Source organism: Actinomadura montaniterrae, from assembly GCF_008923365.1.
Classification (GTDB): domain Bacteria; phylum Actinomycetota; class Actinomycetes; order Streptosporangiales; family Streptosporangiaceae; genus Spirillospora; species Spirillospora montaniterrae.
The window spans coordinates 1-47,731 of sequence record NZ_WBMR01000059.1 but is presented as its reverse complement, the minus strand read 5'-3'; the positions used below and the strand labels follow the sequence as shown (position 1 = coordinate 47,731).

General features: G+C 71.4%; 52 protein-coding genes, 1 tRNA gene and 1 pseudogene. 28 read left to right on the top strand and 26 right to left on the bottom strand.

The annotated features are described in order from the left end of the window. The 7 genes from F9B16_RS21120 to F9B16_RS21090 all read right to left on the bottom strand — a co-directional run. The coding region (locus F9B16_RS21120; protein WP_192808911.1) for a Rho termination factor N-terminal domain-containing protein at positions 1-714 on the bottom strand (714 nt) is incomplete at its 3' end. Between the two features lie 468 nt (positions 715-1,182). Then, on the bottom strand, positions 1,183-2,136 hold the full coding sequence (thrB, locus tag F9B16_RS21115) for a homoserine kinase (RefSeq protein WP_151541831.1): 954 nt from the start codon (positions 2,134-2,136) through the stop codon (positions 1,183-1,185). After that, positions 2,136-3,203: a threonine synthase gene (gene thrC, locus F9B16_RS21110; protein WP_151541830.1), complete on the bottom strand. Its 1,068-nt coding sequence runs from the start codon at positions 3,201-3,203 to the stop codon at positions 2,136-2,138. Before thrC ends, thrB begins: the two co-directional genes overlap by 1 nt. Positions 3,204-3,256: 53 nt before the next feature. Further along, a complete protein-coding gene (locus F9B16_RS21105; protein ID WP_151541829.1) occupies positions 3,257-4,582 on the bottom strand; it encodes a homoserine dehydrogenase in 1,326 nt (441 codons plus the stop codon). After that, positions 4,579-5,976: a diaminopimelate decarboxylase gene (gene lysA / locus F9B16_RS21100; RefSeq protein ID WP_151541828.1), complete on the bottom strand. Its 1,398-nt coding sequence runs from the start codon at positions 5,974-5,976 to the stop codon at positions 4,579-4,581. The genes F9B16_RS21105 and lysA overlap by 4 nt, the downstream gene beginning before the upstream one ends. After that, the gene (locus F9B16_RS21095) at positions 5,973-6,653 is read right to left on the bottom strand and encodes a DALR anticodon-binding domain-containing protein (protein WP_192808910.1); all 681 of its coding nucleotides are present in this window, start codon (positions 6,651-6,653) and stop codon (positions 5,973-5,975) included. The genes lysA and F9B16_RS21095 overlap by 4 nt, the downstream gene beginning before the upstream one ends. Positions 6,654-6,689: 36 nt before the next feature. Continuing rightward, the gene (locus tag F9B16_RS21090; RefSeq protein WP_151541835.1) at positions 6,690-7,052 is read right to left on the bottom strand and encodes a response regulator transcription factor; all 363 of its coding nucleotides are present in this window, start codon (positions 7,050-7,052) and stop codon (positions 6,690-6,692) included. A 130-nt stretch (positions 7,053-7,182) separates the two neighbouring features. Between F9B16_RS21090 and F9B16_RS21085 the strand changes: the two genes are divergently transcribed. Beyond that, positions 7,183-7,254: transfer RNA gene (locus tag F9B16_RS21085), tRNA-Arg, on the top strand. A gap of 1,618 nt (positions 7,255-8,872) precedes the next feature. Here the strand turns inward: F9B16_RS21085 and F9B16_RS21080 are convergent. From F9B16_RS21080 to F9B16_RS21060, 5 genes are all read right to left on the bottom strand, one after another. Further along, entirely contained in the window at positions 8,873-9,175 is a 303-nt protein-coding gene (locus tag F9B16_RS21080; protein ID WP_151541826.1) for a trypco2 family protein, read from the bottom strand. A gap of 37 nt (positions 9,176-9,212) precedes the next feature. Then, positions 9,213-11,666, bottom strand: coding sequence for a trypsin-like peptidase domain-containing protein (locus F9B16_RS21075; protein ID WP_192808909.1), 2,454 nt, complete (start codon positions 11,664-11,666; stop codon positions 9,213-9,215). A 190-nt stretch (positions 11,667-11,856) separates the two neighbouring features. After that, positions 11,857-12,291 (bottom strand): NUDIX hydrolase, encoded by a 435-nt coding sequence (locus F9B16_RS21070; protein WP_151541824.1) that lies wholly within the window; start codon positions 12,289-12,291, stop codon positions 11,857-11,859. After that, a complete protein-coding gene (locus F9B16_RS21065) occupies positions 12,288-12,950 on the bottom strand; it encodes a protein phosphatase 2C domain-containing protein (protein ID WP_225991813.1) in 663 nt (220 codons plus the stop codon). The genes F9B16_RS21070 and F9B16_RS21065 overlap by 4 nt, the downstream gene beginning before the upstream one ends. Positions 12,951-13,179: 229 nt before the next feature. Continuing rightward, positions 13,180-13,944 carry a GntR family transcriptional regulator gene (locus tag F9B16_RS21060; protein WP_151541823.1) on the bottom strand — a complete coding sequence of 255 codons (765 nt, stop codon included), beginning with the start codon at positions 13,942-13,944 and terminating at the stop codon, positions 13,180-13,182. A gap of 154 nt (positions 13,945-14,098) precedes the next feature. Between F9B16_RS21060 and F9B16_RS21055 the strand changes: the two genes are divergently transcribed. The 20 genes and pseudogenes from F9B16_RS21055 to F9B16_RS20960 all read left to right on the top strand — a co-directional run bounded on the left by F9B16_RS21055 (position 14,099) and on the right by F9B16_RS20960 (position 28,093). After that, positions 14,099-14,542 carry a hypothetical protein gene (locus tag F9B16_RS21055; protein WP_151541822.1) on the top strand — a complete coding sequence of 148 codons (444 nt, stop codon included), beginning with the start codon at positions 14,099-14,101 and terminating at the stop codon, positions 14,540-14,542. 25 nt (positions 14,543-14,567) lie between these two features. Then, entirely contained in the window at positions 14,568-14,786 is a 219-nt protein-coding gene (locus F9B16_RS21050) for a BldC family transcriptional regulator (protein WP_151541821.1), read from the top strand. Next, positions 14,783-15,403, top strand: a complete 621-nt coding sequence (locus F9B16_RS21045) for a hypothetical protein (RefSeq protein ID WP_151541820.1) — start codon at positions 14,783-14,785, stop codon at positions 15,401-15,403. The genes F9B16_RS21050 and F9B16_RS21045 overlap by 4 nt, the downstream gene beginning before the upstream one ends. Beyond that, complete coding sequence (locus F9B16_RS21040) at positions 15,400-16,590, top strand: hypothetical protein (RefSeq protein ID WP_151541819.1); 1,191 nt, start codon at positions 15,400-15,402, stop codon at positions 16,588-16,590. The genes F9B16_RS21045 and F9B16_RS21040 overlap by 4 nt, the downstream gene beginning before the upstream one ends. Next, positions 16,590-16,859 (top strand): hypothetical protein, encoded by a 270-nt coding sequence (locus F9B16_RS21035; RefSeq protein WP_151541818.1) that lies wholly within the window; start codon positions 16,590-16,592, stop codon positions 16,857-16,859. The genes F9B16_RS21040 and F9B16_RS21035 overlap by 1 nt, the downstream gene beginning before the upstream one ends. Next, positions 16,856-17,293, top strand: a complete 438-nt coding sequence (locus tag F9B16_RS21030) for a hypothetical protein (RefSeq protein WP_151541817.1) — start codon at positions 16,856-16,858, stop codon at positions 17,291-17,293. Before F9B16_RS21035 ends, F9B16_RS21030 begins: the two co-directional genes overlap by 4 nt. Continuing rightward, positions 17,290-17,745: an ATP-binding protein gene (locus tag F9B16_RS21025; RefSeq protein ID WP_151541816.1), complete on the top strand. Its 456-nt coding sequence runs from the start codon at positions 17,290-17,292 to the stop codon at positions 17,743-17,745. The genes F9B16_RS21030 and F9B16_RS21025 overlap by 4 nt, the downstream gene beginning before the upstream one ends. Positions 17,746-18,005: 260 nt before the next feature. After that, complete coding sequence (locus F9B16_RS21020) at positions 18,006-18,737, top strand: hypothetical protein (RefSeq protein ID WP_151541815.1); 732 nt, start codon at positions 18,006-18,008, stop codon at positions 18,735-18,737. Between the two features lie 190 nt (positions 18,738-18,927). Beyond that, a complete protein-coding gene (locus tag F9B16_RS21015) occupies positions 18,928-19,260 on the top strand; it encodes a hypothetical protein (RefSeq protein WP_151541814.1) in 333 nt (110 codons plus the stop codon). Beyond that, a complete protein-coding gene (locus F9B16_RS21010; RefSeq protein WP_192808908.1) occupies positions 19,260-19,640 on the top strand; it encodes a hypothetical protein in 381 nt (126 codons plus the stop codon). Before F9B16_RS21015 ends, F9B16_RS21010 begins: the two co-directional genes overlap by 1 nt. 79 nt (positions 19,641-19,719) lie before the next feature. Then, positions 19,720-20,097 (top strand): hypothetical protein, encoded by a 378-nt coding sequence (locus F9B16_RS21005; protein WP_192808907.1) that lies wholly within the window; start codon positions 19,720-19,722, stop codon positions 20,095-20,097. Next, positions 20,097-22,487: a DNA translocase FtsK gene (locus tag F9B16_RS21000; protein ID WP_151541813.1), complete on the top strand. Its 2,391-nt coding sequence runs from the start codon at positions 20,097-20,099 to the stop codon at positions 22,485-22,487. The genes F9B16_RS21005 and F9B16_RS21000 overlap by 1 nt, the downstream gene beginning before the upstream one ends. A 256-nt stretch (positions 22,488-22,743) precedes the next feature. Beyond that, complete coding sequence (locus F9B16_RS51010) at positions 22,744-23,103, top strand: MazG nucleotide pyrophosphohydrolase domain-containing protein (RefSeq protein WP_192808906.1); 360 nt, start codon at positions 22,744-22,746, stop codon at positions 23,101-23,103. Then, positions 23,100-23,249 carry a hypothetical protein gene (locus F9B16_RS51005; protein ID WP_192808905.1) on the top strand — a complete coding sequence of 50 codons (150 nt, stop codon included), beginning with the start codon at positions 23,100-23,102 and terminating at the stop codon, positions 23,247-23,249. Before F9B16_RS51010 ends, F9B16_RS51005 begins: the two co-directional genes overlap by 4 nt. 76 nt (positions 23,250-23,325) lie before the next feature. Then, positions 23,326-23,526, top strand: a complete 201-nt coding sequence (locus tag F9B16_RS20990) for a helix-turn-helix transcriptional regulator (protein WP_151541811.1) — start codon at positions 23,326-23,328, stop codon at positions 23,524-23,526. After that, a complete protein-coding gene (locus F9B16_RS20985; RefSeq protein WP_151541810.1) occupies positions 23,523-24,929 on the top strand; it encodes a tyrosine-type recombinase/integrase in 1,407 nt (468 codons plus the stop codon). The genes F9B16_RS20990 and F9B16_RS20985 overlap by 4 nt, the downstream gene beginning before the upstream one ends. A 404-nt stretch (positions 24,930-25,333) precedes the next feature. Further along, positions 25,334-25,855, top strand: coding sequence for a hypothetical protein (locus F9B16_RS20980; protein WP_151541809.1), 522 nt, complete (start codon positions 25,334-25,336; stop codon positions 25,853-25,855). 668 nt (positions 25,856-26,523) lie between these two features. After that, entirely contained in the window at positions 26,524-27,060 is a 537-nt protein-coding gene (locus F9B16_RS53885) for an ATP-binding cassette domain-containing protein (RefSeq protein WP_151541808.1), read from the top strand. Beyond that, positions 27,057-27,519: pseudogene (locus F9B16_RS54150) on the top strand (bifunctional 4-hydroxy-2-oxoglutarate aldolase/2-dehydro-3-deoxy-phosphogluconate aldolase); the annotation flags it as partial. The gene F9B16_RS53885 and the pseudogene F9B16_RS54150, both read left to right, overlap by 4 nt. A gap of 166 nt (positions 27,520-27,685) precedes the next feature. Then, positions 27,686-28,093, top strand: coding sequence for a PfkB family carbohydrate kinase (locus F9B16_RS20960; RefSeq protein ID WP_264159743.1), 408 nt, complete (start codon positions 27,686-27,688; stop codon positions 28,091-28,093). Positions 28,094-28,173: 80 nt separating this feature from the next. Here the strand turns inward: F9B16_RS20960 and F9B16_RS20955 are convergent, their stop codons facing one another. From F9B16_RS20955 to F9B16_RS20940, 4 genes are all read right to left on the bottom strand, one after another. After that, entirely contained in the window at positions 28,174-28,785 is a 612-nt protein-coding gene (locus F9B16_RS20955) for a carbonic anhydrase (protein WP_151541805.1), read from the bottom strand. Between the two features lie 104 nt (positions 28,786-28,889). Further along, positions 28,890-29,369, bottom strand: coding sequence for a hypothetical protein (locus tag F9B16_RS20950; RefSeq protein WP_151541804.1), 480 nt, complete (start codon positions 29,367-29,369; stop codon positions 28,890-28,892). A gap of 86 nt (positions 29,370-29,455) precedes the next feature. Next, entirely contained in the window at positions 29,456-29,905 is a 450-nt protein-coding gene (locus F9B16_RS20945) for a DUF6069 family protein (RefSeq protein WP_151541803.1), read from the bottom strand. 61 nt (positions 29,906-29,966) lie between these two features. After that, complete coding sequence (locus F9B16_RS20940) at positions 29,967-30,938, bottom strand: RNA polymerase subunit sigma-70 (protein ID WP_151541802.1); 972 nt, start codon at positions 30,936-30,938, stop codon at positions 29,967-29,969. 147 nt (positions 30,939-31,085) lie between these two features. Between F9B16_RS20940 and F9B16_RS20935 the strand changes: the two genes are divergently transcribed. Then, entirely contained in the window at positions 31,086-32,102 is a 1,017-nt protein-coding gene (locus tag F9B16_RS20935) for a hypothetical protein (RefSeq protein WP_151541801.1), read from the top strand. Positions 32,103-32,189: 87 nt separating this feature from the next. Here F9B16_RS20935 and F9B16_RS20930 read toward each other — a convergent pair whose 3' ends face one another. Further along, positions 32,190-32,669: a hypothetical protein gene (locus F9B16_RS20930; protein WP_151541800.1), complete on the bottom strand. Its 480-nt coding sequence runs from the start codon at positions 32,667-32,669 to the stop codon at positions 32,190-32,192. Positions 32,670-32,966: 297 nt separating this feature from the next. On the opposite strand from F9B16_RS20930, the gene F9B16_RS20925 reads away from it, so the two are divergent. Beyond that, positions 32,967-33,578 (top strand): VOC family protein, encoded by a 612-nt coding sequence (locus F9B16_RS20925; protein ID WP_151541833.1) that lies wholly within the window; start codon positions 32,967-32,969, stop codon positions 33,576-33,578. Positions 33,579-33,628: 50 nt separating this feature from the next. Here the strand turns inward: F9B16_RS20925 and F9B16_RS20920 are convergent, their stop codons facing one another. The 3 genes from F9B16_RS20920 to F9B16_RS20910 all read right to left on the bottom strand — a co-directional run bounded on the left by F9B16_RS20920 (position 33,629) and on the right by F9B16_RS20910 (position 36,141). Further along, positions 33,629-33,991, bottom strand: coding sequence for a nuclear transport factor 2 family protein (locus F9B16_RS20920; protein ID WP_151541799.1), 363 nt, complete (start codon positions 33,989-33,991; stop codon positions 33,629-33,631). A gap of 12 nt (positions 33,992-34,003) precedes the next feature. Beyond that, positions 34,004-35,200 carry an MFS transporter gene (locus tag F9B16_RS20915; RefSeq protein ID WP_151541798.1) on the bottom strand — a complete coding sequence of 399 codons (1,197 nt, stop codon included), beginning with the start codon at positions 35,198-35,200 and terminating at the stop codon, positions 34,004-34,006. Positions 35,201-35,484: 284 nt separating this feature from the next. Then, positions 35,485-36,141 carry a TetR/AcrR family transcriptional regulator gene (locus F9B16_RS20910; protein ID WP_151541797.1) on the bottom strand — a complete coding sequence of 219 codons (657 nt, stop codon included), beginning with the start codon at positions 36,139-36,141 and terminating at the stop codon, positions 35,485-35,487. A 114-nt stretch (positions 36,142-36,255) separates the two neighbouring features. Between F9B16_RS20910 and F9B16_RS20905 the strand changes: the two genes are divergently transcribed. Next, positions 36,256-37,125 (top strand): esterase/lipase family protein, encoded by an 870-nt coding sequence (locus F9B16_RS20905; protein ID WP_225991812.1) that lies wholly within the window; start codon positions 36,256-36,258, stop codon positions 37,123-37,125. Positions 37,126-37,169: 44 nt separating this feature from the next. Here F9B16_RS20905 and F9B16_RS20900 read toward each other — a convergent pair whose 3' ends face one another. The 3 genes from F9B16_RS20900 to F9B16_RS20890 form a co-directional block, all read right to left on the bottom strand. Next, a complete protein-coding gene (locus F9B16_RS20900; protein ID WP_151541795.1) occupies positions 37,170-38,327 on the bottom strand; it encodes a sensor histidine kinase in 1,158 nt (385 codons plus the stop codon). 393 nt (positions 38,328-38,720) lie between these two features. Beyond that, the gene (locus F9B16_RS20895) at positions 38,721-39,380 is read right to left on the bottom strand and encodes a class I SAM-dependent methyltransferase (RefSeq protein WP_151541794.1); all 660 of its coding nucleotides are present in this window, start codon (positions 39,378-39,380) and stop codon (positions 38,721-38,723) included. A gap of 104 nt (positions 39,381-39,484) precedes the next feature. After that, positions 39,485-40,879 (bottom strand): MFS transporter, encoded by a 1,395-nt coding sequence (locus F9B16_RS20890; protein WP_151541793.1) that lies wholly within the window; start codon positions 40,877-40,879, stop codon positions 39,485-39,487. An 87-nt stretch (positions 40,880-40,966) separates the two neighbouring features. Here F9B16_RS20890 and F9B16_RS20885 point away from each other — a divergent pair, with 87 nt between their 5' ends. Next, positions 40,967-41,551, top strand: a complete 585-nt coding sequence (locus F9B16_RS20885; RefSeq protein WP_151541792.1) for a TetR/AcrR family transcriptional regulator — start codon at positions 40,967-40,969, stop codon at positions 41,549-41,551. Between the two features lie 35 nt (positions 41,552-41,586). Here the strand turns inward: F9B16_RS20885 and F9B16_RS20880 are convergent, their stop codons facing one another. Both F9B16_RS20880 and F9B16_RS20875 read right to left on the bottom strand, forming a co-directional pair. Then, positions 41,587-42,741: a sensor histidine kinase gene (locus tag F9B16_RS20880; RefSeq protein WP_225991811.1), complete on the bottom strand. Its 1,155-nt coding sequence runs from the start codon at positions 42,739-42,741 to the stop codon at positions 41,587-41,589. A gap of 89 nt (positions 42,742-42,830) precedes the next feature. Further along, positions 42,831-43,493 carry a response regulator transcription factor gene (locus tag F9B16_RS20875; RefSeq protein WP_151541790.1) on the bottom strand — a complete coding sequence of 221 codons (663 nt, stop codon included), beginning with the start codon at positions 43,491-43,493 and terminating at the stop codon, positions 42,831-42,833. Positions 43,494-43,679: 186 nt separating this feature from the next. On the opposite strand from F9B16_RS20875, the gene F9B16_RS20870 reads away from it, so the two are divergent. The 3 genes from F9B16_RS20870 to F9B16_RS20860 are packed head-to-tail and all read left to right on the top strand — an operon-like array spanning position 43,680 to position 46,989. Continuing rightward, on the top strand, positions 43,680-44,615 hold the full coding sequence (locus tag F9B16_RS20870; RefSeq protein WP_151541789.1) for an ABC transporter ATP-binding protein: 936 nt from the start codon (positions 43,680-43,682) through the stop codon (positions 44,613-44,615). Beyond that, positions 44,612-46,210 (top strand): ABC transporter permease subunit, encoded by a 1,599-nt coding sequence (locus F9B16_RS20865; protein ID WP_151541788.1) that lies wholly within the window; start codon positions 44,612-44,614, stop codon positions 46,208-46,210. The genes F9B16_RS20870 and F9B16_RS20865 overlap by 4 nt, the downstream gene beginning before the upstream one ends. A 2-nt stretch (positions 46,211-46,212) precedes the next feature. Continuing rightward, entirely contained in the window at positions 46,213-46,989 is a 777-nt protein-coding gene (locus F9B16_RS20860) for an ABC transporter permease (RefSeq protein WP_151541832.1), read from the top strand. A gap of 61 nt (positions 46,990-47,050) precedes the next feature. Here the strand turns inward: F9B16_RS20860 and F9B16_RS51000 are convergent. Then, a partial coding sequence (locus F9B16_RS51000; RefSeq protein WP_192808904.1) for a hypothetical protein occupies positions 47,051-47,731 on the bottom strand: 681 nt, incomplete at its 5' end.

The following is a 47,731-nucleotide window of genomic DNA, read 5'->3' as shown; positions in this document are numbered from 1 at the left end:
GCGGCCGCCGCGCTGGCGCTGGCGCCCGCCCTCGCGCCCGTCCCGGCCCTCGCGGCCGCCGTCCCGGCCGGACTCGCGGCCGCCCTGGGCCTCGCCGTCCTCGGAGCCGCCGCCCTGGGCCGCGGCGGGCTCCCGGTTCTGCCGGTCGTTCTGCCGGTCGCCCCGGCCCTCGGACGCCCCCCGGTCCTGCTTGTCCGCCGTGCGCGCGCTCTGCCGTCCGCCCTGCCGCTCGGCCTTCTCGGGCCGGCCGTCCTGCTTGTCGGCCTGCCGGTCGGCGGCGGGCTGCTCCGGCGCGGTCTCGGGGATCGCGACCTGCTCGGACGTCTCGCGCTTCGCCGCGGCGCGGGTGCGGCGCGGGCGCTCGGCCTTGGCCGTCTCGGCCTTGCCGACGTCCTGCGCGGCCTTGCCCGCGTCGGCCGCGCCGGCCCCGGCGGCGGCCTTGGCAGCGGCTCCCTGCTCGCCCGCCGAGCCCTGCCCCTGGCCGCCGCCCTGCTTCTCCTGGATGGCCGCGATGAGCTGGCTCTTGCGCATCCCGGTCACGCCGGTGATGCCGAGGCTGGACGCGAGCGCCTTGAGCTCGGGCAGCACCATGGCGGACAGGCCCGTGCCGCTCCGGCGGCGCCGGGGGGCGGCGGGCTCCGCGCCGTTCTGGGCGGCGTCGGCCGCGGGTGCCGTGCTGGATGCGTCCGTAAGGAGTTCGCTGGATTCGCTCACTAAGGGTCCTTCCCAGGGAGCGGGCGTCGGCCGGCGTTCGGCCAGTCAACCCGGTAATACGGCCCGGCGGGGGCGCCGAGTCGGGCTCCGCTGATCACGATGGGGCCGGGATCGGCGATTTTCTGGGCACAGCCAGATGGTGGACGGGACGGTTCGCTCGCACGTGTCCCCGCTACCGCCACGTCCGTAGTTTCGCTGGAATGCCTGACAACGGGATGTCACGGTGTCGGGGAGCCTGGTACGCGGGACCGCCACGGCCGGAGGGCCGGGCAGGTGACGCGCGGCTGACGAGCACGCTGCCCCGAACGGGGCATCTGGTGCGGCAATCAGCCTAACATCACCAGGGCACACTGCTATTCCCCAGAGGTCGATGTCTTCGCATTTTACCTAGGTGGATCCTGCGGGGACCCGCACCGGCCGGAGCGCCGCGGCGGCCCGGGCCGCGGGCCGGCCCGTCCGGGCGCCGCGTCAGGTCCGGCGGCCGGGTTCACCGGGCACGACGCATGCGCCGCGGGTCGCGACGTCCAACGGGTGTTCGTGCCACCCATTACCCACTCGCGAAGCCATCGAATCAACTCGTGATGCGTTTGTGAAGGCCAGGACAGTGGGTCCTGCCCCCGAAATCACCGCGGGCACTCCGGCGGAACGCAGCCGTTCGACGAGTTCCGCCGACTCCGGCATCGCGGGGGCGCGGTAATTCTGGTGCAGCCGGTCCTCCGTCGCGTCCAGCAGCACCCCGTCGCCGAGGCCGCCGGTGAGCGCCGCGACGAGCAGCGCGGCGCGTCCGGCGTTGGCCGCGGCGTCGCCGTGCGGGACGGTCCCGGGCAGCAGCCCGCGCGCCCGCTCGGTCGCCAGCCGCTGTTCGGGAACGAACGCCACGACCTGCCTGACCTGCGGTTCCAGCCGGACGAGCCGGGCGCCGGACGGGGTCGTCCAGGCGATGGTGAGGCCGCCGGCGAGGCACGGCGCGACGTTGTCGGGATGGCCCTCGATGTCGGTGGCGAGGCGCAGCGCGGCGTCGTCGTCCATGAGGTCGCCGTGCGGGTGCAGCGCGCGCGCCGCGACGATCCCCGCGACGATGGCCGCGGACGACGAGCCGAGCCCCCGGCTGTGCGGGATGCGGTTGCGGCACCGCAGCCGGATGCCCTTCGGCTGGCCGGACGGTTGGCCGGGTCCGGCCGCGGCGAGTTCGTCCAGCGCGTCGAAGGCCCGGCGCAGCACCTTCACGATCAGGTGCCGCTCGCCGCGGTCGGCGACCTCGGCGCCCTCGCCGTCCACCTCGATGGACACCCCGTCGCCGGTCAGCGCCACCTCGACGTCGTCGTACAGCGACAGCGCGAGGCCGAGCGAGTCGAAGCCCGGCCCCAGGTTCGCGCTCGTCGCCGGCGTCCGCACCAGGACGGACCGTTCCGGCGCCCCCATCAGGTGAGGCCGAGCGCGGAGGCCGCCTCGTGGGCGTCGACGCGGACGACGGTCGGCGCCGGCGCGCCGGAGATCGCCCAGTCGGGGTCCTTGAGGCCGTTGCCGGTCACCGTGCAGACGACCTTCGAGCCGGGCTTCACCACGCCCCGCTCGGCGGCCTGGAGCAGGCCCGCGACGCTCGCCGCGGACGCCGGCTCCACGAACACGCCCTCTTCCCGGGCGAGCAGCCGGTAGGCGGCCAGGATCTGCCGGTCGGTGACGGAGTCGATCGCGCCGCCGGACTCGTCGCGCGCGGCGATCGCGAGGTCCCAGGACGCGGGGTTGCCGATCCGGATCGCGGTCGCGATCGTCTGCGGCTTCAGTACCGGCTCGCCCTTGACGAACGGCGCCGCGCCGCTGGCCTGGAAGCCCAGCATCCGGGGCGTCTGCGCCGCGACCTTGTCGGCGGCGTACTCCTTGTAGCCCATCCAGTACGCGGAGATGTTGCCGGCGTTGCCGACGGGCAGGCAATGCACGTCGGGGGCGTCGCCGAGCGCGTCCACGATCTCGAACGCGGCGGTCTTCTGCCCCTGAAGCCGGTACTTGTTGACGGAGTTGACCAGCGCGACCGGATAGTCGACGGACAGCTTGCGGGCCAGTTCCAGGCAGTCGTCGAAGTTGCCGTCCACCTGCAGCAGCCGCGCGCCGTGCACCAGCGCCTGCGCCAGCTTCCCCATCGCGATCTTGCCGTTGGGGACGAGCACCGCGCACGTCATCCCGGCCCGCACCGCGTATGCGGCGGCCGACGCGGACGTGTTGCCGGTCGAGGCGCAGATGACCGCCTTGGCGCCGTCCTCGGCCGCCTTGCTGATCGCCATCGTCATCCCGCGGTCCTTGAACGACCCCGTCGGGTTGAGGCCCTCGACCTTCAGGTGCACCTCGCAGCCGGTCAGCTGGGAGAGCCGGACGGCCGGCACCAGCGGCGTGCCGCCCTCCAGCAGCGTCACCACGGGCGTCGCGTCCGTCACCGGCAACCGGTCGCGGTATTCCTCGATGAGGCCGCGCCACACGCGGGCGTTCCCGTTCACGTCAGTGTCTCCTTGGCTGACCTGCGAATGTGGACCCGGATTCTACCGGGATCTCACTCCTCGCCCTCGACGCGCATGACGCTCGCGACCTCGCGGACGCTGTCCAGCCCCCGCAGTCCCTCGACGACCGCCGACAGCGCCGCGTCCGGCGCCCGGTGCGTCACCACCACGAGCTGCGCCTCCTCGCCCAGCCCCACCTGCCGGACGGCCTGGATCGACACCTCGTGCCGCGCGAACTCCGCGGCGACGGCGGCGAGCACGCCCGCCTCGTCCGTCACGTCCAGGTGGATGTAGTAGCGGGTGACGGTCTCGCCCATCGGCAGCACCGGCAGCTTCGCGTACGTCACCTCGACCGGGCCCGGGGTGCCGCCGACCACGTTGCGCGCCACCGCGACCAGGTCGCCGAGCACCGCAGACGCCGTCGGGGCGCCGCCCGCGCCCGCGCCGTAGAACATCAGCGACCCCGCCGACTCCGCCTCCACGAACACCGCGTTGTACGCCTCGCGGACGCTCGCCAGCGGATGCGACCGCGGGATCATCGCCGGGTACACGCGCACGGACACCCCGCGCCCGTTCCGGCCGTCCTGCGCGCCGCCGTCCGAGGGGACGCGCTCGCAGATCGCGAGGAGCTTCACCACGCAGTCCATGCCCTTGGCGCCCGCCACGTCCGCCGCGGACACCTCGGTGATGCCCTCCCGGTGCACGTCCGCCGCGGTCACCGGGGTGTGGAACGCCAGCTGCGCGAGGATCGCCGCCTTCGCCGCCGCGTCGAAGCCCTCGACGTCCGCGGTCGGGTCCGCCTCCGCGTACCCGAGCGCCTGCGCCTCCTCCAGCGCCTCGTTGAACCCGGCGCCGTTGGAGTCCATCTGGTCGAGGATGTAGTTCGTGGTGCCGTTGACGATGCCGAGCACCCGGTGCACGTGGTCGCCGACCAGCGACTCCCGCAGCGGCCGCAGCAGCGGGATCGCGCCCGCCACCGACGCCTCGTAGTACAGGTCCGCGCCGTACTCGCGGGCCGCCGCGAACAGCGTCGCCCCGTCCTCGGCCAGCAGCGCCTTGTTCGCGGTGACGACCGACTTGCCGGTCTTCATCGCCTCCAGCATCAGCGTCCGGGCCGGCTCGATCCCGCCGATCACCTCGACGACGATGTCCACGTCGTCCCGCGTGACCAGGCCCTGCGCGTCCGTCGTGACCAGCGCCGGGTCGACGCCCGCGCGGACCCGCTCGGGCCGCCGCACCGCGACCCCGGCCAGCTCCAGCGGCGTCCCCACCCGCGCCGCGAGATCGTCGGCCTGCTCGCGCAGCAGCCGGACGACCTCGCTGCCGACGACGCCGCATCCCAGCAGCGCGACCCGCAGCGGGCCACGTTCGGGTTTCACGCTCGGACCTCCGCATCCGCATCCAGCCGCAGCAGGTCCTCGGCGGTCTCCCGGCGGACGATCACGCGCGACCTGCCGTCCTTCACCGCCACCACGGCGGGCTTCGGGACGTGGTTGTAGTTACTGGCCATCGATCGACAGTACGCACCGGTCGCGGCCACCGCCACCAGGTCCCCCGCCGCAATATCTTCGGGGAACCACAGGTCCCGCACGACGATGTCGCCGCTTTCGCAGTGCTTGCCGACAAGCCTACTGAGCATGGGGGATGCGTCGGACGACCGGCTCGCGAGCGCGCCGGTGTACTCCGCGCCGTACAGCGCGGTCCGCAGGTTGTCGCTCATCCCGCCGTCCACCGACACGTACGTCCGCAGGCCCTCGACGTCCTTCACCGTGCCGACCTCGTACAGCGTCACGCCGCCCGGGCCGATGATCGCCCGGCCCGGCTCCACCGTCAGCCGCGGCATCGCCAGCCCGTACGCCCGGCACTCGTGCGCGACGATCTCCCGGAGGCCGTCCGCCATCGACTTCGGGTCGTGCGGCTCCTCCCCCGGCAGGTACGCGATCCCGTACCCGCCGCCGAGGTCCAGCTCCGGCAGCTCGACGCCGTGCTCGTCGCGGATCGCCACCAGCAGCTCCGCCAGCCGGTGCGCCGCCACCTCGAACCCGTCCACGTCGAAGATCTGCGACCCGATGTGGCTGTGCAGGCCCACGAGCTCCAGCTGCTTGAGCGCCAGCACCCGCCTCACGGCCTCGAGCGCCGCCCCCGAGCTCCTGGAGAACCCGAACTTCTGGTCGTCGTGGGCGGTCGCGATGAACTCGTGCGTGTGCGCCTCGACGCCCGTCGTGACCCGCACCATCACCTTCGGCCGGACGCCCTTCTCCTGCGCCAGGTACCCCAGCCGGGCGATCTCCTCGAACGAGTCCACGACGATCCGGCCGACCCCGGCCTCCAGCGCCTTCTCCAGCTCCCAGGACGCCTTGTTGCTCCCGTGCAGCGTGATCCGCTCCGTCGGGAAGCCCGCCGCCAGCGCCACGGCCAGCTCGCCGCCGCTGCACACGTCCAGCCCGAGGCCCTCCTCGTTCAGCCACCGCGCCACCGCCGTGCACAGGAACGCCTTGCCCGCGTAATGCACGTCACCGTCGTGGAACGCCGCCGCGTACTCCCTCGCCCGGGACCGCACGTCCTCCTCGTCATAGACGTACAGGGGCGTGCCGTACTCCTTCGCCAGGTCCCGCACGTCGACGCCGCCGATCGTCAGCACGCCGTCCGCGCGGGTCGCGCCGCGCGGCCACACGTGCGGGTCCAGCGCGTTCAGGTCGTCCGCCGGCCCCGCCGGGTGGTCTTCGGGCAGGACGTCAGCGTGCCGGGGCCCGGCCGGGTGAACTCGACTCATATCCGCTCTCTAGGGGTCTCACCGATCATCTTCAGGCCGTTGCCGAGGGCGATGCGCACGGCCCGCGCCAGCCCGGCGCGTCCCGCGTGCACCGCCCCGGGTTTCTCGTCCCCCAGGGGCACGGCCGGGCACCGCTCATGGACGTCGTGGTACGCCCCGGCGACCCTCTCCAAGCAGAACGCCAGCGGCCGGGCGTCGCCTTCCCGCTCCGCCTGCTTCGCTCGCCCGGGCACCTCGCCCAGCACACCCACCAGCCGCAGCTCCGCGGGCTCCGGGCTTTGCAGTTCCCCGGTTCCCACCCCGAGATCCTGAGCCCACCGCCCCGTCCAGCAGGCCCGCGCATACGCGTACCGCACCGAGAACCCCGGGTTCTCGAAGGACCTGGGCCGGTCGTCCCACCCGAACCGCGGAACGCACGCGGTCCCGTAACCGGGATCCCGCAGGATGGCCTTCACCACGTCCGCCGCCGGCACCTCGACCCGCACGAACCCGCGCCCGGTGACCGACCCCCCGACCCGCTTCGCGATCGCCTCGGGCTCCAGCCCCAGCACCAGCGCCACGGGACTCTCGAAAACCCCCGCCCCGCACGCCAGAACGAGCACCTCATCGGGGACCTCGACGGCCGGGCCGCCCTCGGCGACGGCACCGCGCGCCGCCTCCACAAGGGCATCGCTCACCTCGGCCGGAGTCACCCTGGTGAGACTATCCGACCACTATCTGGACACCGCAGCGAGTTTCCGCACCGTCTGGATCAGCTGGTTCGGGTCGAACGGCTTCGTCACGTACGCGTCCACGCCGATCTCGTGCCCGCGCCGCACATCGTGCTCCTGCGCCCGCGCCGTGATCATCACGACCCTGATGTGCGCGGTCCCCGGGTCCTCCCGGAGCCGGACGGCCGTCACCCACCCGTCCAGCCGCGGCATCATCACGTCCAGCGTGATCACGTCCGGCCGCACCTCGGCCACCTTCTCCAGGCAGTCCTGGCCGTCCACCGCGGTCGCCACCTCGAACCCCTCGAGCTGCAGGTTCACGGCGATGAGCTGCCGGATCACCTCGTCGTCGTCGACGACCAGCACGCGTCCCAGAGGCTCGGTCACGGCCTCGAAGTTAGTCGACTCCACCCCCGAACGCACGGCGAACGTCCACGTACGCGCAAGCCCGCCAACCCTGGTAACCTTCCAACACGCGCCGCACCGCGACGCAAGGGCCCCCTTAGCTCAGGGGATAGAGCAACGGCCTCCGGAGCCGTGTGCGCAGGTTCGAATCCTGCAGGGGGCACCCGAAGATCACCAGCAGAAACCCGTTACGACCTGCAGAAACAGGCCGGACGGGTTTTTCCATTTGTGCAGCCCTATGCAACCGGCCGCCGCCAATGGCCGCCATCTGTGGGCTCACTGTGAAACAGACATCCCGGCGCCCCACGATCGAGGCCGCCGATGACGCGCACCAGGGCGCCCCGCGGCCACGTCCAGATCCCGCGCTCCCTCATCTACTCCCCCGACCACAGCGCCCTGGCCGTTTGGACGTGGGCGATGTACGAGACCCTCATGCCCCACGGCCTGGACGGCGGCCGCGCCCCCGCCATCGCCCGCCGCCGCTTCCTAGCCGAACGAGCAGGCACCTCCACTACCGCCCTAGACGACGCCCGCCGCCAACTCCTGGCCCCAACCGCGGACGGCCCTTACCTCTCGCGCTCCACACCCCGAGGCGCCAAACGCAGCGTCCTACACGCCGCCCTACGCCGCCCCCGCGAGACCGGCGACCGCTACGCCCCCGTCCCCGCCTGGACCCTCGACATGGTCTGGGCCGGACGCCGCCGCCCCGCCGGCACCGTCTCAGCCGAAGCATGGCGCCTCTACACAGCCGCGGTAGACCGCGCTCACCGCAACGGCAAGCCCCACCCCTTCGACGCCACCATGGCCCGCCTCGCCGCAGCCCTGAACACCTCCCAGGCAACCGCCAGGCGCCGCCTAGCCGAGTTGGAGACGGCCGGCCTCATCGAGGCAACCGCTCGCCCAGGAGGCTGGCTGTCCATCCGTGTCGTCATAGAGGAAGAGGACGCGACTAAGACCGCCGAGCACTACGCCACCCACGGCCGCCGCCGCACGGACCCCCACAGCAACCCCGCTCATATAGCGGCAGTCACCCCGAGCAGGACGCGGCACACACCCCTCGCAGCAACCGGCACTCCACAGGAGACACCCCATACCTATGCACCCCCTGAGGAGCCACCGTCGCTTCCCGCCGAAGGCGCCTACAGCAACCAGAGCGCGCGAACGCGAGAAGCCGGCAAAGCCGGGGAGTCCGAGCACCATCGCCGAAACCGCCCAGCCCGCCGAACGCCGACCCGCGTCCCCCAAGCCGCCATCGACCTCTACCGAACGCTCCCGCCCGAGCTAACCCGCCACATCCCGGAACACGGCTCCCAGCGCGTCCTGAGGGCCCTCACCGCCGAGCTGCAGCACCGCACCCCAGCTGAACTGGCCGACCGCATCACCCGGAACTGGGACCACTGGCGCTACCGCATCACCGACACCGACCCCATCCGCGACGCCGTAGCAGTAGCCACCCGCCTCGTCCGCCGAGGCCGGCACTGCCCGGACGTCCGCTGCGAAGACGGCCACCAACTAGACCGAGACACCTCCTGCAATGCCTGCGTACTAATCGGGGACCATCTCACCAAAGCCAAGTCACTTCTGGCGGCAGGAAGTCTCTCACAGAGCCCAGCAGCCGAACCCGCTTCTGGAAAAGGGCAGTACGGCGTCTTTGCAGCCCATCCCACTAAACCAAACCGCGTAGACGGCAAACCATACGCCGCCCTCGCACGTCGACTGCTCGCGGCTCGTACTCCAGAAGAACGGAATGCGATTCTGTGCCAGATGCCGCAGGTGACCAGTTAAGGATTGAAGTCGTCGGCCCCAACATGCTCCGGCAGCCCATCCTCGCCGCGAGGTTGGAGAGTCACCTTGAGTTGATGGGTCTGCTGATCGGTAGCGGCAGAACTCGCATTTGCCCCCAGTACCCACACCTTAATTCCAGCGCTCGCCTTTCCTTCATTGATCAAAGCAACCGTGAACTGGATTTCGACAGGCCCCACCTCGAATGGCATGGCACTACCAGCACCAAGCTCTTTCGCGCGCACGAGTTCAGCACGTACGGCGGCGATTGCCTCCGCTAGACCTGTCCAAGGTCGGTCCATCTCTTCTCCTCCAGAGAGTCTCACTACTTATACCTCCTCAGCCAAGTGATCTGGTCTCAGCATTCAGACGCTCAAGCCGATCCCGCATATCCAGAACATCCCTAGCGAGCTCAGCCAGCGTTGCATTTATGTCCTCTAGAGTTGCTGGGCTTCTTTGAAAAGCTCGAACTGCACCGTGCATCTCGTCCAGATAGTTAAGAGCCGATTCCGCTGCCCGACTAGCGCGCCTCGTGCGAGATACCGCTATTTCGTAATACTCGGTATCGAGGTCGCGATGGCGCCGAAGACCCCCCGAGGCCAAATCAATTGCTTCGTTAGCGCTAATTAGCTCACGCTTAATCCTTTTAAACTTCCCAAGCAGTTCCGGAATTACATCCATTGCTAGATTGATGCCGCCAGTAAGTTCGGGCGCGACTCCGGACAAGAGGTCCGCCAAATGAGCTACACGCTCGGAAGCTCGTTGCATTCGAGATTCGGGCACATCAGCAAATGCTTGAGTATAACTCCGCCAGAGAGATCGTTGCTGGTCAACAGAACGTGACTTGCCGCTCAATACGTCGATCATGCCTTTCTGAGCGTTGTTTCCTTTCGAAGCAACGCCCTTAAGGAGTTCAGCGATCGGCCGGGGGTTGGGCGCAGCAGCCCCGATCCCAGCAAGCAGGTCGAAGGAAACTCTGTGACGATGCTGGATGACGATTTGCTTAACAAGTCGCCATATTAACTCATCGTGAGGTGCTGCCCTACATAGCATCGTTAGGGCGTTGACCATTTGATGCTCGCGAACAAATGGGAGATGCTCGACGAGCAGCTTGCCATTGTGATGAATACGTTGCACGACCAAATATTCTGCAAGCGAACTAGGGTCAATAGGCTCCCAGTATGAGTTTGAATCTCTGCGAAGAATATCGGTGATCAGTTCGCGACAAGCGACTCGAATTTCTTCGCTGCTAAGAGAAGTCGAGAAGCGTCGAATAATTTCATCTGCATCCTGCCAATCAGCGGCACCGTACAGACAACCGGCAGATACCACATCTAGAAGCATCTCGCCCCTACCGAATCTGAGTCCATGACCGGCTGCGATGTGATGCCAATATCGGACTTCATGCTGCAGCAACTGGTCGATTACGGGATTGCCGCCCATCCTTTCGTCATTGGCAGCATTCAGCAGAGCATTCAGAGCGCTTAACTGAATCTCCATAGCCGAGGAGTCTTTGTCAAATGTCACTGCCGACATGTCGACCGAGTTAGCAACCTCGGCCCAGTCGCGAGTGGCACTGGCATTCAGACTCGGCAAACTGGAGACGAATGCCTTGATAGCTTCACTAAACAGCATCGACCAGTCCCGCGAGGAGCCTCGAATGGGTTCAAGCTTGTGGTCCTCGGCATCCTGGAACGCGTCTTCTAAATCGCTATCAGCATGGCGCACCGCATCCCACCACGGGCCAGCGCTACGCGCGAGAAGTAAAAGTTTTGATGGAATTTCACTGCGGCGCATTTGCTGGGCGAGTTGCTGTATATGCCCTGGCTTGCTTTCCGCGTAGTCAATCACCAGCAGCGTCGGTCGGGCAAGGTAAGCAAGACGGTCCAGTGCATCCCGAACATCAGCAGCGATCGGATCAAAATTGGCAACGAATCCCGCCGCCCAGCCGTGGCGACTAAGTTCACGAACAATTTGCCGGGCAAGCCGAGTCTTTCCTTGCCCCCCGGTGCCATGCAAAAGAAGAGTCCCGAAGCCCGAACGGTCCGTCCACCTGATTAGCTTCGGGAATATTTCGTTCCTGCCTCTGAAATTTACAATCTCAGAACTTGCACGCACCAGGGCGGCAATCGATGTAGGTCGTCTACTCGGCGTGAGAGACGACGTCAACGCACAAATGTCAGCAGGCTCAGCTACGATTTCAATTCCGCTATGTCTTTGTACGACTTGACGAAAACCTGGATCGTAGACGAAATCTACGATCGGACGCACAACCAGACGAGCGGCCTGTCCTGCTGCTTTGGAAACCAAGGCAACGAGTTTTCCGTGAGCAAAGACCGGCCCACCTGACATGCCAGGCCAAAGTCGCTCTTTATTCTTCCATATTTCGGTATCTATGCTGACATGCAACTCCCCTTTCATCATTCCCGTGAGCGGATTAATGTAGCCATGCGCCTGCTCGTACTCGCGTCTTGATGTATCAGCGCTAGCAAGGAAGTCGGGAAACCCGTGCGCTTCAACTGGAATTTTCCCGGCTCTTGAGCACAAGACGCCCCAACTTGTATTTGGGACCTCTGGCAGGCTTTCTGAAACATCAACAGCAAATAAGGCGGCGTCCACTTCATTGGAAACCCAGACCCGCCGACAGTTGACAATTCCCTGCTTCGGAATCTCAATAGTCCCTACAGCGTCAGCGACATGAGCAGCTGTGAGTACAAGGGCGTTGGATATCCTGAAGCCTGTACCTGTCCTGCGTGAGCGAACAATAACCGTCCGCCCATACCCCGCTACCAAGCTCTTTCTCCTAAGCCACTTGCCCCGACAAGCACAAGTGATTCATGGAAGCTCGGTAGGGTCTGGCCGGCTTCTGAAGGTTGGTGGGTACCGGCAACCTTCTCCTGGGACTTCACGCCATCAGGCATACCCTGCAACCACGATGAAAGTAAGACAGTGGCCGAATCAGGACTCAAAGACGTGCCTGTTCCTACAGGTTGATCAGGCTGATGCCGTCGTGCTCTCGAAGAGCTGGTTTCGGATCGTCGCGGTAGGCGTCGAGGATGCGGTGGGCGAAGACCTCGTTCGTCAGGGTGGCTATCTCGTCTGCGGAGGCCCAGCGGAACGCGTCTGCTTCGGGGTTCGTCGTCAGGGTGCCGCCTCGAAGACGGCAGCGAAAGGCGAGGGCCACGATGCCGCAGGCCATGTTCTTGTAGATCCCCGTGAGCGCTTCTGGCTCGACGTCGAGGCCGGTCTCCTCTTTGACCTCGCGGCGCACACCGTCGGCGAAGGTCTCTTCGAGTTCGAGGACTCCGCCTGGCGGTTCCCAGCGGCCGTTCTCTGGACGTCGGATGAGGAGAGCCCTGCCCTGATCGTCGATGACGATGCCGGCGACCGCGACTGAATGCCGTGGAAGAGCGGTCATTGCTCGTCAGCCCAGGCCTGGTGCTCGTGTGGGAAGACGATGATCGCGGCTGCCTTGTCGTCGTGTGTCTTTGGGCGTGGCCAGCGCTGGCGGTCCTTGTCGGTGGCCTCGGCGTCATGGATGGCGGCCAGGAGCGCCTGCAATCCGTCGCTCAGGGCGAGGGTGAGGGCAGCCGGCCACGATGGGGGAACGCCGTAGTCCTCGACACCACAGCTGACGCCATCGGTCATGGCTGCCACAGCGTGGATGCTGTCGACCGGCCATCGGCGGAGGATGGCGTGGTGGCCGGCCTCGGGCGTCGCCTCTGCTATCCAGTAGCCACCGTCGCGGTTCATGCGGGCCAGCTTCGCGGGCCGGGTCGCGCGGATGAGGTCGTCGAGCGTGTTCAGGCCCTCGGTGGTCTGGCGAGCTTCGCGGCGCAGTTCGGCGACGACAGTCTCGTGTCGTCCATCGCGAAGGACGTCCACGCTGCCATCTCGGCTGAACACGACGATCGGGCTGTCTCCGAGGACGAGGCCGTCGATGTGGTAGTCATCCCATCTGATGATCGCCACTGTGCTGGCCGGCGACTCGCCAGGTACGAGCGAGTGCTTTGCTGAGACGTGATCGATAGCGGTCGCGAGTACATCGGGCAGGTCTGCGGAGGGATCGCTGTCCAAGAGGTCGAGGATGCGCTGCCCGAGGGCGTCGGGGTACCAGCCGTCTCTAGGTCCTTCTGGCCGTAGCGGGCTGACTCCGTCGAGGACGACCACAGCGTTAGGCCGGGCGAAGACACGATCCTCCGAGCAGCCATCATCGCCGGGTCGTTCCGCGGTGCAGACGCGTACCGGCAACATCACGCCTCAGCGCCTGTCCAGGCGTGACGCACCATGCGCGTTCTCCCAACCGTCAGTCGTTCACGGGCATGTCGTAGCAGAAGACGTATCGGTCACCGGCGAGGATGCCTTGCAGTACCTCAATCGGCTTGTCTCCTGAGAACGAGACCCTATGCAGTTCAGCGACTGGTGTCCCCGGCTCAAGCCGAAGCGCGCGAACTTCGTCGGGGGTCGGCATCCTGATCGCGACCTCCTCGCGAACACGCGTCAGCGGGTAGCCGAGTTCCTCGAGGACTCGGTAGCCGCCTCCTGGCCCAGTGTTCTCCTCGGTGATGCGCGTGCCTTTCACCAGGTCCAGGAGGTAGTAGCTGTCTGCTAGCTGTGATGGGTTGTCGTCGATCCAGAACCGCCGGCGCCTCACGAACAGGGGGGCGCCAGGGTCGACCTCGTACCAGGTAGCGATCCAGTCTGGAGCGGGCACTTCGGCTAGTGCCAAGACCTCCTGACGCCACTTGAGGCCGAGTTCTTCCACCTCGGCCTGGAGCGGGGCCTTGCCTTGGACACGGCGCCAGCGCGCGTAGCGATCCGAACCGACCCGGAGCACTGGCGGACGTTCGCGAACGAACACCCCGCGCCCAGGCATGCCGACGACCAAGCCCTCACCTTTCAGGAGAGAGACGGCTTGCCTCGCGGTCTGTGGCGACGTGCCGTAACGCTCGACGAGCTCGCGTTCAGACGGCAGCCGAGCCCCCGGGGCCAGGCCCCCATCACGGATCTCTTCACGCAGGTCATCCGCAATCTGGCGCGAGGGTGACCGGGGGTCCGTCGGGTCGATCATCTCTCCATCCTACGCAACCTCACTAGCGAGGTTGTTGACCCGAATGCCGAGGCCGGGTTACCGTGCCGCCATGCTCACCACCTCACTAGTGAGGTACCGGTCTGAGGTAGCTGCCTCGGGTCGGCGCTCGTGGGGCGTTCGTCTGGTTTTCGTCTTGGAGGTCGTCGTGAAGGCGAAGGACATCGAGCCGGGCGAGATGTACGCCCTCAAGCCATGGCACCGACCGGACCAGCCGCTTCGCGCTGTGCGAGCGATCCGAGCCGATGGGCCGTCACTCGTCTACGAGGGGCCCGGCGGAGAGGAATGGACCGGCGCGCTCTCACGAGTCGTCGGTCCTTGGCGTCCACACGCTGAGGCGCGAGAGGCCGCTCGCCGAGCGGTTGAGCGCCTGGCCAAGGCTTTGGAGCTTCGTTGGCCGAGCCAGCGCGGCTACAACGCGTACGCCGTAGAGCACGGCTACACGGACTTTCGCATCCAGGTGTTGTGCACGGCCCAGCAGGCCGACTGCCTCGCTGGCTCGATCAGTGCACCACCGACCACTGCAGATGAGAGCGGCTCCGGTGCTGGCACACCAGAGCCGCCGATCGGGTCGAACTGAGCCCCTAGCGAGAGGAGATCGACCCATGCCAACCGTAGCCAAGCCTTTCGAGCCCGAGCGACTGCTGACGTCCGCCGAGGTCGCCGCAGCGTTCCGCGTCGACCCGAAGACGGTCACGCGTTGGGCCCAAGCGGGCAAGCTGCGTTCCTTCAAGACCCTGGGTGGTCACCGGCGCTTCCGCGAGTCGGAGGTCCGGGCGCTTCTGGCCGATGAGTCGGCCGAGGTGGGAGGTGGTCAGCGGTGACCGGCTCCCCCGCCCCGTTCTGGGTCGATGAGGTGTACGACCGGGACTACGCCAGCGACGGCGTCTCCCGGTTCGGCGCGTACGTCCGGGACCAGCTGAGCGGCACGTTCGCCGAGTGCTGGGACGGTACCTGGGACGAGCCGTCGACCAAGCTGGCCGAGTTCGCCTCGGCGGCCTGGCGGACGGCGACCGGGCCCGTGATGGCGCCCGGCTATGTCCGCTACAACTCGCGGGTTCTGGGCGCGAGCGTTGAGCGGAGCCAGTGGGACGGGTCGCTGCTCGCGGTCGTGAGCTTGGTGGCGCCTTGGCCGACGGCGCTGGCCCGCTCGTTCGACTGGCAGCGTGGCCGGCACTGGCGCGACTGGCCGACGGAGTTCCGAGGCGAGGGATACGACTTCGTCGCTCCGTCCGAGCAGGACGTGGCCGAGTACCCGTTCCTTCAGGCGAGCATCACCCTGACCTTCTCCCTGCCGGTCGCCGGGTTGCCGGCGGCGCCGGAGGGTCCGAAGGACGACGTCGAGCAGCTCGCCCGTGAGGCGGTTGCGGGCCTGGTCGTCGAGCTGAAAGCGACGGTCGGACCGGTCTTGGACCTCCTGGAAGGGAGGCGTCCGCGATGACGACCAGGGCCGCCAAGCTCAAGGCCGCTGCGGACGCCGCCGCGGAGGTCCGCGCCTACCAGACCGATCCGGATGTGGTCGCGCTCCGCGTGGAGCGCGTGCGCGGCTGGGTGGACCGGCTGATCTGGACCGGGATGGTGCTGGGCCTGCTGTTCACCATGGCCAACGTCGCGCACTTCGCCGCTGGCGACGCCCGGATCGGGTCGCTGGTGTGGACGACCGCGTGGCTGCTGGACCCGATGGTCAGCCTGGTGCTGATCGGCGTGCTGATGGGTGAGCAGATCATCAACCGGCATGGTCTGGACGCCGGCGGATGGGTCCGCACTACCAAGTGGGTGGCGCTGGGCTGCACGTACGCGATGAACACCTGGCAGGCGTGGGCGTCGCTGCACCCGTCGGCGATCCTGCTGCACTCGGTGCCTCCGGCGATCGTGTTCTGCGCGGCCGAGGCCGTGGTGACGATCCGCCAGCGGATCACCGAGTCGGTGAACGTCGCGCACCGCCAGGCCGTCGACCGTGCGGCGGCACTGCGCGCGACCGAGGCTGCCGGCGAGACGCCGGGCGCTGCGATGGTCCGCGCCAACGGTGCGACCGCTCGCATGGACGAGGTCGCGCACGACGCTTCCCCGGCCCGCACGCTGGAAGCTGCGCGTTCCGCAGTGCGGTCCGCACGCGAGTCCGCAGGGTCGTCCGCACGCGGAGGCCAGCGTGTCCGCACGGCGCCGCGCACCTCGTCCCGTACGGGGACTCGTGCGGACGGTGCCGTGGTGGTCGACCGTGACGCCATCGTGGCGGAACTGGCCGCGGAGATCCTCACCGCAGGTGAGGCCGGGGCCAAGTGGTCGCCGGACTATCCGGCGCTGATGGAGCGCACCGGGCGCAAACGGCGCTGGTGTGAGGGTGTGGTGAGCGACGCCCGCACGGCTGCGCTCCGCAGCAGCGCCGACGACGCGGCGGACCGTGCGGACGACGCCTCGCGCAACGTCCCGCACGAGGACCCGCGTACTGAGTCCGCAGACACCGTCGACGTCGCTCCGCACGGGTCCGGCCCCGAGTATCCGCAGAGTCAGCGTGCGGACCGTGCCGACGCCTCGGTCGCGGGTCCGGATGATGCGCCTGCGGACGCGGTGCCCGGCTGGCCGTCCGGCGAGCTGGTCCTGACTGGTGCGGACGGGGGTGAGCGGTGATGGCTACGGCGCTGCACACGCCCCGTACCGAGGCTGCGCTGAGGCAGGAGTACGACCTGCTGAGCGCCGAGTACGCCGAGCTGCTCGCGCACGTCCGGGCGGCCGTGGCCGCCGACCGTGACGGCGAGCTGAACCCGATCGTGCACCTGGCCGGCTTCTTGGAGGAGCGCGGTCAACTCCCGCCCGCCGGGATGCCGGCCTCGCGTCTGGTGGCCGAGGCATTCGCCCGCACCGCCGAAACCGATCGGCAGTTCGGGGGTGCGTCGTGACGGACTACTTCGACTGGCAGGCCGCGTTGTCGGACGACCAGGCGCACGTCTTCGCGCACGGCGCCGAGTGCGCCCTAGCCGATGCCGCCCGCGACATGGACGCCATGTCGCCGAACGACCACGCCTTGGTCGGGATCGGGTTCGCCCTGCTGGCGGTCCGGTCGCAGCTCGCGCAGACCGGCGGGGACGTCGCCGACCAGCTCAGCTCCATTGCCGACGACGTCCGCGACCTGGCCGACGCCGTGGTTGCCGTGCGGCGGCCCTGGTGGGCTCGCTCTTGGCGGTGGCTGAGCAGCCGTGTCGCGAGGCTCGTCCGGGGCGCTGAGCGCAGTTCGGAGGAGGAGCCTGACGAGGGCCTGGCCGACGTCGACGCGGCGGCCGAGCCGGGCGTGGCGACGGTGACGCCGCTGCGCAGGACGGGGGTGCGGCCGTGATCTCCGTCAAGCACTTCGAGACGGCCTTCGCCGGTGACGACCTGCGCACCGTGGCGGAGGCGCGCCGCTGGGCCCGCAATGTCCTGACCGGCGCCCGGGTCCCTGACGAGCTGTTGTGCGATGCGCTGACCTGCGTGTCCGAGCTGGCCACCAACGCCGCGCGGCACACCGCGTCCGGCCAGCCGGGTGGCAAGTACCGGGTGGTCCTGGAGGTGCTCGGCCAGGCGCGGGCGCACGTCGAGGTGGTCGACCAGGGCGGCGAGCACGCCCCCGACATCCAGCTCGGTGGCGCCGAGTCGGGCCGCGGGCTGTGGATCTGCGCGACGCTCGGCGTCCTGCAGCACGCCGCGACCAAGGGCGGGCGCCGAGTGTGGGTCGACCTGCCCCACCCGGCGCCGTCCGCCGTGACGCCCGATCCCGTTGCGCACTCCGCCGATGGGAGTGAGCGGTGATGTTGGCCCGCGAGCGCGGTCGCGGCTGCTGGCACCGGTGTGCGGTTACTGGTCCGCGGACGCCGGCGCGTGCAGGAACACGGAGCACGTGCGCCCGTACATGGTCGGTCCGCGCTGCCGCGACCACACACCCGCTGCGCTCGCGGGCCGCCCAGAGCCGGACGAGCTACTGCAGCACGCGGCGCCTGTCGTGCCCGCTGTGCACCCCCACCCCGCGACTTGATCTTTCCTTCCTGCTGGCCTTCGAGGAGGTCACCCCCATGTTCACCATTCCGGCGCTCCCGGCCGTACGGGCTTGGAGGGAGCGCGCCGAAGCTCGTGACCGCTACGCCGACCTGACCACATGGCTCCACGAGGTCATCGACGACCTCTACGTCCTGACCGACCACGACAAGCGGGCCGAGGCTCTTGACCTGGCTGGCGAGATCGCCACCGAGCTGGCCGAGCTGCACACCGCCGCCTGGGGCGAGGAAGCCGATGAAGCTGGGCGGCCGATGCGGGCGTCGCTGGCCGGCCAGGCGGCCCTGCTGCACCAGGTCGCCGACACCGAACGCGCGGTCATCAACGCCATCACCTGGCCGATTCGCGCCCTCGAACCCGAAGGCGACCACGCCGCCGAGCTGCGCGTCTGGACCCAGCTCGCGCATACCGCCGATCCCACCACTCGAGCCGCCTGCCTGCGAGGACTTCACCTCCTGGTCGGGCAGCACGTCGGCGGGCGCGCCGCAGCGATCCTGGCCGTGCTCGCCGAGATCGACGAGCACCGCGCCGCCCACGGGCACACCCACCCCGCGGCTCCGAGGCCGCCGCACTGGTACCGGTGGAGCCGCCCCCTGATCACCACCGTGTTCGGCCTGCTGGGCCTCGCCGCGGTCGTTCCGGGCCTGGACGCCACCACGCGCCTGACGGTGCTGCTGGCGATCCCCGCGGGCGTATACGCGGCCCAGTTCATCTTCTTCCGCGCCCAGGACCGGCGGAAGGCGGACCGGTGAGCGGGCGGGGCGGGCGACCGGGGCCATTGTCGCGGGCGGCGCTGGTTTTCGTGGTCGTGTTCGTGACGGTGTGGGCGGCGCTGACCTGCTGGACGGCAATGTACGGCAACGCCGTGTGCATGGTCGCGGCGTTGGCGGCTTGGTGGTCCGCGTACCGCTACCTGCGCCCTTTTGTGCGGCGGGGGCGGCGATGAACGGCACCACCGCCCCCGGCCCTCAGGCGGCCGCCGGCGGCGGGTTGTCCACCCACTTCCGGGTGCTGCCGCCGCACGAGCCGGGCGTGTGGGAGCGCCTGGCGCCGGTTCTGCGTGGCGTGCTGGCCGTCCTGGTCCTGCTGGCGACCGCGCTGGACGCGCTGGTCTCGGCATGGGTGGGTGCTCCGCCGCTGGCGCCGCGGCTGCGCAAGGTCGGCCGGGTGCTGGGAGATGAGTTCCGGGCGGGCCGCGCGGGCGCGGTCGACGCCGAGGTCATCGAGGACGACGTCCGGGAGCGCCCGGCGTCTTCGGGCAGGAGGAGCGCCTGATGGCACACCGCAAGATCAGTGAGCTGGCCAATGTCGAGTTCGACGGGCGCCTGGGCGAGGCGTTCCAGAGCTACGGCAAGGAGCTGGAGGCGCTGGCCAATCGGTGGAAGTTCGAGCTGGGCGCGGCCGCGACCGACTCGCGGGCGGCGATGGAGGGCCTCAAGGGGCATCTGCTGCTGTTCGGGCTGGACTCGCGGATCCGGGCCCGCCGGGTCGCCAAGCGGCTGCAGCGGGCGCAGGACCTGGCTGCTGGCCTTGCCGAGCAGGGCGAGAAGTTCCACCGCGCCTACCGCCGCCAGTTCTCCGAGGCCGCGCACCGTGAGGACGTCGAGAAGGCCATCGAGGACGCCGAAAGACACGCTGAGGCGGCCGAAGAGTGACGCTCCCCGGGGCGGGCCGTGCACTGCGGCCCGCTCCGGGAGGTCCCGCACTACGCATCCGTATTTGAGGAGGTCAGTCATGGGGAGCGGCGAGCAGATGATCGACCGGCTCGGCGACATCGAGTTCCGCGGCAAGGTCGGCAAGCACATCGCCGAGTACGCGAAGGCGACCCAGCGGTTCGGCCATGACCTGGCCTACGAGCTGGACAACGCCGCCACCGCCGCCGAGGCGGCGATGAAGGAGCTGGACGGGCATCCGCTGCTGTTCGGCGTCGACGTGAAGATCCGTGCCGGACGCGTCGCGGGCAAGCTGCGCAAGGCCCGCGAGCTGGCGCTGGCGATCAGCGCCGAGTCGGTGAAGTTCCACGTCCAGTACCGCCAGGAGTTCCTGCAGATCGGCAGGGGCGACGTCCGCGGCCGCGGCGGCCGCCGCTACACCGGAAGGGTTGATCTGTGATGGCCCGCAAGACCCAGACGCTGCAGCTCGCCCAGGACGCGACCATGGAACGCATCGCGGTGTCGGCGGTGTCGAAGGTGGGCGTGCTGGTTCCGCCGTGGGCGCTGCTGCTCCTGCTCACCGGCGCGGCGGCCATCGCGCACGCCGCTTGGGGTGCGCCGCCGGCGGTGACGTGGGCGACGATGGCCGGCACCCTGTCCACCGTCACTCTCACCGGACTGACCTGGGCCGTCTCCCACCAGCGCAACCTGCTGGGCCGCACCCATTCCACCCTGACGACCTTCGGGGCCGGTCTGTGGTTCACCGTCGCCACCATCACCGGCATCACCCAGCAGGTCACGTTGATGCTGCTGGCGTTCGGCGGTGCGACGTTGGCGATCGGCTGGAACATCCGCGCCGTCATCCGCCAGACGCCGTCCGAGGGCGCGCACGGCGGTGACCCGCTCGCGACGCTGTTCGACCGGGCCAAGGAGTCGTTCGGGCTCAAGGGCGCCACCGTCCGCACCACCGAGGTCACCGAGCACAAGGTCAAGGGCAAGATGGCGCTGCCCGCCGGCGAGAAGACCGCCGAGGACGCCATCAAGAACACCGACCACATGGAGTCCGGCATGAAGCTTCCGCCCGGCACCGTGATCGTCGCTGCGGACGAGGACGACGCCTCGCAGGCGCACATCACCTTCTCCGACCCGCGCCGGATCAAGCAGCCGATCGCCTGGCCCGGACCGTCCCGTCCCGGGGCGTCGGTGGCCGAGCCGCTGCGGATCGGCGTCTACCAGGACGGCGACTACGTCGAGCACCGCTTCACCGGCCATCACCTACAGGTCAACGGCCGCACCGGGTCGGGGAAGTCGATCGGCGGGGCGTGGAACTACGTCGCCGAGATCATCACCCGCCGCGACGCGGCGGTGTTCTGCATCGACGTCTCCAAGGACGACCAGACCATGGGGCCGCTGCGTCCCGCGCTGCACCGGTTCGAGACGACCAAGGCCGGCGCCGTCGACCTGATCCGCAAGATGCACGCCGAGATCCCCGAGCGGACCAAGTGGCTGGCCGCCCGCGGCTACCAGGCGTGGGAGCCCGGCTGCGGGCTGACCTACTGGTACCTGCACATCGAAGAGGTCGCCAAGCTGTTCAACGAGCTGTCCGGGGAGGACTCCGACAAGCTCGAAGAGATCGTCAAGGAGATCCGCTCGGCAGGCGGCTCGCTGTTCCTGAGTCTGCAGCGCGCCGACTACACCCAGATCCCGACGCTGGTCCGCTCGCAGATGGCCAAGATGTGCTTCGGGCTGTCGGACCCCGAGGACGTCAAATATGGCGTCTCGGCGCGTCAGCGCAAGGCCGGCGTGCACCCGCACGAGTGGGAGGACTTCTACCCCGGCATGGCCTACCTGGACGCCAAGTCGATCCGGCCCACCCACTACGCCATGCCGCTGCGGACCTTCTCCTGGGGCCGCACCAACAACCAAGCCAACGCCGCCATGCGCGCGCACGCCGCCGCTTACCCCGCGAGCGACCGGGTCGGAGACGAGTTCACCCAGCGCCTGACCGACCTCGCCATCCCGGCGCCTCCGCGTCCCGAGGCGATTCCGATGCCCGCCGCCGGCACCGTGGCCACCAGCGGGACCGGCCGCTGGGCCAACGCCCAGTGGGACGAGGACGAGGGCCAGGCCGCCGAGCTGGACCCCCGCACCGGCGACCAGGACGACCGCCCCACCGCCGCACGCGGCGGCCCCGGCGAGATGCTCGGCGACGCCGCCGAGCTGCTCATCGCCTCCCAGCACGCCTCAGCGGCCATGCTGCAACGCAAGCTCCGTCTCCCCCACGCCGAGTGCCTGCGCCTCCTTGAGGCGCTGGAACGCAAGGGCGTCATCGGGCCCCGGGACGGCGTCGAAGGGGCTGAGAACGGCGCTCCGGGCCGCTGGCAGGTCCTGGTGTCTCCCAACGACGCCAAGGCCGCTCAGGCTCTGGTGGAGGAGATCCGCCGTGAGGGCGACGTCGTCGCCGAGTACCTGCGCACCGACGACCCGGACCCGGCCGTGACCGCCGGGCCCAGCGACCCGATCGACCTGACGCCCGAGGAAGCCGACCGCTTCGAGACGCCCGACGACGGCCAGGACCAGCGGCAGATGCCGCCGGAAGAGGCGTTCGGGCTGGTCTGCGACTGGATCCGGCATCGCCACACCATCGGCAAGCCGACCTTCACCGCCGGCGAGGACGAGCTGCACACCATCCGCACCACGGCCGGACGCAAGCGGCCCTGGATCTACAAGGCCCTCAAGCGCCTGGTCGACGACGGCGTCCTCACCAAGGACGAGTCCGGGTCGACCACCACGTTCACGGTCGTCGACCTCACGCCCCTGGACGGGCCCGGCCTCGGCCGCGCCGCATGACGCTCGCGCGCGGGCGCCGGCACGCACGCGTCACGGGCCTGCCTGGGCGTCTCGCGCGCGTACGGCTGCGCGTGGGAGCACGCACGCCCGCGCGGATGATCTTGTCACGCGCGTGTCACGCACACCTGTCACGCGGGTGTCACGGGCTCGCTGTCACGGCGTCACAGCGCCTCTGACCTGTAACTCCCTCCCCCAGCCCCCGCCCGTGACAGCCAGCCGCTGTCACGGCACCGGACTTCAGAAGGGATCACCTCTCGTGCCTCACCCTGACGCTCAACCCGCCGGCGAGAAAGTGCCGGCCAACCTGACCGACCTCGCCGCCGTGGTCGCCGAGAACATCCGGCAGCACTTCCCGGCCGAGGAGGAGCGGCACCGCCAGGTCCTCGCGCTCGCCGAGGAGGTCGGCGAGTTCGTCGGTGCCTACCGCCGCTGGGCCGGGATGGCTCGCCGCACCGGCGACTTCAGCGACATCCAAGAGGAGCTGGCGGACGTCGTCATCACCGCCTACGTCACCGCGCACGTCCTGGACATCGACCTGGAGACTGCCTGGCGCGCCAAGGCCCAGCGCGTCCTGACCCGCGGCTGGCGAGACCAGCCGGACGGAACCACGCCATGAAGGTCCGGCTGATGGGCCTGCCAGACGAAGTCGACCAAGCCACGGCCCGCCTCAAGCAGGTCTTCGACGTTATCGACGTCTCGGCACACCGTCCCCTGCGCGGCCAGAGCCGCCAGGTCTTCGTCTACCTCGAGATCCGCCTCTAACAGGCGGTCCCGGCGCCAACACCGCCAAGCATCCGCGCCGGGACCGCGTGCCCCTAGCGAAAGGAGCACCTCCACCATGGCACGCCGCATGAGCCCGGGCTGGCTGACAGTCCAGGAAATTCTCGACGACCTTGGCATCCCGCGCCGGACCTGGCAGAAATGGCGGGAACTCGGCCGGACGCCCAAGTGCAAGCGCCTCCCTAACGGCGAGTTGCGCATCCGCCGCTCGGACTACGACGCCTGGCTCGACTCGCTGGAAGAGGTCGGCACCAGGTGAACAGCAGCTACGACGTCCGGATCTACAAGCTGCAGTACCGAGCCGGACGGCCACGGCCCTACGGCGTGCGTTGGAAGGTCGCGGGCAAGCCGTTCTCGAAGTGGTTCGGCACCGAAGGCTTGGCCGACAGCGAGCGCTCCGAACTCATCCAGGCCGCCCGCCGCGGCGAGGGCTTCGACACCAAGACGGGCTGGCCTCAGTCCAAGCTCCGCTCGCTGCGCAACATCTCCTGGTTCCAGCACGCCACCGAGTACATCGACAAGAAGTGGCCCGCCGCGTCCGCCAACCATCGCATCTCCATGGTCGAGACCCTGGTGACGGTGACCACCGCACTGGTGGCCGGCAAGCGCGGCGAGCCCGATGCCGAGACGCTCCGGGCGGCGCTGCGTCGATGGGCCTTCAACCCGAAGCAGCGGCCCCTCCCCCGACCACCAGAGGTCGAAGCGGCCCTGGCATGGATCACCAAGGCATCGCCGTCCATCTCCACATTCGCGGATCCGGCGGTGTTGCGCGACGTCCTGGACGCGTGCGCGACCAACCTCGACGGCACCCCGTCCGCGCCGTCCTACCTGAGCCGCCGGCGACGCGTGCTGTCGAACGTCCTGAAGTACGCCGTGGTCCAGAAGCGGCTGGCAGCCAACCCGCTCAACGACCCCGACCTTCACTGGGACCCGCCCGTCCGGGACAGCGTCGTCGACGAGGTCGACCCGCGAGTGGTCGGCAGCCCAGCGCAGATGCGCGAGATGCTCACTGCGGTCAGCTACGTCGGCCGCACCCAGGGTCCGCGGTTCGTCGCGTTCTTCGGTTGCATGTACTACGGCATGCTCCGCCCGGCCGAGGCCACCAGCCTGTGCCAGAAGGACTGCCATCTGCCGTCCAGCGGCTGGGGCAAGCTCATCCTGGCCCACAGCAAGCCCGCCGCCGGCAAGGCCTGGACGGACAGCGGCCAGGTGCACGAGGACCGCGGCCTCAAGGGCCGCGCCCGCCGCGAAGTCCGCGTAGTGCCCATCCCGCCCGAGCTGGTCGAGCTGCTTCGCGAGCACATCCGCCGGTTCGGCGTCGCGCCGGACGGTCGGCTCTTCCGCTCCGTCAACGGCGGGATCATCCACCCCTCGACGTACTGGCGCGTCTGGCAGCGCGCCCGCGCGATCGGCCTGGACCCCGACGAGCAGAAGTCACCGGTCCTGGGCCGCCCGTACGACCTCCGCCACGGTGGCGTGTCCTGGCGCCTGTACGCAGGCGTCCCAGCCCCTCAGGTCGCCGAGTGGGCGGGCCACAGCCTCGAAGTGCTTCAGAAGATCTACGCCAAGGTCGTCGCCGGCTTCGACGACGTCTGGTTCCAGCGCATGGACGACGTCCTGGACGGCCACCCCACCTCCACCGACGAAGGGAAGAACCAGTGATCGCCGGGCGACCGTCGACACGGGCTGAGGGACCAATCGTGAAACAAATCGGTACCATGAGCAGTGTTCCTGCTGGTCAGAGGCTTGTTCGCGCGACCTCTCCGGAGCCGTGTGCGCAGGTTCGAATCCTGCAGGGGGCACCCAGAAACGATCAGCCAAAACCCCGGTTGACCAGGCATGACGCCGGTCTCCGGGGTTTCGCGTATGCGCAGCCGTGTGCCGGCGGAAGCCACCGTTCGTCGCCGTCTACGGAACATGCGTGAAACAGGATCGAGGCCATCCGCCCAGGTCACCCAAGCAATCAGCGAGATGCTCGCGACCAAGCGCCTGTCAAGGGTCGGCGGGGCGAAGCGGTCCGGCAAGTGGGGAAGATCAGGATGGTGCGATGTCACCCGAACTGGACCTTGGCCACCGCCGTGCTGAGCCGCGTCATTCCAGGCTCGACCGGCTTCACGCCAGATCAGATACCCGGCCTGTCCGTGAACCGATGGCGGAACTTCCCGATCGACGACCGCGATCCGGACGAGGTCACCACCGCGTTCCTGGAGTACTGCCGGCCTCGCGTGACCGGCCTCCTGATCATCGTCACCGAGGGCAGCTTCAGCACCGGCGCGGGCCCCTTCTTCGTGGCCGACGAGTACTTGGACGAGTTCGCAGCGACCTACCCCGACCTGATCGGTGAGCCGCTCGTAGCCGGCGACACCGTCGTGGTCTCCACGGCAACGGGCCGAGTCATCGTCGTCCAACATGACGGCTGGATCGACATGCTTCGGGGGATCGTGCCTTTCGGCGGCGTCCATCCAGGTAACCCCCAGCGAAACAGCCCCAGTGCGGCACCGCCAAGAGCCGCATCACACGTCGCCGGTCTCGGGGCTCAACAGGAGATCGGACACGCGCCGAGGGCGAGCCGACTCGATGGACTTTAAGGCCTCCCGCAACCGCCACACGCCGCACCACAGCAGCGGCCACCACCGGAACGTGGACTCGCCGAACCACACCGTGACGCCCGGATAGCGCCGTTCGATCTCCACTCGCACCGCCCGGACGTCGAGAGCACGACCGTCCATCGCCGAGGTCATGACGTCGCCCCGCCCCATTCCGCCGACGCGGTTCGCCTTCCAGGAACTCCATGATCCGGCGGGTCGCCCCCTCGACGTCGGAGGACGGGTGGTTGCTGTCGACGCGTCGCAGGCCCTGCGCGTCTCGGCTGTCATGGGGTCGCGCCGCCGCCCGTGCTGTGCGAGACTCAGCCCGCGTCGAGCAGCCGGTAACGCCGGGTAAGGAAGAGAGGCTGCCTAGCACTGCCCGGGACCCTTTGAACTCGCCTAAGTTGCGCCAGCCAACGCCCCTGTACAGGGACGTTGCAAGTTGGCCTGGAAATGTGCGGGGCCTCCCCGACCCCGAGCTGTTGAGGATGGCGGCGGCCGGAAACCGTCTCGTCGCGTGGTGCCCGGTCCCCACGGCCACCTTGAACGTGTCGGCGTAGCCGCTGTTCTTCCCCTCAACGTCTTCCCGGCCCCGAGACCTGCACTTAACGGCGGACGGGTTCTGCCAAGGGGGCGAAGCCATCCCGAAGTGACGCCGAGGGGTGCCCATGACACGGGTCGCGGAGTTGCTGGAGCTCGTCGGCCTCGAGTCGGGCATGGCCGGCCGGTACCCGGACGAGTTCTCCGGCGGGCAGCGGCAGCGCATCGCGATCGCCCGCACGCTGGCCGTCGAGCCGCGGCTGGTCGTCTGCGACGAGGCGATCTCCGCGCTGGACGTCTCGCTGCAGCAGCAGATCGTCGACCTGCTGCTCGACCTGCAGCGACGGCTCGGGCTTGCGTACCTGTTCATCGCGCACGACCTGGCCGCCGTCCGGCGGATCTCGCACCGGATCGCGGTCATGTACCTCGGGCAGATCGTGCAACTCGGGCCAGCCGAGGAGGTCACCGCTGAACACGCCGCCCGCCTGCCGGTTCCGCGGCTGCTGCCCGATCGGCCAGGCCGTCCGTCCCGAGCGGACCGTCTGCGCGACCGAGGCGCCGCCGGTGCGGGAGATCGCGCCGGGACGGCACGTCGCCTGCCATTTCGCGGGCGAGCGCATCGACGCGGGCCCGCCGCTGGGCAGAGGATGGAGAAGTCGCTGTGAGCCCCGTCCCGGAAACCGGCTCGAAGGTCGTGGCGATCGTGCGCGGCCCGGACGACCGCCACCTTGTCCGGGCGGCGACCGTGCTGCGCGACGCGGGACTCCCGCTCGTCGAGCTGCCGCTCACCAACCCGGGCGCGCTGCGCGCCATCGAGCGGCTGGACGGGGTCGGCGCCGGAACGGTGCGGACCCTCCAGGACGCGAGGGACGCGGTCGGCGCGGGAGCCGCGTTCCTCGTCACGCCGGCCGTCGTGGCCGACGCCATCGCCTGCGGCGTCGAGCACGGCGTGCCGGTGTGCGCCGGCGCCCTCTCCCCCACCGAGGTGCTCGCCGCGCACGCCGCCGGTGAAGATCTTCCCGGCGGGGACGGTCGGGTCCGGCTACCTGGCGGCGCTGCGCCAGCCGTTCCCCGACATCGAGTTCGTCCCAACCGGCGGGGTCCACCTGGCGGCGGCCCGCGCGTTCCTCGCCGGCGGGGGCGGCGCCGGTCGGCGTCGGGTCGCCGCTTGCCGGCGACGCCCTGCACGAGCGCGCCCGCGTCTGGGCGGCGCTTTGATCCTCACCTACGGCGCGACGATGGCCGCGTTCCGGTCGGCGGACGCCGGCGCCGCTGCGGATGGGCGGGACCATGGCGGGGGCCGAGTCGACCGTCGCGATCGGCGCGTGCCGGCTGGGCGGCGCGGCCCGCTGGGTCGGCGTCGTCGGCGACGACGAGCTCGGCCGCCTCATCGCGATGCGGCTGCGCGCTGAGGGCGTCCTCACCGGCGGGATCGCCGTCGCCGCCGACGCCCCGACGAGCCTCATCCTCAAGGAGCGGCGCACCGCCGCCACGACCCGCGTCTCCTTCTACCGGCGGCACTGCGCGGGGGCGCTGCTGTCCCCCGAGCACGTGCGGGACGCGGCTGTCCTGCACGTCACCGGTATCACGCCCGCCCTCTCGCCGGCCTCGGGCCGCGCCAGGTCGTCGTCAAGCTCGGCGCCGAAGGAGCGCTCACCGTCCCGGAACCCCGGTCGGGGCGGGCGACGCGGGCGCTGACGGGTTCCTCACGGATCGTCAGGGCCATACGGCGGCCGGGGTCGTCCGGACGCCGGGCAGGCCTGCGGGAGCGGCCGAGGTCATAGTGGAGCGAAGGAAGCGGCCGATGGGGAGTTCTCGGTCGGCGCGGCGAGGATGCGGCCGTCGGACAGGTTGTAGAACCAGCCGTGGACGCGCAGGCGGCCATGAGCGAGGCCGCGTGCGACCTTGGGATAGCGGCGGAGCTTTTCCAGCTGCGCCAGGAGGTGGAGCTGCCCCGGATCGGCGGGGGCGGCCGCCGCGGCCTGCCGAGAGCGCTGGTTGGTGCGGGTGAGCCACCACCAGGTGGTGAACGCGCTGATCGAGAGGCCTCCGGGCCTGAGCGTGCGGACGGCGCCGCAGTCGGAGTGACCGCAGACCACGATGTCGGTGACGCCTAGGACGCCGACCGCGTACTCGATGGTGGCGGCTTCACCGGTGGGACGGCCGGGCCGGTACGGCGGGACGACGTTGCCGACGTTGCGCAGCTCGAAGAGCTGGCCCGGGCGGGCGCCGGTGAGGAAGGACGGGGAGACGCGGGCGTCGGAGCAGGCGATGAACAGCGCTTCGGGCCGTTGCGGCGCCGTGGCGTTCGTTCCGGTCCGGAGATGGGGATGCGGGCTGGTGGACGGGTGCGGGGTGATGGTGCGGGCATGCTGGATCAGCGACTCCATGGCGGGTCTCCCACGGTCGGTGGAATGAGGGGGTGATCGGCAAGACCGCGCCGCTCGCGCAGGGCGAGATCGCGGGCGGCCTGCCCGGGGCGCGTGACGTTCGATCAGAGTCGGAAGATCTGCAGCGACGACGGCGTCAAGGAGTACGCCGCCTGGCTTTCGGCACGCCATTTCCTCGACGGCGGACGACAGAGGCCAGGCCCGCGTTCCAGGCCTGTTCCGGATATGACGGCGCCGAGGTGGCAGCCCGCGACCGCTCTGGAGGCGGTCGGCGCCTCGCCGACGAGCCGCTGGCGCGGTGCGATGCCTCGCTCGCGTTGGCCGGCGGTGTACCAGCGAGGATGCGCGTCTTTCTCTCCGTGGGCGGCGGCGATCGCGTCCGCCACCAGAGAGACGACGGCGACGCCTCGTGAGAGCGTCTCCGCCTGTGCGCCCTGGCCGTGCTGTGCGCCTGCGAGCGGCAGGCGGGTGGTCTGGTGATGTCCGTCGGGATTTGCGGCGAGGTGTCCGGTCAGGAGCAGGGCGAGCACCAGCACCAGCAGGCGGGTCGTGCGGGTGAGGCGGGTCGCCATCCTGGTGTCCATCCGATCCTCGGAACCCTGGTACCAAGCCACCGAATATCACTGTGCGTAGCCAATCATAGCGTGCGCGTTACCAAACGTCACTGCCCTCATGGACAAGAGAGGCTCCGCGTCAGGGTGGGGATCATCACCGTCGCCGGGACGAGGTGCAGTGCGAGGAGGGCGGTGATGGTGGCGGTGTTCGCTCCGGCGAGGAAGGGCGCGATCATCGAGATCGCGGTCAACGACGCCGCCGTCCACGCGAAGCGGGTGGCGGGGCGGGCGCTCCAGCGAAGGAGGGCGGCGGCGATGCCGATGCCCACGACCGAGAAGAAGCCGGTCACCACGGCGAATCCGGGCAACGGGATCGGCTCGCCGCCGTCGGGGACCTCGAAGTCGACGCCGGCGGCCTGGGCGAGCGCAGCGGCGATCGTGGTGGCCGTCATCGCTGCGAGCGTGGCGGCCAAGCCGGTGCCGGCGAGCCTGCGGAGCGGGCGGGGGCGGCCGGTCTGGCCCGATGCCCGGCCTGCGGCGACTCCGGTGTCAGGCGTGCTGTTCATGTTCGTCCTCCATCAGTCGGTGGCCGGCGCAGGGGTGACGATGCGAGCGTCCGCAGCCGGACTACTCCGGCAGGCGCTCGGGGAGCGCGAGCTGCGGGAACCGGTCGGCGTGGAAGGTGGTGATCTCGGTGATCGCGCCGCCGGTGACGCGCAGGACGTCGATCGTCAGCGGCAGGTAGGCGCCCTCGGGCTTCCGCCATTGGTAGAAGGCGACGGCGGGTTGCCGGTTCACACGGGTGAGGACGGTGCGCAGGTGCTCCATGCCCTCGAAGCCGTCGTCGACCCAGCCGTTGACCACCGTGTCGCGGCCGACGTGCAGGCCGGGCGTGGGCGGCATCGAGAAGCGGACGTCCTCGCGCAGCAGCGCGGCGAGCGCCTCGACGTCCGTGGCCACGCTGGCGTCGGTGTAGCGGCGCACCACCTCGCGCGTCCCGGCGTCCTGCTCGCCGCCGGTCCAGTCCTGCCGCTCGGCGGGCAGGTGCTCCCGCATGCCGGCGCGGGCCCGCTGGAGCGCGCTGTTCACCGAGTTGACGGAGTCCCCGAGGAGGTCGGCGACGTCCTTGGCCGGCCAGCCGAGCACGTCCCGGAGGATCAGCACGGCCCGGGGGCGCGGCGCGAGGTGCTGGACGGCGACCAGGTACGCCAGCTCGATCGTCTCCCGCGCGACGGCGACGGCCTCCGGCTCGTCGGCGCCGCCGGCGGGCGGCTCGTCGAGCAGCCGGTCCGGGTAGGGCTGCAGCCACGGCACCTCGCCGCCGGTCGCGGGCTCCGGGCGGCGCTTGGCGAGCAGGTCCAGGCAGGCGTTGGTGGCGATCCGGTACAGCCAGGCCCGCAGCGTCGACCGGCCCCCGAAGGTCTCCCGCCGCCGCCAGGCGCGCAGGAAGGTCTCCTGCACGGTGTCCTCGGCGTCCTCGAACGACCCGAGCATCCGGTAGCAGTGCACGTGCAGCTCCCGCCGGTGCCGTTCCGCCAGCCCCGCGAACGCCGGCTCGTCGACCTCGCCCAGACCGTCCAGTCGCGTGTCCGCACCCATGGCGTCGTCCTTCCGCCTCGTCGTTTCCCGTCGTAGGTATGACGGGTGCGGGGCCGGTAACTCATCACTCGGGCCGGGGGCGGGCGCGAAGAAGGCGTCCCGACCTCCCCAGTAGACACTGGCGTCTTTTTGGCGAATAGTGCTCCCATGAAACGTGCCATCGCGGCCGTCACCGCCGCCGCCGTCCTCGCCTCCCTTCCCGCACCCGCCCTCGCGGCCGCCCCCGAACTGCGCACCGTCGCCCTGCCCTTCCTGTGGCCGACGGCCCGGCTCAACGACGTCACCGCCGACGGCGCGGGCGGTGTCTGGGTCGGCGGCGTGCAGGGCAGGTACTGCATCCGCTGGGGCGACCTCTGCCCCGTGTACAACGACGGGAACCCGGTCGTGCGGCGCCGGGTCGGCTCGTCCTGGAAGGAGTACCCGATCAACGGCTGGACGGGCCAGGGCGAGATCACGCGGATCGCCTCGGGCGCGGGCGAGACCTGGATCGCCGGTTCGAACTCGTACATGGCGCGCTTCGACGGCTCGGCGTTCCAGAAGGTCACCGGTCCGACCGGCTCGGTGTCGGTGCTCGCCACCGGTCCGGCGGGCACCTTCGTCAACGCCTGGGACCTGGAGTCCGGGGAGCGGGTGTTCAAGCGCACCGGCGACGGTTGGACGGTCGTCGACGTGCCCGGCGTCGACTACGTCGCCGACCTGCAGGCGCTCACCGCGACCGACGCGTGGGCGGTCGGGTACGAGAACGGCATCCAGCAGAAGCCCGCCGCCGCGCACTTCGACGGCACGGCCTGGAAGAACGTCCCGCTGTCCGCCGTCTCCGAGAACGACTGGTTCCGCAAGGTCGTCCCGGTCGCCCCGAACGACGTCTGGGGCATCACGGCGCAGCGTCTGGCGCACTGGAACGGAACCGCGTGGACCTGGATCGCACCCCCGGAGGGGCTCGGCGACCTCGTCGACCTGACCGTGGACGCGTCCGGGACCCCCTGGGTCGCGCCGGCGGAGTCCGCGCCGCCGGCGAAGCCCCCGTACCGCTACAGCGGCGGCAAGTGGGAGCAGGTGACGATCCCGTCCGGGGCCATGGTGAACGGCCTCGCCGCCGTACCCGGCGGCATCTGGGGAGTCGGCACGCAAGGAGACGGCCCGGCGGCCTTCAACGGTTCCTGACGCCCGGCCGAGCCGCGGCGGCCACGCGAGGCCGGACCCCGCGCGGACGAGGCGCGGGGGCCGGCGGCCCGTCCCGGAAAACGGAAGTCAGAAGCTTTTGACCTCGGTGATCGCGCCGCGCAGGGTGTCGAGGAACGCCCTGCCGTCCGCGTCGTCGCCCAGGCCGATGTAGAACGAGGCGGGCTCCGTCGTCCCCGTCCACAGCCCGGTCGCGCTGACGCCGGTGTCGATGGCCGAGGCCAGGCCCCGGCCGACGCTCACGTCCTCGAGGCGGATCGACCGGACGTGGACGCCCCGCTGCTCGCCGGCCACGGCCACGACCAGGTAGCGCGGCAGGATCAGCGCGACCGTGGTGTGCTCCTTGTCGGGGTCGCCGGACTTCGTCAGCCGCATGAGCAGGCCCGGGCGCTTGAGCCGCACGCTGCGCGTCGCGCAGCACCACCGCGCCGCGCCCAGCACGTCGCCGAGCTGGTGCGCCTCGGCGTGCGCGGCGATCGCGTCCCGCACCGCCGGATCGAGCGACCCGGCCTCGCACCGCCTGCTGGAACGTTCGTACAGCCGATCCATCCACGACCTCCCGAGATCGCCGCAAGCGTACGGTGGCGCGATCCGGAAACCGGCCCTCGACCTGCGGCGACCGGCGTCCACAAGTGGACGGAAGGCCCCCCGCCCGGGACGCCACCGAGCGCGTTCCGTGTCCCCGCTACGTAGGCGAATCCGTGGTCGCCACGCATGCGCGCAAGGCGGACCGGACGACAGGCTGTGAGCACCTGAACGACCGGCCCGCAGCGGCCCCCGACTCCAGGAGCGACCGTGACCGACACCGCCCCCACCGAGACCTCGAACGCACCGGACGGGAACGCCATGACCTCCCTCGGATCCGTCATCCTGGAAGTCGACGACCCCGCGGCCGCGAAGGCCTTCTACGAGGCCTTCGGGCTGGGCCCGTACGTGGACGTGCGCGCCTCGGACGCGCCGGCCGGCGGCTTCCGCGGGTTCGCGCTGTCCCTCGTGGTGTCCCAGCCCGGCAACGTCGACGCCTTCATGAACGCCGCCGTCGACGCCGGCGCCACGACGCTGAAGCCGGCCACGAAGAGCTTCTGGGGGTACGGCGGCATCGTCCGCGCCCCGGACGGGACGATCTGCAAGATCGCGTCCTCGAAGAAGAAGGACACCGGCCCCGCCGCCCGGGAGATCGACCAGGTCGCGCTCCTGCTGGGCGTCGCGGACGTCAAGGCGAGCAAGCGGTTCTACGTCGCGCGCGGCCTCGCGGTGGCGAAGAGCTTCGGCGGCAAGTACGTCGAGTTCGACACGCCCTCGTCGGCCGTCACGCTGGCGCTCTACCCGCGCCGCGCGCTCGCCAAGGACGCCGGCGTCCCCCAGGAGGGCACCGGATCGCACCGCATCGTGATCAGGGGCGACGCCGGCTCCTTCACCGACCCCGACGGCTTCGCCTGGGAGACCGCGTCCCGATGAGGGCCCGCGGGATCAGACGGCGCCGCCGTTGACGCGAATGTTCTCGCTGGTCAGGCGACGGGGTTGCCGCTGGCGGTGGACTCGGGGACGTCCTCGCGCACGTCCCAGTGCTCGACGATGAGCCCGCCGGCGATGCGGAACACGTCGACCACGGCGGTGCCGCGGGCGCCGGGCTCGGCGGTGAAGAGGCTGTGCGCGAACACCAGGTCGCCTTCGGCGGCCGTCCGGCGGACGTCGAAGCGCAGGCCGGGCAGTTGCCAGCGCAGGCCGTCGATGAAGTCGACGAGCGGCTTGCGCCCGTCCGGCAGGTGAGGGTTGTGCTGGACGAGGTCGTCGGCGAGGAACCGCCCGGACTCCTCGGTGCGGCCCTGGTTCCAGATGGTCTCGATGTAGTCGCGGATGAACTCGGACATGCGGCCGGCCTTTCAGTGCTGGGTGAGGAGCGGGCTCTCGGTGAGGGCCCGGACGGGCCGGGTGCGGCGCGCGGACGCCAGGTGGGCGGCCGCCGCCAGGGCGAGCGGGAGCAGGGCGAGGGCGGAGAGCGGGCGCGCGCCGAGGGCGGGCAGCAGGGCGCTGCCGGCGAGGCTGCCGAGGCTCATGCCCAGGTAGAGGCCGGAGGCGTTCAGCGCGAGCAGGATGCCGCGCCGCTCCGGGAGCAGCTCGACCAGCCGGGCCTGCTGCGGGGCCATGAACAGCCCGCTCGCGAACGCCCACACCGCCAGCGCGGGCAGGGCGAGCGGCAGCGATCCGGGGACGCCGGTCAGCGCGGCGAACCCGGCCGCGAAGCAGCCGAGCGCGACGCCGACGGTCCCCGTCCCGCCGAGCCTGGCGTACAGGCGGGAGCCGAGGACGTTGCCGAGCGTCCCGAGCGCGCCGAAGCCGAACAGCACCAGCGCGACGGTGCCCTGCGCGGCGCCGAACCGGGCGGCCAGGTAGGCGCCGGCGACGCCGTACACGGTGAACTGCGCGGTCATGATCATGAACGTGGTGCCGACCATCGGCATCGCGCCGGGGGCGCGCAGCGTGCCGGCGAACGTCCGGGCGGTCGGCGCCGGTTCCGGTTCCACCGCGGGCAGGAACCGCGCGAGCAGGGCGAACGCGACGGCGGTGAGCGCAGCGACGCCCAGCATCGTGCCGCGCCAGCCGAGCGCGTCCCCCGCCGAGGAGGCCAGCGGTACGCCGAGGACGGAGGCCGCGGTCATCCCGGCGAAGACGGTGGCGAGGGCGCGGGCGCGCTGATCGGCGGGCACGATCGCCGACCCCGCGGCGGACGCGGCGGGCCCGAACACCGCGGCGCCGAGCCCCGCGAGCACGCGCGCCGCGCACAGCGCCGGGTAGTCGGGGGCGAGGGCCGCGGCGACCCCGCCGAGCGCCAGCAGCCCGAGGCCCAGCAGCAGCGCGCGTTTGCGGCACATCCGCCCGAGCAGGATCGTCGCGGCGGGCGCCGCCAGGGCGAAGACCAGCGCGAAGACGGTGACCAGGGTCCCGACCGTGGCCGGCCGGACGTGCAGGTCCCGGCCGATCGGGGCGCTCAGGCCGACGACCGCCAGCGAGGCGGTGCCCAGCGCGAAGTAGCCCAGCGAGAGCGCGAGCAGCGCCGGGCGCGAGGAACGGGTCCGCACGAGGCCCTCCCTTCCGAGGGGTCCGTTGGTGGTGGGGACGCCGCTCGGGGGCGGTCCGCGGCGCCTGAGGCGATCTTCGACCGGCGGGCGGGGGCGGGCACAGTGCCGGACGTCACCGGAGCGGCGTGCATTTTGCACACCGGCTCCGGTGCGCGCCGCACGGCCGTCGACGATCACGGGCGCGGCGCCGGGGCCGCCGCAGCACGCTCCTCACGCGGCGAGAAGATCGTCAAGCGGCTCCGCGAGCCGCGGGCGGGTGAGGGGCCGCGATCCGTCCCGTGCGGTCAGGCGGACGCGACGCCGGCGCGGACGACGGCGTAGAAGGCGCTGAGGTCGCGGATCAGCGCTTCGACGTGCTCGTGGTCGCGGGGATCGGCGTCCAGCAGCCAGTCGGAGATGAGGTCGAACAGCCCGCCGACGAGGCCGATCGCGATGCGCCGCACGTCCGGGCCGGGGGACGCGACGCCGTGCCGGTCCCACAGCGACTCGACGAACGCGGCGGCCCAGCGCCGGTTCCGGCGGCGCTGCCGCTCGACGGCCGCGGAGATGGCGCCCGCGCCGCCGAACGTGACCAGCGCGCGGCGCGGGTCGTCGATCAGGGCGTGCGCGAAGGCCTCGACCAGCATCCGCTCGGCCTGTTCACCGTCGGCGCGGACCGTTTCGAGGCGTTCGAGCATGTACGCCTGGAGCTGCTCGGTGATCTCCCGCAGCAGGGCGATGTAGCAGTCCTCGCGGCCGTCGAACGTCTCGTAGAAGCCCTTGGTGCCGACGTAGGCGTGCTGGCAGATCTGCTCGATCGAGGTTCCGTGGTACCCCTGCTCGGCGAACAGTTCCAGCGCCGAGTCCAGGAGCTGCCGGCGACGCTGCTCGCGGCGCTGCTCGGCGTCGAGCCCCCGGATCCGCCGCGGCCGTGCCCCGGTCGCGGGCTTCCCAGCGTTCATCGGAGGTGAGTCTACCGGCGGAGGGAACACCCGCGATTTATCAACAAGGCACCTTGTTCAGAACAAGGCACCATGTTCTACTGGCCTCGCCACCCCCCGACCATGGAGGCCACCATGGGCTTCAGTTCGTTCCGGAGAGCACTCGGCATCTGCCTGGCCGCGCTGGTCGCCGTGCCGGTGCTGCAGGCCGCCCCCGCGTCCGCCGCGTCCTCGTCCGGGTTCAACGACTACGACTGCCGTCCTTCGGCGGCGCATCCGAACCCCGTCGTGCTCCTGCACGGGCTCGGCGGCAACGGCCCCGGCAACTTCCTCACCCTCGGCCCGGCGCTCGCGGCGGCCGGATACTGCGTCTACGCCGAGACCTACGGCGAGGCTCTACCGCCGATCCCGGTGGGCGGCTTCCAGCCGATCGACGCCTCGGCCCGGGAAGTCTCGGCCCTGATCGACAAGGTCCTCACCAGGACGGGCGCGTCGAAGGTGGATCTCATCGGGCACTCCGAGGGCGGGTTCCTGTCGCTCTACATCCCCAAGTTCGTCCCCGGCAAGGCCGCCAGGATCGACCGGGTGGTGGCGATCGCTCCGCCGACGCACGGCACCTCCTTCGCCGGCCTGGTCGCGATCGCACGCGGGCTCGGCATCATGGACCAGGTCAACCAGGTGATGGCGACGGCAGGCTGCAAGGCCTGCACGGAACTGACCACGGACGCGCCGACCGTCGCGAAGCTCGACAGCGGCCCGATCACCCGGCCCGGCGTCACCTACACCGTGATCGCCTCGACCTCCGACGTCCTGGTCACCCCCAAGGGCGTCTCCTTCGTCGACGAGCCCGGCGTCACCAACACCTACGTCCAGGACCACTGCCCCAACGACCCCGTCGGGCACATCGGCCTCGCCTACGACACCACCGTGGCCGACCTGGTCACCAACGCCATCGACCCCGCACATCCGCGCCCCGTCACCTGCGGAACCGGACTGCCGTTCTGAACCCGCCGACGAGCAGGCCGAAGCCGTTCTCACCGCCGCTGGATTCACCGGCGTCCAGACCGTCTCCAGACGACTCCACACGCGGTTCGCGACGGTCGAGCAGTGGGAGGCGTTCTCCTGGTCGACCGGCCAGCGCGCCATGTGGGCCGCTCGGCGGCAGGGTCGCGCAACGCGTCGCCGGACGGTATCGGGAGGAACGCGGTCTCGATGAGCAGGCCGCCGCCCGTCCTGGGCCGGGCGGTGATCTCGGCGCCGTGCGCGGTGGCGATCGCGTCGACGATGGACAGGCCCAGGCCGTGGCCGTTGTCGCGGCGTACCCGGCGTTCGTCCAGGCGGAGGAAGGGCCGGAACAAGCGGTCGACGGCCTCGGGCGGGACGTCCGGGCCGGTGTTGGCCACCGCCAGGACCGCGCGTCCCTCTCTGGTCCCGACCCAGATGTCGATCTTCCCGCCCGCGACGTTGTGGCGCATGGCGTTGTCGACCAGGTTGGACAGGAGCCGCCGGACGAGCACCCTGTCGCCGAGCAGTGGCGCGCGCTGCGTCGCGACGTCCACCGACAGGCCTCGTCGCGCGGCCTCCGGACGGGCGGCGCGGACGACTTCGCCGGTGACGTCCGCCAGGTCGACGGTCTCGCGTTCGCCGAGGCCGCCCTGGCTGCTCGCCAGGGTGAGCAGTGCCTCCAGGAGGCCTTCCTGCTCGGCGTTGGAGGCGAGCACGTCCGCGACGACCTCGCGCCAGGTCTCGGCGGTGGTGCCGGGGTCGTCGAGGGCGACCTGCAGCATGGCGCGCTCCCTGGTCAGCGGGGTGCGCAGCTCGTGCGAGGCGTTGGCAACGAAGTCCCGCTGAGCGTCGAAGGAGGCCTCGAGGCGCTCGAACAGCTCGTCGAGGGTGTCGCCGAGCGCCTTGAGCTCGTCGTCGGGGCCGCGGAGGGCCAGCCGGCTGTGCAGGCTGCTGGCCGAGATGCGGCGGGCGGCCGCGGTGATCAGGGCGAGCAGGCGCAGGACGCGGCCGGCCGCGAACCAGCCGAGCACGAGAGCGATCAGGGTGACGATCGCCAGGGCGGCCGGCGCCTCGATCAGGACCTGGTGCAGGTCGCTCGCGGCCATCTGCTTGGCCAGTGCGGACTCGAGGCCGGCGAGGTCCGGCAGCCGTCCGTCGGGCAGCTGCTCCTTGCTCAGCGGACCGCCGCCGGAGACGGACACGTCACCTGGCGGAAGGGCCGCCTCGTTGATGTGTCCGACAGGTCCCGCCGGGCCACCACCGCCGTCGCCACCGAAGGCGCCACCCCTTGACCGGGCGAGGCGGTCGGAGAGAACACCCCGGCCCGCCAGGTCCACACTCCTCCGACCAGCACCACGACCACCGCGCCCAGGGCGACCCAGCGGCCACGACCGCGCCGACCCCTCGCCCTCTCCGCGGCGACTTCGATCTCCGCCCGCGGCACGGCCTCCGGCCCCTGCGAAACCGTCTCGTTCATCGTTCACCCCGGGAGCTTCGCGGCAGCGGACCACGGTCCGTGGCTCCTTGCCCGCAGTCCTACACCGGCACGGGTGACAGGCAGGTGACACCCGGCTAGTGGGGGCGTGGGCGCGGGGTCAGCGCTCGGGGGGCCGGGTCGCGGTGCCGAAGATCTGGGGGGCGGCGGGCGGGGGCATTCCCGTGTCGGTGCGGCTGAGCGTGTCGAGCCGGTCGATGACGAAGCCGGCGCGCTCGATCGCCGCGGCCGTGTCGCGGCCCGTGTGGCAGCCGCCGCTGATGAGCGGCCACACGGTGGCGTCCGCGATGCGCTGGACGCGGCGCCCGCCGGGCGTGCCGGCCCGGACGTGCTCGAAGAAGCGCAACTGCCCGCCCGGACGGAGGATCCGGAAGAGTTCGGCGAGGGCCGCGTCCGGATCGGGCACGGTACACAGCACCAAGCAGGCGACGGCCGCGTCGCAGGATCGGTCGTCCGCGGGGAGCCGGTCGGCGACGCCGTCGACGACCTGGACGGGCACCGGCGCCTGCTTCGCGGCGGAAGCGGCGAGGTGCCGGAGATGGGCTTCGGGTTCGACCGCGAGGACCTCGGTGACGCCGGCCGGATAGTGGGCGAAGTTGGCGCCGGCGCCCGCGCCGACCTCCAGGACCCGCCCGTGCAGCCCGTCGAGCAGCCTGGACCGGTAGGGGCCGATGCCGCGCTCCATCAGCGGGCTCATCCGGGCGTAGAACCGCGCGAACAAGGGATGCCGCACGGGCGCCGGGTCCGTCTGGGACGTCATGACTCCCCCTCCGATCAAGGACGGCCCTACCCGCGCGGACGCTCCGCCGAACCGGCCATCGGCGGCCCGCCCCATGGCCGCGCCGCCGATGCCCGCGTGGCAGGTCAGGACGCCTTCGGCCGGCCCGGCGTCAGGACGGCCGCCGCCAGGGCGGCCACGGCCGCGGCCACCGCGGCGAGGCCGAAGCCGTCGGTGAAGCCGGACAGGGTGTCGCCGACGATGCTCGCCGCCGCGACGCTGGAGATCACCGCGGCGCCGATGGAGGCGCCGAACTCGTGGAAGGTGCTGACGATTCCGGAGGCGATGCCGGATTCGTGCGGAGCCACCTGCCCGAGCGCGGTCGCCGACGCGACGACGAAGACGGCGCCGGTGCCGGCGCCCGCGATCGCGATGCCGATCACCACGGTCGCGGGACGTATCGACAGGGCGGGCAGGGCCATGCCGGCGGCGGTGGTGAGCAGCCCGGCCACGCCGAGCGGGCGGGCGCCCGCCCTGGCGATCGCCCGTCCGGTGAGGTTCGCGCCCAGCATCGTCGCGCCCGCGACCGGGAGGAACAGCAGCCCGGTGCGCAGGGCGCCGTAGTCCCGGCCGTGCTGGAAGTAGAACGTGCCGAGGAAGAAGACCGCGATCATCAGGGCGGTCGCCATCGCGATGAGGAACGTGCCGGTGGCGACCGGCCGCCGCACCAGCAGGTCGACGTCCATCATCGGCGACGCGGCGGTCTTCTGCCGCACCGCGAACGCCAGGTAGCCGGCGGCGGCCGCGAGCACGAGCCCGCCGGTCGCGGCGGTGGCCCAGCCGTGGTCGCCGGCGCGGTTGACCGCGTAGATCAGGACGCTGGACGAGGCGGTGATCAGCACCGCTCCGAGCACGTCGAGCCGGGGACGGGGCGCGGCCGCGTGCTGCCGGGGCAGCATCCGGGCGAGCGCGACGAGGATCACCAGGCCGATGGGGACGTTGACGAAGAACACCCACGGCCAGCCGGGACCCGCGGTGAGCAGGCCGCCGAGCAGCACGCCGAGGGCGGCGCCGCCACCGCCGAGCGAGGACCAGACGCCCAGCGCCTTGTTCCGCTCGTCGCCGTCGAACATGCTCACCACGAGCGACAGCGCCGACGGGGACAGCAGCGCCGCGCCGGCGCCCTGCGCGATGCGGCCGCCGAGCAGCACGCCGGCCGAGTCTGCCAGGCCGGCCGTGAGGGACGCCGCTGTGAAGACCAGCAGCCCGGCGAGCACGACCCGCTTGGCGCCCAGCAGGTCGGCGGCGCGCCCGCCGAGCAGCATCAGGCCGCCGAAGGCGAGCGTGTAGGCGCTGACCGTCCAGGTCACGGCCTGGCGGCTCAGCCCGAGGTCGGTCTCGATGTGCGGCAACGCGATGGCGACGACGGTGACGTCGAGGATCAGCATCAGCTGGGCCACGCCGAGGAATCCCAGGATGCGCCATCGCAGCGGATGGGCCGTCCCGGCCTGCGCCTGCGTGCCCCGGACCTCCTGTGTCATCAGAGCCCTCCCCTAATTCGTATGCATGAGTACGACTTACACCGGGGAGCGTAACATGTATGTTCCAGTACGAGTTAGGATGCGGGCATGCCTTCCGCCGCCGGTCCGCGTCGCCGTGCAGACGCCGAGCGCAGCATCGCCCGCATCGTCACCGCGGCCCGCGAGCGGCTCAGCGGCGACCCGAACGCCGGGATCGACGACATCGCCAAGGCCGCCGGGGTCGGCCGGATGACGCTCTACGGCCACTTCCGCACCCGCGCCGACCTGGTCGAGGCCGCTCTGGCCGACGCGTTGCGCGCCGGCGACGAGGCCCTGTCGGCCGTCGACCTGACGGGCGACGCGCGAGACGCCCTCGGCCGGCTGCTCGGCTCCAGCTGGACCCTCGTCGCCGAGTCAGCGGCGCTCCTGACGGCCGCTCAGGGCGTCCTCCCCGCCGAACGCATCCGCGCGCAGCACGCCGCCCCCGCCCAGCGCGTGGAAGACCTCATCCGGCGCGGGCAGGACGAGGGCGTCTTCCGCACCGATCTGCCGATCGCATGGCTGGTCAACGTCGTGCATTACGTCCTGCAGGGGGCCGCCGAGGAGAACCGCGCCGGACGCCTGAAGGCCGAGGAGACCGCCCAGGTCGTGACCGCGACCGTGCAGTCGATCCTCACCCCGCCCTCCGCCTGAGGCCGCGCCCGCCGCCCGAGGCCGCGCCCGCCGGGTCAGGGGCGTGGCGGGAAGGCCACCGTGATGTCCAAGCCGCCTTCGGGACGGGGCTCGGGGGTGAGGGTGGCGCCGTGGACGCGGACGATGGCGCGGACGATCGCCAGGCCGAGCCCGTGCCCGCCGTCATGGCGGACCCGCTGGACGCCGAGCCGCTGGAAGGGCTGGAAGAGGCGGTCGACCTCGTCCGGCGGGACGAGCGGGCCGGTGTTGCCGACCGTCACGACGGCCCGCCCGCCGGTCGTGGCGGTCGCGATCTCGACGGCGCCACCGTCGAGGTTGTGGCGGACGGCGTTGCCGACGAGGTTCGCCATCAGGCTCTCGGCCAGGGCGGGGTCGCCGGCGGCCGGCGCGGCTTCGAGGGCGGCGTCGATGCGGACGCCACGCCGTTCGGCTTCGTCGCGGTGGTCCGCGACGGCCTTCCGCGCGATGCCGGCGAGGTCGAAGGGCTCCCAGCGTTCGATGCCGCGCTCGCTGCCGGCGAGGGTGAGCAGCGACTCGATGAGGCGCTCCTGCCGGTCGCCCCACTTGAGGGCCTTCTCGCAGGCCGACCGCAGGGTCTGCGCGGTGGCGTCCGGCTCGGCGAGCGCGACCTGCAGGACGGTCCGGCCGGCGGCGAGCGGCGTCCGCAGCTCGTGGGAGGCGTTGGCCACGAAGTTCCGCTGCGCCTGGAACGCCGCCTCCAGCCGCTCGAACAGGCCGTCGAGGGTCTCGCCGAGCTGCCGGAACTCGTCGCCGGGGCCGTCGAGGGCCAGCCGCTGGTGCAGGTCGCGGGCCGAGATGTCCCGGGCCGTGCTGGTGATCGTGCGCAGCGGCCGCAGGACGCGCCCGGCGATCAGCCGTCCGACCCCGAGGGCGAGGACGATCAGGACCGCGACCATGACGAGGCCCGCGACGTTCTGCCTCGCGTCGTGGGCGATGGTGCCGGCGACGGACGCGTGCGCGGGCCGGCCGCAGGGCTCCGGGGGCTGCGGGACGGACGGCGCCGCCGTGCAGCCGCCGCCCACGAGGACGTTCGGCTTGAAGATCACCGCGAGGGCGGCGAGGGCGGCGGCGGAGGTGCAGAACACGGCGGCGTAGAGGAGGGTGAGCTGGGTCCGCAGCGTCCACCGCGGCACGCGCGGCCGGCGGAGCACGCGCGGCCGGCGGAGCACGCGCGGCCGGTGGAGCAGGCGCGGCCGGTGGAGCAGGCGCGGCGAGCGGGCCGGGCCCGGTACCGGCGCCGCGGGGCGGGGCGGGCGCATCACGGCTCTCCGATCTGGTAGCCGCCCTCGCGGACGGTGCGGATGACGGGCGGGTCCCCGAGCTTGGCCCGCAGCCGCCGCATCGTCTGCTTGACCGCGGTGGTGAAGGGGTCGGCCGCCTCGTCCCAGACGCGTTCCAGCAGTTCCTCGGCGGGCACGACCCGGCCGGCGGCGCCGAGCAGGCACTCCAGCAGCGCGAACTCCTTCGGACTGAGCTCGAGGCGCCGCCCGGCGCGGAACGCGGTCCGGCGGCCGGGGTCGCAGGTCACGTCGCCGCATTCGAGCACCGGGGGCAGCGCGGTCGCGGGGCGGCGGCCGAGGGCGCGGACGCGCGCGACGAGCTCGGCGAAGTCGAAGGGCTTCGGCAGGTAGTCGTCGGCGCCGAGGCCGAGGCCCTCCACCCGGTCCCGGACCGTGCCGGCCGCGGTCAGCATCAGCACCCGGCTCCCGGACCCGCCGGCCGCGTGCCGCCGGCAGATCTCGTCGCCGTGGACGCCGGGCAGGTCCCGGTCGAGCACCACGACGTCGTAGCGGGTGCAGGCGAGGCGGTCGAGCGCGGCGTGCCCGTCGAGGGCGACGTCCACCGCCATGCCCTCGCGGCGCAGCCCGGCGGCGACGGCGGTGGCCAGGTCCTCGACGTCTTCGGCTACCAGCACTCTCATGATCGGTCCGTGGTCCTTCCCCGGCGGGCGGCCGGTCCGGCTCGGCGCGAGCGTACGCGGCGCGGCTCCGACGATGCCAGGCCGCCGGTATCAGCGGGGTTTCAGCGGCGGGCACCGTGCTGATACCGGCGCCCGCGTACAACCGCTTCCGGAGCGGAACGTCCACGAGCCCGGAAAGGCGGCCACATGAGCCAGGCGACCATCGAAGTCAGCGGCCTGCGCAAACGGTTCGGGCCGGCGACGGCGCTGGACGGCATGACGTTCACCGTCCGGCCGGGCCGGGTCACCGGGTTCGTCGGCCCGAACGGCGCCGGGAAGTCCACCACGATGCGGGTGATCGTGGGCCTGGACGCGCCCGACACGGGGTCCGCGCTGATCGGCGGGCGGCCGTACCGGAGCCTGCGGCGTCCGCTGACCAGGGTCGGGTCGCTGCTGGACGCGGCGGCCGTCCAGCCGAGCCGCAGCGCCCGCAACCATCTGCTGTGGCTGGCCCGCTCGCAGGGGCTGGCCGCCGGACGGGTCGACGAGGTGATCGGGCGGGTCGGCCTGGAGCGGGCGGCGCGCCGCAGGGCGGGCGGGTTCTCCCTCGGCATGCGCCAGCGGCTGGGGATCGCGGCGGCGCTGCTCGGCGACCCGCCGGTGCTGCTGCTGGACGAACCGTTCAACGGCATGGACCCGGAGGGGATCGTCTGGATGCGCGGGCTCCTGCGGGCGCTGGCCGACGAGGGCCGGGCGGTGCTGGTGTCCAGCCACCTGATGAGCGAGCTGGAGGGCACCGCCGACCACGTGGTGATCGTCGGCCGGGGCAAGGTCATCGCCGATACGGGCGTGGCGGATCTGATCGCGCGGGTGTCCGCCGGGCGGGTCGCCGTGCGGACCACCGACCTGCCGCGGGCGACGGCCGTGCTGGTGGACGCGGGCGCCGCCGTCGCCGCGACCGGACCGGACACCCTGGCCGTCTCCGGGGTGCCGGCCGAGCGCGTCGTCGCGCTGCTCGGCGCGAACGCGGTGCCGTTCTCGGAGGTGGCGGCGCAGCGCGCGACGCTGGAGGAGGCCTACTTCGGGCTGACCCGGGACGCGGTCGAGTACCGCGGCGAGCCGGCCGGGGAGGGCACGCGATGACCGCCCCGACGACGACGCGCCAACCCCGGGTCCGGGCCCGCCGGGCGGGGTTCGGGGCGCTGCTGCGAGCCGAGTGGACCAAGTTCCGCACCGTCCGCGGCTGGACGATCGGCATGATCGTCGCGGTGCTGGTCACCGCGGGCATCGCGCTGCTCGACCACAGCTCGTGCGGCGGCGTCACCGCGCCGGGCGGCGCGGACGTGCCCGGCACGGGCTGCTCAGCCCCGGTGGGGCCGGACGGCAAGGCCGTCACCGACGCGTTCTCCTTCGTGCACCGGCGGCTGGACGGCGACGGCGACATCACCGTCCGCATGGCGTCGCTCATCGGCGGGCGGGGGCCGGCCGGTCTGCAGCCGTGGTCGAAGGCGGGGCTCATCGTCAAGGCGGGCACCCGTCCCGGGTCGGCGTACGCGGCGCTGATCGTCACCGCCGGGCACGGCGTGCGGATGCAGTACGACTACACCGGCGACATCAAGGCCCCGCCCGGGGCCGTCACGGCGGCGGCGGCGCCACGGTGGCTGCGGCTCGTCCGATCCGGTGACGCCATCACCGGCTACCAGTCCGCCGACGGCGTCCGCTGGAGCGCGGCGGGCACGGTGCGCCTGCACGGGTTGCCGCCGACCGTGCAGGCCGGGATGTTCGCCACCTCCCCGGCGTCCGCGCAGGGCGGCTCTACGCAGGATGGCTCTACGCAGGACGGCTCCGCGCAGGGCGGGTCCGCGCAGTCGCTCGGCGGGTCGGGCGGGAGCGGCGCCCGCACCCTGGCCACCGCCCGCTTCGACCACATCGGCCTGCGCGGCGCGTGGCCGCCCGGCGCCTGGACCGGCACGCAGGTGGGAGGCAGGCCGTCGCCGGACACCGGGTTCCGCCAGGCCGCCGGCACCGTCACCGTGACCGGGTCGGGGGACATCGCGCCCTACGTGCCTGCGGTGGATGGGGGCGGCGTCGCCGTCGAACGGACCCTCCTCGGGGCGTTCGGCGGGCTGATCGCGGTGATCGTCGTCGCGGCGCTCTTCATGACCGCCGAGCACCGCCGGGGCCTGCTCCGGGTCACCTTCACCGCCGTCCCGGGGCGGGGGCGGGTCCTGGCCGCGAAGGCGATCGTGATCGGCTCGGTGACCTTCGTCGCCGGCCTCGCCGGGAGCACCGCCGCGGTCCTGCTCGGCGAGCGGCTGCTGCGCTCCAACGGCGACTTCGTGTTGCCGGCCGGCACGTTCACCGAGATCCGCGCGGTCGCCGGGACCGCGGCGCTCCTGGCCGTCGCCGCCGTCCTCGCCCTCGCGGTGGGCACGATCCTGCGGCACGGCGCGGGCGCCGTCACCGCCGTCGTCACCGTGATGGTCGTGCCGTACTTCTTCGCGTCCCCGCTGTCGGTGCTGCCCGCCGGCGTCGCGGACTGGCTGCTGCGGGTCACGCCGGCGGCGGCCTTCGCCGTCCAGCAGACCACGCCGCGCTACCCGCAGGTGAGCGCCCCCTACACGCCGGGCAACGGCTACTTCCCGCTACCGCCGTGGGCCGGATTCGCCGTGCTGTGCGGGTACACCGTGCTCGCCCTCGGGCTCGCCACCGTCCTGCTCCGCAGGAGGGACGCGTGAGCATGCGGGAAACGCTGCACGCGGAGTGGACGAAGCTGCGCACGGTGCCCAGCACGTTCTGGCTGCTGCTCGCCGTCATCGTCGTGACCGTGGCGCTGGGGCTCGTGGCGGACGCCGTGGCCCGGTGCCCGTCCGCGGGCTGCGGGCTGGATCCCGCCCGGACGAGCCTGGCCGGGGTCTACCTCGGGCAGGCGATCGTCGCCGTCCTCGCCGTTGTCGCGGTCAGCGGCGAGTACGGCAGCGGCCTGATCCGCGTCACGCTCACCGCCATGCCCCGCCGGGCCGGCGTCCTCGCCGCCAAGGCCGTCACCGTCACCGGCGCGACGCTGTCGGCGGGCGTCCCCGCCGTGCTGGGCTCCCTGCTCGCCGGACGGCTCGTCCTGCCCGGCCATGGCTTCACCGCCGCGCACGGCCGTCCGCCGCTGTCGCCGGACGACGGGGCCGTGCTGCGCGCCGCCGCCGGGACGGTCCTCTACCTCGGGCTGATCGCCCTGCTCAGCCTGGGCGTCGCGGCCGCCGTGCGCGACGCGGCGGCGGCGATCGGGACCGTCCTCGGCCTGCTCTACCTCCTGCCGCTCCTCACCACCGTGCTCGGCGGCTCCCGCCTGGCCCGGCACCTGGAGCGGCTGTCGCCGATGACGGCCGGTCTCGCCGTCCAGGCGACCACCGGCCTGCGCGGCCTGCCGATCGCACCGTGGGCGGGCCTCGGCGTCCTCGCCGCCTGGGCGACGGCGGCGCTCCTCATCGGCGGGCTGCTGCTCCACTTCCGCGACGCGTGACCGGGACGGGGCGGGTGGCGCGGTCTGGTGAGACCGGCCACCCGCCGTCGTGCGCGCCGGGTCAGCGCCGGACGAGGCGGCGAGCGGCCAGCCCGCCGCCGGCGGCCAGGACCAGGCCGCCGAGAAGCAGAGGCATCCGGCTTCCGCCGGAGCCGTCCTTGTGCGCGGGAGCGTAGCCGCCGGCCATGCCCTGCCGGTCGTAGGCCGAACCGGGCATGCGACCGCCGTAGCGCTTACCGACGGCCCGCTGGTAGGCGGCGAGCGAGACCGACGGCGCGCCGGCCGCCTGCCGCGCCTCGGCGTTGAGAGGGCGCACCCGGCCGTCGCGCAGCGCGTACCAGGCGTTGATCTGCGGCTCGCGGAACACCGTGCCGCCGTTGCGGGCGTAGTCCTCCTCGTCCGCACCGGACGCGATGTTGGCGAGCCGCCACGTCCCGTCCTTCCGGACGGTCCACACCGACGCGTGCTGCCCGTCGGCCGAGACCGCCTCGGTGGCGAGGAACGACAGCCGCGCGACGGTGTCCGAGGCGCCGGTGACGAACCCCGGGTTCAGGTCGTAGACCGGCACGGTGGCGCCGGTCAGCCGGGGCGCCATCCGCTCCGCCGCGGCGGCGGTGACCTGCCCCGTCCTCCCCCGTCCGGCGAAGAAGCGGGCGAGGGTCGGGGACGCCGCGGCGGCGGCCTGCCGGGCGGCGGCCACGTCGGCGGCGCGCGGCGGGGTCGGGGCGCGAGGGTCTCGGAG

Bases quoted from the DNA above. Each gene is read 5' to 3' on its own strand.
- thrB (WP_151541831.1), bottom strand. From the start codon at position 2,136: ATGGGGGCGCCGGAACGGTCCGTCCTGGTGCGGACGCCGGCGACGAGC.
- lysA (WP_151541828.1), bottom strand. From the start codon at position 5,976: ATGAGTCGAGTTCACCCGGCCGGGCCCCGGCACGCTGACGTCCTGCCC.
- F9B16_RS21080 (WP_151541826.1), bottom strand. From the start codon at position 9,175: ATGGACCGACCTTGGACAGGTCTAGCGGAGGCAATCGCCGCCGTACGT.
- F9B16_RS21070 (WP_151541824.1), bottom strand. From the start codon at position 12,291: ATGACCGCTCTTCCACGGCATTCAGTCGCGGTCGCCGGCATCGTCATC.
- F9B16_RS21060 (WP_151541823.1), bottom strand. From the start codon at position 13,944: ATGATCGACCCGACGGACCCCCGGTCACCCTCGCGCCAGATTGCGGAT.
- F9B16_RS21050 (WP_151541821.1), top strand. From the start codon at position 14,568: ATGCCAACCGTAGCCAAGCCTTTCGAGCCCGAGCGACTGCTGACGTCC.
- F9B16_RS21040 (WP_151541819.1), top strand. From the start codon at position 15,400: ATGACGACCAGGGCCGCCAAGCTCAAGGCCGCTGCGGACGCCGCCGCG.
- F9B16_RS21035 (WP_151541818.1), top strand. From the start codon at position 16,590: ATGGCTACGGCGCTGCACACGCCCCGTACCGAGGCTGCGCTGAGGCAG.
- F9B16_RS21020 (WP_151541815.1), top strand. From the start codon at position 18,006: ATGTTCACCATTCCGGCGCTCCCGGCCGTACGGGCTTGGAGGGAGCGC.
- F9B16_RS21015 (WP_151541814.1), top strand. From the start codon at position 18,928: ATGAACGGCACCACCGCCCCCGGCCCTCAGGCGGCCGCCGGCGGCGGG.
- F9B16_RS21010 (WP_192808908.1), top strand. From the start codon at position 19,260: ATGGCACACCGCAAGATCAGTGAGCTGGCCAATGTCGAGTTCGACGGG.
- F9B16_RS21005 (WP_192808907.1), top strand. From the start codon at position 19,720: ATGGGGAGCGGCGAGCAGATGATCGACCGGCTCGGCGACATCGAGTTC.
- F9B16_RS21000 (WP_151541813.1), top strand. From the start codon at position 20,097: ATGGCCCGCAAGACCCAGACGCTGCAGCTCGCCCAGGACGCGACCATG.
- F9B16_RS51005 (WP_192808905.1), top strand. From the start codon at position 23,100: ATGAAGGTCCGGCTGATGGGCCTGCCAGACGAAGTCGACCAAGCCACG.
- F9B16_RS20990 (WP_151541811.1), top strand. From the start codon at position 23,326: ATGGCACGCCGCATGAGCCCGGGCTGGCTGACAGTCCAGGAAATTCTC.
- F9B16_RS53885 (WP_151541808.1), top strand. From the start codon at position 26,524: ATGACACGGGTCGCGGAGTTGCTGGAGCTCGTCGGCCTCGAGTCGGGC.
- F9B16_RS20960 (WP_264159743.1), top strand. From the start codon at position 27,686: ATGGCGGGGGCCGAGTCGACCGTCGCGATCGGCGCGTGCCGGCTGGGC.
- F9B16_RS20955 (WP_151541805.1), bottom strand. From the start codon at position 28,785: ATGGAGTCGCTGATCCAGCATGCCCGCACCATCACCCCGCACCCGTCC.
- F9B16_RS20950 (WP_151541804.1), bottom strand. From the start codon at position 29,369: ATGGACACCAGGATGGCGACCCGCCTCACCCGCACGACCCGCCTGCTG.
- F9B16_RS20945 (WP_151541803.1), bottom strand. From the start codon at position 29,905: ATGAACAGCACGCCTGACACCGGAGTCGCCGCAGGCCGGGCATCGGGC.
- F9B16_RS20940 (WP_151541802.1), bottom strand. From the start codon at position 30,938: ATGGGTGCGGACACGCGACTGGACGGTCTGGGCGAGGTCGACGAGCCG.
- F9B16_RS20935 (WP_151541801.1), top strand. From the start codon at position 31,086: ATGAAACGTGCCATCGCGGCCGTCACCGCCGCCGCCGTCCTCGCCTCC.
- F9B16_RS20930 (WP_151541800.1), bottom strand. From the start codon at position 32,669: ATGGATCGGCTGTACGAACGTTCCAGCAGGCGGTGCGAGGCCGGGTCG.
- F9B16_RS20925 (WP_151541833.1), top strand. From the start codon at position 32,967: ATGACCTCCCTCGGATCCGTCATCCTGGAAGTCGACGACCCCGCGGCC.
- F9B16_RS20920 (WP_151541799.1), bottom strand. From the start codon at position 33,991: ATGTCCGAGTTCATCCGCGACTACATCGAGACCATCTGGAACCAGGGC.
- F9B16_RS20910 (WP_151541797.1), bottom strand. From the start codon at position 36,141: ATGAACGCTGGGAAGCCCGCGACCGGGGCACGGCCGCGGCGGATCCGG.
- F9B16_RS20905 (WP_225991812.1), top strand. From the start codon at position 36,256: ATGGGCTTCAGTTCGTTCCGGAGAGCACTCGGCATCTGCCTGGCCGCG.
- F9B16_RS20895 (WP_151541794.1), bottom strand. From the start codon at position 39,380: ATGACGTCCCAGACGGACCCGGCGCCCGTGCGGCATCCCTTGTTCGCG.
- F9B16_RS20890 (WP_151541793.1), bottom strand. From the start codon at position 40,879: ATGACACAGGAGGTCCGGGGCACGCAGGCGCAGGCCGGGACGGCCCAT.
- F9B16_RS20885 (WP_151541792.1), top strand. From the start codon at position 40,967: ATGCCTTCCGCCGCCGGTCCGCGTCGCCGTGCAGACGCCGAGCGCAGC.
- F9B16_RS20875 (WP_151541790.1), bottom strand. From the start codon at position 43,493: ATGAGAGTGCTGGTAGCCGAAGACGTCGAGGACCTGGCCACCGCCGTC.
- F9B16_RS20870 (WP_151541789.1), top strand. From the start codon at position 43,680: ATGAGCCAGGCGACCATCGAAGTCAGCGGCCTGCGCAAACGGTTCGGG.
- F9B16_RS20865 (WP_151541788.1), top strand. From the start codon at position 44,612: ATGACCGCCCCGACGACGACGCGCCAACCCCGGGTCCGGGCCCGCCGG.
- F9B16_RS20860 (WP_151541832.1), top strand. From the start codon at position 46,213: ATGCGGGAAACGCTGCACGCGGAGTGGACGAAGCTGCGCACGGTGCCC.